47 protein-coding genes (1 of these 47 cut by a window edge) are annotated in these 57,253 nt (G+C 72.2%); 22 read left to right on the top strand and 25 right to left on the bottom strand.

Features of this window, described 5'->3' with window-relative positions:
• Nucleotides 1-2,827, bottom strand: partial view of a S8 family serine peptidase gene (locus ACZ6MZ_RS13260; protein WP_469351695.1) — the 5' portion only. Its footprint begins 968 nt before the window's first position; only the first 2,827 of its 3,795 coding nucleotides appear in the window; it begins with the start codon at nt 2,825-2,827; its stop codon lies beyond the left edge, outside the window.
• A gap of 235 nt (nt 2,828-3,062) precedes the next feature.
• Between ACZ6MZ_RS13260 and ACZ6MZ_RS13255 the strand changes: the two genes are divergently transcribed.
• Nucleotides 3,063-3,677, top strand: coding sequence for a DNA polymerase ligase N-terminal domain-containing protein (locus ACZ6MZ_RS13255; RefSeq protein WP_469351800.1), 615 nt, complete (start codon nt 3,063-3,065; stop codon nt 3,675-3,677).
• A 33-nt stretch (nt 3,678-3,710) separates the two neighbouring features.
• Here the strand turns inward: ACZ6MZ_RS13255 and ACZ6MZ_RS13250 are convergent, their stop codons facing one another.
• Entirely contained in the window at nt 3,711-4,703 is a 993-nt protein-coding gene (locus tag ACZ6MZ_RS13250) for a LacI family DNA-binding transcriptional regulator (protein WP_384186234.1), read from the bottom strand.
• Nucleotides 4,704-4,935: 232 nt separating this feature from the next.
• Here ACZ6MZ_RS13250 and ACZ6MZ_RS13245 point away from each other — a divergent pair, with 232 nt between their 5' ends.
• A complete protein-coding gene (locus ACZ6MZ_RS13245) occupies nt 4,936-5,895 on the top strand; it encodes an ROK family protein (protein WP_469351693.1) in 960 nt (319 codons plus the stop codon).
• A 27-nt stretch (nt 5,896-5,922) separates the two neighbouring features.
• On the opposite strand, the gene ACZ6MZ_RS13240 is transcribed toward ACZ6MZ_RS13245, so the two are convergent.
• Entirely contained in the window at nt 5,923-6,384 is a 462-nt protein-coding gene (locus tag ACZ6MZ_RS13240) for a hypothetical protein (RefSeq protein WP_469351692.1), read from the bottom strand.
• A gap of 51 nt (nt 6,385-6,435) precedes the next feature.
• A complete protein-coding gene (locus tag ACZ6MZ_RS13235) occupies nt 6,436-6,606 on the bottom strand; it encodes a hypothetical protein (protein ID WP_384186053.1) in 171 nt (56 codons plus the stop codon).
• Between the two features lie 241 nt (nt 6,607-6,847).
• On the opposite strand from ACZ6MZ_RS13235, the gene ACZ6MZ_RS13230 reads away from it, so the two are divergent.
• Nucleotides 6,848-7,885, top strand: coding sequence for an NUDIX hydrolase (locus ACZ6MZ_RS13230; RefSeq protein ID WP_384186055.1), 1,038 nt, complete (start codon nt 6,848-6,850; stop codon nt 7,883-7,885).
• 37 nt (nt 7,886-7,922) lie between these two features.
• Here ACZ6MZ_RS13230 and ACZ6MZ_RS13225 read toward each other — a convergent pair whose 3' ends face one another.
• Both ACZ6MZ_RS13225 and ACZ6MZ_RS13220 read right to left on the bottom strand, forming a co-directional pair.
• Complete coding sequence (locus tag ACZ6MZ_RS13225) at nt 7,923-8,606, bottom strand: MBL fold metallo-hydrolase (RefSeq protein WP_469351798.1); 684 nt, start codon at nt 8,604-8,606, stop codon at nt 7,923-7,925.
• A 125-nt stretch (nt 8,607-8,731) separates the two neighbouring features.
• A complete protein-coding gene (locus ACZ6MZ_RS13220) occupies nt 8,732-10,096 on the bottom strand; it encodes a M20/M25/M40 family metallo-hydrolase (protein WP_469351690.1) in 1,365 nt (454 codons plus the stop codon).
• 148 nt (nt 10,097-10,244) lie between these two features.
• Here ACZ6MZ_RS13220 and ACZ6MZ_RS13215 point away from each other — a divergent pair, with 148 nt between their 5' ends.
• Nucleotides 10,245-11,537 (top strand): geranylgeranyl reductase family protein, encoded by a 1,293-nt coding sequence (locus ACZ6MZ_RS13215; protein WP_389792269.1) that lies wholly within the window; start codon nt 10,245-10,247, stop codon nt 11,535-11,537.
• A 66-nt stretch (nt 11,538-11,603) separates the two neighbouring features.
• Here the strand turns inward: ACZ6MZ_RS13215 and ACZ6MZ_RS13210 are convergent, their stop codons facing one another.
• Entirely contained in the window at nt 11,604-12,053 is a 450-nt protein-coding gene (locus ACZ6MZ_RS13210) for a nitroreductase family deazaflavin-dependent oxidoreductase (protein WP_389675562.1), read from the bottom strand.
• A gap of 130 nt (nt 12,054-12,183) precedes the next feature.
• On the opposite strand from ACZ6MZ_RS13210, the gene ACZ6MZ_RS13205 reads away from it, so the two are divergent.
• The 3 genes from ACZ6MZ_RS13205 to ACZ6MZ_RS13195 all read left to right on the top strand — a co-directional run bounded on the left by ACZ6MZ_RS13205 (nt 12,184) and on the right by ACZ6MZ_RS13195 (nt 14,922).
• Entirely contained in the window at nt 12,184-12,885 is a 702-nt protein-coding gene (locus tag ACZ6MZ_RS13205) for a TetR/AcrR family transcriptional regulator (RefSeq protein ID WP_469351688.1), read from the top strand.
• Between the two features lie 115 nt (nt 12,886-13,000).
• Entirely contained in the window at nt 13,001-14,260 is a 1,260-nt protein-coding gene (locus ACZ6MZ_RS13200) for a sensor histidine kinase (protein ID WP_469351686.1), read from the top strand.
• Entirely contained in the window at nt 14,257-14,922 is a 666-nt protein-coding gene (locus tag ACZ6MZ_RS13195) for a response regulator transcription factor (protein WP_469351683.1), read from the top strand. The genes ACZ6MZ_RS13200 and ACZ6MZ_RS13195 overlap by 4 nt, the downstream gene beginning before the upstream one ends.
• A gap of 41 nt (nt 14,923-14,963) precedes the next feature.
• Here ACZ6MZ_RS13195 and ACZ6MZ_RS13190 read toward each other — a convergent pair whose 3' ends face one another.
• Nucleotides 14,964-15,311: an SCO4225 family membrane protein gene (locus tag ACZ6MZ_RS13190; RefSeq protein ID WP_389792006.1), complete on the bottom strand. Its 348-nt coding sequence runs from the start codon at nt 15,309-15,311 to the stop codon at nt 14,964-14,966.
• Nucleotides 15,312-15,377: 66 nt separating this feature from the next.
• Nucleotides 15,378-16,619: an MFS transporter gene (locus tag ACZ6MZ_RS13185; protein ID WP_469351681.1), complete on the bottom strand. Its 1,242-nt coding sequence runs from the start codon at nt 16,617-16,619 to the stop codon at nt 15,378-15,380.
• Between the two features lie 76 nt (nt 16,620-16,695).
• Here ACZ6MZ_RS13185 and ACZ6MZ_RS13180 point away from each other — a divergent pair, with 76 nt between their 5' ends.
• Nucleotides 16,696-17,913, top strand: coding sequence for an ROK family protein (locus ACZ6MZ_RS13180; RefSeq protein WP_384186080.1), 1,218 nt, complete (start codon nt 16,696-16,698; stop codon nt 17,911-17,913).
• A gap of 140 nt (nt 17,914-18,053) precedes the next feature.
• On the opposite strand, the gene ACZ6MZ_RS13175 is transcribed toward ACZ6MZ_RS13180, so the two are convergent.
• Together ACZ6MZ_RS13175 and ACZ6MZ_RS13170 are read right to left on the bottom strand one after the other, a co-directional pair.
• On the bottom strand, nt 18,054-18,578 hold the full coding sequence (locus ACZ6MZ_RS13175; RefSeq protein WP_389792001.1) for an ATP-binding protein: 525 nt from the start codon (nt 18,576-18,578) through the stop codon (nt 18,054-18,056).
• A 233-nt stretch (nt 18,579-18,811) separates the two neighbouring features.
• Nucleotides 18,812-19,132 carry a hypothetical protein gene (locus ACZ6MZ_RS13170; protein WP_469351678.1) on the bottom strand — a complete coding sequence of 107 codons (321 nt, stop codon included), beginning with the start codon at nt 19,130-19,132 and terminating at the stop codon, nt 18,812-18,814.
• 193 nt (nt 19,133-19,325) lie between these two features.
• Between ACZ6MZ_RS13170 and ACZ6MZ_RS13165 the strand changes: the two genes are divergently transcribed.
• A complete protein-coding gene (locus tag ACZ6MZ_RS13165; protein WP_469351676.1) occupies nt 19,326-20,480 on the top strand; it encodes a PLP-dependent cysteine synthase family protein in 1,155 nt (384 codons plus the stop codon).
• 61 nt (nt 20,481-20,541) lie between these two features.
• On the opposite strand, the gene ACZ6MZ_RS13160 is transcribed toward ACZ6MZ_RS13165, so the two are convergent.
• From ACZ6MZ_RS13160 to ACZ6MZ_RS13150, 3 genes are all read right to left on the bottom strand, one after another.
• On the bottom strand, nt 20,542-22,524 hold the full coding sequence (locus ACZ6MZ_RS13160; protein WP_469351674.1) for a hypothetical protein: 1,983 nt from the start codon (nt 22,522-22,524) through the stop codon (nt 20,542-20,544).
• 172 nt (nt 22,525-22,696) lie between these two features.
• Nucleotides 22,697-23,131, bottom strand: a complete 435-nt coding sequence (locus ACZ6MZ_RS13155; RefSeq protein WP_469351672.1) for an SRPBCC family protein — start codon at nt 23,129-23,131, stop codon at nt 22,697-22,699.
• Between the two features lie 45 nt (nt 23,132-23,176).
• Nucleotides 23,177-24,025, bottom strand: coding sequence for a DeoR/GlpR family DNA-binding transcription regulator (locus tag ACZ6MZ_RS13150; RefSeq protein WP_384330459.1), 849 nt, complete (start codon nt 24,023-24,025; stop codon nt 23,177-23,179).
• Nucleotides 24,026-24,272: 247 nt separating this feature from the next.
• Between ACZ6MZ_RS13150 and ACZ6MZ_RS13145 the strand changes: the two genes are divergently transcribed.
• Nucleotides 24,273-26,681: a hypothetical protein gene (locus ACZ6MZ_RS13145; RefSeq protein WP_469351671.1), complete on the top strand. Its 2,409-nt coding sequence runs from the start codon at nt 24,273-24,275 to the stop codon at nt 26,679-26,681.
• A 28-nt stretch (nt 26,682-26,709) separates the two neighbouring features.
• On the opposite strand, the gene ACZ6MZ_RS13140 is transcribed toward ACZ6MZ_RS13145, so the two are convergent.
• From ACZ6MZ_RS13140 to ACZ6MZ_RS13125, 4 genes are all read right to left on the bottom strand, one after another.
• Nucleotides 26,710-29,124: a right-handed parallel beta-helix repeat-containing protein gene (locus ACZ6MZ_RS13140; RefSeq protein ID WP_384186102.1), complete on the bottom strand. Its 2,415-nt coding sequence runs from the start codon at nt 29,122-29,124 to the stop codon at nt 26,710-26,712.
• 143 nt (nt 29,125-29,267) lie between these two features.
• Entirely contained in the window at nt 29,268-29,876 is a 609-nt protein-coding gene (locus ACZ6MZ_RS13135) for an Rv1733c family protein (RefSeq protein ID WP_384186105.1), read from the bottom strand.
• A 169-nt stretch (nt 29,877-30,045) separates the two neighbouring features.
• Nucleotides 30,046-30,888 carry an MOSC domain-containing protein gene (locus ACZ6MZ_RS13130; RefSeq protein ID WP_389791985.1) on the bottom strand — a complete coding sequence of 281 codons (843 nt, stop codon included), beginning with the start codon at nt 30,886-30,888 and terminating at the stop codon, nt 30,046-30,048.
• A gap of 37 nt (nt 30,889-30,925) precedes the next feature.
• Nucleotides 30,926-31,384, bottom strand: a complete 459-nt coding sequence (locus tag ACZ6MZ_RS13125; protein WP_384186111.1) for a DUF6643 family protein — start codon at nt 31,382-31,384, stop codon at nt 30,926-30,928.
• 239 nt (nt 31,385-31,623) lie between these two features.
• Between ACZ6MZ_RS13125 and ACZ6MZ_RS13120 the strand changes: the two genes are divergently transcribed.
• Complete coding sequence (locus ACZ6MZ_RS13120; protein ID WP_469351667.1) at nt 31,624-32,904, top strand: TerD family protein; 1,281 nt, start codon at nt 31,624-31,626, stop codon at nt 32,902-32,904.
• Nucleotides 32,905-32,954: 50 nt separating this feature from the next.
• On the opposite strand, the gene ACZ6MZ_RS13115 is transcribed toward ACZ6MZ_RS13120, so the two are convergent.
• Nucleotides 32,955-34,178, bottom strand: coding sequence for a glycosyltransferase (locus ACZ6MZ_RS13115; RefSeq protein ID WP_469351666.1), 1,224 nt, complete (start codon nt 34,176-34,178; stop codon nt 32,955-32,957).
• Between the two features lie 58 nt (nt 34,179-34,236).
• Here ACZ6MZ_RS13115 and ACZ6MZ_RS13110 point away from each other — a divergent pair, with 58 nt between their 5' ends.
• Both ACZ6MZ_RS13110 and ACZ6MZ_RS13105 read left to right on the top strand, forming a co-directional pair.
• Nucleotides 34,237-35,049, top strand: coding sequence for a glutamate racemase (locus ACZ6MZ_RS13110; protein WP_469351664.1), 813 nt, complete (start codon nt 34,237-34,239; stop codon nt 35,047-35,049).
• A 147-nt stretch (nt 35,050-35,196) separates the two neighbouring features.
• Nucleotides 35,197-35,757 carry a hypothetical protein gene (locus ACZ6MZ_RS13105; protein ID WP_384186216.1) on the top strand — a complete coding sequence of 187 codons (561 nt, stop codon included), beginning with the start codon at nt 35,197-35,199 and terminating at the stop codon, nt 35,755-35,757.
• Between the two features lie 79 nt (nt 35,758-35,836).
• On the opposite strand, the gene ACZ6MZ_RS13100 is transcribed toward ACZ6MZ_RS13105, so the two are convergent.
• Entirely contained in the window at nt 35,837-36,934 is a 1,098-nt protein-coding gene (locus ACZ6MZ_RS13100; protein WP_469351661.1) for an O-antigen ligase family protein, read from the bottom strand.
• A 183-nt stretch (nt 36,935-37,117) separates the two neighbouring features.
• Here ACZ6MZ_RS13100 and lnt point away from each other — a divergent pair, with 183 nt between their 5' ends.
• On the top strand, nt 37,118-38,722 hold the full coding sequence (gene lnt / locus ACZ6MZ_RS13095) for an apolipoprotein N-acyltransferase (protein ID WP_469351659.1): 1,605 nt from the start codon (nt 37,118-37,120) through the stop codon (nt 38,720-38,722).
• A gap of 42 nt (nt 38,723-38,764) precedes the next feature.
• Here the strand turns inward: lnt and ACZ6MZ_RS13090 are convergent, their stop codons facing one another.
• Nucleotides 38,765-39,259 (bottom strand): NUDIX hydrolase, encoded by a 495-nt coding sequence (locus ACZ6MZ_RS13090; protein ID WP_469351657.1) that lies wholly within the window; start codon nt 39,257-39,259, stop codon nt 38,765-38,767.
• 130 nt (nt 39,260-39,389) lie between these two features.
• On the opposite strand from ACZ6MZ_RS13090, the gene ACZ6MZ_RS13085 reads away from it, so the two are divergent.
• Nucleotides 39,390-40,289, top strand: coding sequence for a 3-hydroxybutyrate dehydrogenase (locus ACZ6MZ_RS13085; protein WP_469351655.1), 900 nt, complete (start codon nt 39,390-39,392; stop codon nt 40,287-40,289).
• Between the two features lie 118 nt (nt 40,290-40,407).
• A complete protein-coding gene (locus ACZ6MZ_RS13080) occupies nt 40,408-42,300 on the top strand; it encodes a helix-turn-helix domain-containing protein (RefSeq protein ID WP_469351653.1) in 1,893 nt (630 codons plus the stop codon).
• A gap of 52 nt (nt 42,301-42,352) precedes the next feature.
• Here ACZ6MZ_RS13080 and ACZ6MZ_RS13075 read toward each other — a convergent pair whose 3' ends face one another.
• Nucleotides 42,353-43,753 carry an MFS transporter gene (locus tag ACZ6MZ_RS13075; protein ID WP_384193479.1) on the bottom strand — a complete coding sequence of 467 codons (1,401 nt, stop codon included), beginning with the start codon at nt 43,751-43,753 and terminating at the stop codon, nt 42,353-42,355.
• A gap of 248 nt (nt 43,754-44,001) precedes the next feature.
• Between ACZ6MZ_RS13075 and ACZ6MZ_RS13070 the strand changes: the two genes are divergently transcribed.
• On the top strand, nt 44,002-44,796 hold the full coding sequence (locus tag ACZ6MZ_RS13070; protein ID WP_389786561.1) for a class I SAM-dependent methyltransferase: 795 nt from the start codon (nt 44,002-44,004) through the stop codon (nt 44,794-44,796).
• Nucleotides 44,797-44,838: 42 nt separating this feature from the next.
• Here ACZ6MZ_RS13070 and ACZ6MZ_RS13065 read toward each other — a convergent pair whose 3' ends face one another.
• Nucleotides 44,839-45,678 (bottom strand): aldo/keto reductase, encoded by an 840-nt coding sequence (locus ACZ6MZ_RS13065; RefSeq protein ID WP_469351650.1) that lies wholly within the window; start codon nt 45,676-45,678, stop codon nt 44,839-44,841.
• Nucleotides 45,679-45,824: 146 nt separating this feature from the next.
• On the opposite strand from ACZ6MZ_RS13065, the gene ACZ6MZ_RS13060 reads away from it, so the two are divergent.
• Complete coding sequence (locus ACZ6MZ_RS13060) at nt 45,825-46,238, top strand: cytidine/deoxycytidylate deaminase family protein (protein ID WP_389786565.1); 414 nt, start codon at nt 45,825-45,827, stop codon at nt 46,236-46,238.
• Nucleotides 46,239-46,398: 160 nt separating this feature from the next.
• A complete protein-coding gene (locus tag ACZ6MZ_RS13055; RefSeq protein WP_469351647.1) occupies nt 46,399-47,691 on the top strand; it encodes an MFS transporter in 1,293 nt (430 codons plus the stop codon).
• A gap of 25 nt (nt 47,692-47,716) precedes the next feature.
• On the opposite strand, the gene ACZ6MZ_RS13050 is transcribed toward ACZ6MZ_RS13055, so the two are convergent.
• Complete coding sequence (locus ACZ6MZ_RS13050) at nt 47,717-52,192, bottom strand: cation-translocating P-type ATPase (protein ID WP_469351645.1); 4,476 nt, start codon at nt 52,190-52,192, stop codon at nt 47,717-47,719.
• 171 nt (nt 52,193-52,363) lie between these two features.
• On the opposite strand from ACZ6MZ_RS13050, the gene ACZ6MZ_RS13045 reads away from it, so the two are divergent.
• Nucleotides 52,364-52,828, top strand: coding sequence for a hypothetical protein (locus ACZ6MZ_RS13045; protein ID WP_469351643.1), 465 nt, complete (start codon nt 52,364-52,366; stop codon nt 52,826-52,828).
• Between the two features lie 75 nt (nt 52,829-52,903).
• Here ACZ6MZ_RS13045 and ACZ6MZ_RS13040 read toward each other — a convergent pair whose 3' ends face one another.
• Nucleotides 52,904-53,038: a hypothetical protein gene (locus ACZ6MZ_RS13040; RefSeq protein ID WP_384193496.1), complete on the bottom strand. Its 135-nt coding sequence runs from the start codon at nt 53,036-53,038 to the stop codon at nt 52,904-52,906.
• A gap of 897 nt (nt 53,039-53,935) precedes the next feature.
• On the opposite strand from ACZ6MZ_RS13040, the gene ACZ6MZ_RS13035 reads away from it, so the two are divergent.
• Nucleotides 53,936-55,438 carry a CehA/McbA family metallohydrolase domain-containing protein gene (locus tag ACZ6MZ_RS13035; protein ID WP_469351641.1) on the top strand — a complete coding sequence of 501 codons (1,503 nt, stop codon included), beginning with the start codon at nt 53,936-53,938 and terminating at the stop codon, nt 55,436-55,438.
• A gap of 163 nt (nt 55,439-55,601) precedes the next feature.
• Nucleotides 55,602-56,942, top strand: coding sequence for a M14 family metallopeptidase (locus tag ACZ6MZ_RS13030; RefSeq protein WP_469351640.1), 1,341 nt, complete (start codon nt 55,602-55,604; stop codon nt 56,940-56,942).
• Nucleotides 56,943-57,253 lie beyond the last annotated feature (311 nt).

Here is a 57,253-nt window from a genome sequence, read left to right as displayed (position 1 = left end):
TGCCTCCGCCATCGGCGTACGTGGCCTTCACCACGGCGCTGTTGCGGTCCGAGACGGTGTGCACGACACGCTGGGGGACCTGTCCCGCGGAGACCTGCATCACGTCGTAGAGATACGGGCTCTCGGCGGTGCCGGAGAACTCCACCGTGGTCGCGTGCCGCCCGGCCCGCTCCAGCAGCGCGCCGCCCTCGGCCGCGCTCACCCGCAGGGTGGGCAGGGCGAGCCGGTCCCCGACCGGGGTCCACCGGGTCCAGGAGTACATGTCCGACGGGAAGACGAGCATGAGTCCGGCGGCGCCGGCCTTGGCGGCCGCCGTGGCCAGATCCCTCTCGTCCGAAGCGTCGTCCCTGACGACCGCGAGCTTGCCGCGGACACGGCTGCCGCGGAAGTCGGGTGCGGAGCTGCTTCCCGCGTCGACGGCGGTCAGCCGGGCGCCCTTCGCGCCGAACAGCGCGGAGGTGTGCGTGTAGTACGGACTCAGAGCGATCTTCGTCCCGGGGACCTTCGCCTCCAGCAGCGGGGCGACGAGCTGCCAGCGCGAGGCGAACTCGAACCGGCCCTCGGTGACCTTGGCGGTGGGGCTGACGTACAGGCGCTTGGCGATGTCGAAGTACATCGTGCCCTGGATCAGGCCGTGCCCGCCCAGCTGACGGTAGGTCTGGTAGCTGAGTGCGCCCCGCTGTTCGGCGGGCTTGGGGGTACGGATCTCCACCAGGGTGGTCTTGCGGGCGTCCAGGGTGACGGACATGTCCTTGGTGACCTTCACCTCGGGCAGGACGACCTCGCGCAGCTCCTGGCCGTCCGGGGCGTCGTCCAGCGAGGAGTGGCTGAGCTGGTAGCTGCCTTCCTCGACCTCGGCGACGGCCGGATCCGCGCTGATGTAGCTCACGAATCCGTCAGCACCCCAGATCGTGGGCAGGGCCTGGACGCGCTTGCCGTGGTGGTCGAGGGTGTTGACGGTGAGCCGGTGTACGGGGCCGTGGACCGCGAGGCTCACCGTGGTGTGGACGGCCACCGTGCCGTCGGCGGTGGTGGCACTGACGTATCCGTAGTAGTCGCCCCGCTCGACGACGGACGGGTCGGCGTGCAGCGGCACCTCCGCCGTGGCGCCGGCGGCGATACGGACCGAGTCGGAGCCGAGCCGTACCCCGCCGTCCGCAATCTCCTGTCCGCCGCTGGTGGCGAGCCGTACCGCCAGGCGCAGAGTGACCTCGGACGGGGAGGTGTTCGTGTAGCGGACCGTGGTGTCCTGGGCCCGTCCGGCGGCGCCGCCGGACACGAAGGAGCCCAAGGAGACGGTGCCGGTCGCGGTGACCGGTCCGAGCGCCGCAGCCAGGTCGATACGGCCGCCGCCCTGCTCGGTCACCTGCTGACCCGGCACGGTTCGCGCGGTGCTGACCAGCGCGTCCTTGAGGTGTACGGCGTCCCAGTCCGGATGTTCCTGGGCGAGCAGCGCGGCGGCGCCCGCCACGTGGGGCGTGGCCATCGAGGTGCCCGAGGCCGCGACGTAGTACGGGTCCACGGGGTCGCCCATGGTCGTTCCCGTGGCGCGGGCGGCCACGATGCCGACGCCGGGCGCGGTGACGTCCGGCTTCACCGCCCGGTCGCCCGGACGCGGTCCGCGGCCGGAGAAGGCGGCCAGGGAGTCGTCGCGGTCGACGGCGCCCACGGTGAGCGCCGCGTCGGCCGCGCCGGGCGAACCGATGGTCTGCTCGCCCATCTCGCCGCTGTTGCCGGCGGCCACCACGAACAGGGCGCCGCTGCTCCGGGAGAGGCCGTTCACCGCGAGGCTCATCGGGTCGGTGCCGTCGCTGGGGGCGTCCGATCCCAGGCTCATGTTGACGACCCGGGCGCCCTCGGCCGCGGCCCACTCCATGCCGTCGATCACGGCCGACTCGGTGCCGTAGCCGTCGTCCCCGAGGACCTTGCCGATCACCAGCTCGGCCCGCGGCGCCACCCCTTTGCGCGTGCCGCCGGACGCGGCACCGGAGCCGCCGACCGTGGCCGCGACATGGGTGCCGTGTCCGAAGACGTCGTTCGTCCCGGCGCTGCCGGAGAAGTCCTTGGTCGTCGTGGCCCGGCCGGCCAGGTCCGGGTGGGTGAGGTCGGCGCCGGTGTCCAGGACGGCGACCTTGACGCCCTGGCCCTGGTAGCCGGCGGCCCACGCGGCGGGCGCGTTGATCTGGGCCGTACTGCGGTCGAGCGTCGGGCTCACCCGCCCGTCCAGCCAGACCGTCGGGAGGGCGGCGGCGCGGGCGGCGGACGCGTCACCGGAGCCGGGGACGAGCTGCTTCCAGAAGCGGCCGAGATCGCCGGCGTCGATCCGCAGCGAACGGGCGTTGATGCTGTCCAGCCGGCGTGAGGGAGCCGCGTCCTCGTTCAGCGCGGACCACCTGTCGAGGGCGGCGGCCGGTTCACCGGCGGGCTGGGAAACGATCAGCGGCAGGGCGTCGGTGTGCGCCTCGTCGTACCCCTGCGCGAGGAGCTCGGTGACATCGAAGAGCCGCCGGTCCAGCTTTCCCGAGGAGACCGGGCCGATGGCGTCGGAGGGAAGAACACTCAGACCGCCGTCCTCCTCCGCGGTCCGGAAGACGATGCCCTCGCGGCCGGGGCCCGGCTCCACGGAGGCGACCCGCTTGCCGTCAGGACCGGCGCTCACGGTCACCCGGTCGCCCGTGATCAGGCGCACCATGGTTCCTGGACCCGCCGGGGCGGAGCCCGCGACGGGGGTGTTCGGCGCCGGGGGCTGGGCCGAGACAGGCGCCACCGCACCAGCGGTCAGCAGCAAGGCCGTTGATACTGCCGCCGAAAGGCGGGTCCATCTCATCTTTCCAACCCCTTCGTTCACCACCGCGGTTACGCGCTGTTCGACAGAATCCGGTAGAGCCGGAAGGGCTGTCACTGATTCCCGGTGTCGCTGTTGCGACATGTCCCAACAGCGACACCGCCGCGTCGGACGGGGCCCAGGGGCTCCGCTCTGCGCGCGGGCGCCGCGCGCGGGAAGCTGAAAGGGGGCCGTAGGACCAGGGGCCGGGCGGAGCCTCGGAAGGAGCCGGGTCATGGTGAGTGACAAGGACCCGCTGGAGCCGTATCGCGGCAAACGGCATTTCGGCACCACGGCTGAGCCCCGTGGCGTGGGCGGTCAGGCGGGGGACGAGCCGTCCTTCGTCGTCCAGATCCACGACGCGCGCCGGATGCACTTCGACTTCCGGCTGGAGGTCGACGGGGTGCTCAAATCCTGGGCCGTGCCGAAAGGGCCCTCCACCCACCCCGGTGACAAGAGACTGGCGGTCCCCACCGAGGACCACCCACTGGAGTACCGGGAGTACGAGGGAGTCATCCCGCGCGGCGAATACGGCGGCGGCGCCGTCATCGTCTGGGACCAGGGCACCTACCGTCCGCTCGGCCGCGACCGGCCGGGCAGGGCCGCCACCTTCGGCGAGGCCCTGGCACACGGCCACGCGTCCTTCTGGCTCGACGGTACGAAACTGCGCGGCGGCTACGCCCTCACCCGTATCCGGAACGGCGACGAGGAGGCGTGGCTGCTGGTCAAGGAGAAGGACTCCGCCGCCCGGCACGACGGACCGGCCACCCCCGACCCCCGCCGGGCCCGTTCCGCACGTTCGGGGCGCACCCTCCACCAGGTGTCCCAGGACGAAGCGGCGGGCGGGAGCTAGGCGGCCCTGTCCGGGGCGGGGCGGGCGTACGTCTCAGGCGTCGGCCGGGGGCGGGATCTCGCCGGAGCCGCGGGCGATCAGCCGCGTCGGCAGCACCACCCGTGACGGGGCGTCGGCCGCGCCGTCGAGCCGGTGGAAGAGCCGCTCCGCGGCCGTACGACCCAGGGTGGCGGCGTCCTGTGCGATGACCGTGAGGCCGGGGTCGAGCAGATCGGCCAGCTCGATGTCGTCGAAGCCGACCAGGGCGACCGGACGGTGGTGCGCGGCCAGTACCCGTACCGCCGTCACCGTCACACGGTTGTTGCCCGCGAAGATCGCCGTGACCGGCTCGGGTCCGCCGAGCATCGCCACGACGGCCTCCCGCACCCGCTCGGGCGCGGTCGTACCGAGCGAGACCCAGTCGTCGTGGATCGTGAGATCCGCGTCGGCCATCGCGGTGCGGTAGCCGCTCAGCCGCTCGATCGCCGTGTGGATCCGGGGCTGGTCACCGATGAAGCCGATCCTGCGATGACCGTGCGCGATCAGATGGGCCGTGCCCGACCGGGCGCCGCCGAAGCTGTCGGAGAGCACCGCGTCCGCGTCGATCCGGCCGGCCGGCCGGTCCACGAAGACCGTCGCGACCCCGGCCTTGATCTCCGGCTCCAGATAGCGGTGGTCGTCCCCGGCCGGGATCACGATCAGCCCGTCCACCCGGCGCGCGCAGAGCGCGAGCACCAGTTCCTGTTCGCGGTCCGGGTCCTCCGCGCTGGAGCCGTTGATGAGCAGCGCGCCATGGGCGCGGGCCACCTCTTCCACGGCGCGGTTCAGCGGACCGTAGAACGGGTCGGCCAGATCCTCCAGGACCAGGCCGATACTCGCCGTACGGCCCTTGCGCAGCACGCGCGCCGAGTCGTTGCGGCGAAAGCCCAGCGCGTCGATGGCCTCCTGCACCCTGCGCTCGGTGTCGGTGGTGACACCCGGCTCCGCGTTGACCACGCGGGAGACCGTTTTGAGCCCCACTCCGGCGCGCGCGGCCACATCCTTCATCGTGGGCCGGTTGCCGTAACGGGGCTCGGGGCGGCGGGGGGTGTCGGCCACAGTGCGCTGTCCTGTCGTCGTTCGGTTTGCCGTTGGTTTGCCATCCAAGGCGGTGGCGACGAGCATAGGCCCTGGACAACGTTGTCAGGTGAATGGAGACTGTTCATCGAAGCCGCAGGTCCGCTCATGTCCCGCCCCTCGCACGCGCGAGGGCGCCTCATCCTCTGGAGATCCGACACCGATGCATACCGACCCCGTTGCGGCACTCGACATCGGCGGCACCAAGATCGCCGGCGCGTTGGTGGACGGCGGCGGCAGGATCCTCGTCCGGGCGCAGCGGCCGACGCCCGCCAGGGAGGACGGCGAGACGGTGATGCGCGCCGTCGAGGAGGTCCTCGCCGACCTGTCCGCGTCCCCGCTCTGGGCGTCGGTCACGGCGATAGGCATCGGCAGCGCCGGTCCCGTGGACGCCTCCGCCGGTACGGTCAGCCCGGTCAATGTCGCGGGTTGGCGGGGCTTTCCGCTGGTGGAGCGGGTGCGGCTGGCCACCGGAGGGCTGCCGGTGACGCTCGTCGGCGACGGGGTCGCCATGACCGCCGCGGAACACTGGCAGGGCGCGGCCCGCGGCTATGACAACGCGCTGTGCATGGTGGTCTCCACCGGCGTGGGCGGCGGCCTCGTCCTGAACGGGAAGCTCCACCCCGGACCGACCGGCAATTCCGGCCACATCGGCCACATCAGCGTGGACCTGGACGGCGATCTCTGCCCGTGCGGGGGGCGCGGCTGTGTGGAGCGGATCGCCAGCGGGCCCAATATCGCCCGCCGCGCGCTGGAGGGCGGCTGGCGGCCGGGCCCCGACGGTGACACCTCCGCGGCCGCGGTGGCCGCCGCCGCCCGGGCGGGCCATCCGGTCGCGATAGCCTCCTTCGACCGGGCCGCGCAGGCGCTGGCCGCCGGGATCGCCGCGACGGCCACGCTGGTCGAGATCGGCATCGCGGTCGTCGGCGGGGGAGTGGCGAACGCGGGCGAGGTGCTCTTCGCCCCGCTGCGCCGTTCCCTGCGGGACTACGCCACCCTCTCCTTCGTACGGCAGCTCAAGGTCGCCCCGGCGCTGACCGGAATGGACGCGGGCCTGGTCGGCGCGGCGGCCGCCGCCGCGCTCGGGCACCGGAGCGAGGCGGCGGCGACGGTCAGCGGCTGAGCCCGCGCCGGGACGCCCGGACGCCATTCAGCTGGTCGTCTGGCAGGCCATGCGCCTGCTGCCGCGGAACTTCACACACAGCTCGGTGCCGGTCCCGGTGTCCCCGCTCGGCCAGGTGTGGGTCAGCGCCTTGCCGGACCGGGTCGCGAGCGCCGTATCGACGCGTGTTCCGTTCCTGAACAGCGACACCGCGCGGGAGACGACACGCGCCGGCGGATTGGTCCAGATGCCGGTGACCGCGTTCCGGCCGCCGTGCCCGTCCAGCCGGACGCAGATCTGCGGCCCGGAGAAGTGGTGCGTGCAGGCGGTGCTGTCGGCCGTCGCGGGGCCGGCGGACAGCGAGACGGTGAGGCCCGCCAGGGCGAGGACCAGAGCGAGGACCGGGGCGGGCCGCCGGACGCGCGGACGCGGACCGGGCGCCGCCCGCGCGGGTACGGGCCCGCCTGCGGGCACGCCAAAGCCCGCTGTGGCGGTCGGCGTTCTGGACATTTCGGGCTTTCTTGGACCGGGTGGGGCAGACATCGCTGGTCGCAACACGCCCTAGGACTCGGTCGCCTGCTGCGGTACGACGACGAGGAAGAGGTCCGCGTCGAGATCCATCACGACCTCGGCCGGCATTCCCTCGTCCCGCCGCGCCCGCGCGAACTCCTCCGCGGGCCAACTGCCCCGCGGCCCACCCGCGGGAAATTTTTCCAGCACCGTACGGCGCATTGGGTACCCCCTCGTCACATCGATTCCAACGATGGTCCTCGGGGATGTGTTACGGCCCGGCATGGACATCGGCTTGTACAACGGCTTGTACATGAGACGCTGCGCCCGGCCTCAGGATGACATCGAACCGGCCACAGCTCGGATACAGCCGGGTGGCCGATCGGGCGCACTGATCCCGCCGGGGGTTTCCGTGGCAGGGTGTTGCGGGCAGTCCTCTGGGGGCTACGGAAGAGGGGGAACCGTGATCGTCTGGGTCAACGGTGCGTTCGGAGCGGGCAAAACCAGTACCGCACGCGAACTGATCGACCTGATCCCGAACAGCACCCTGTACGACCCTGAGCTGCTCGGCGGCGAAGTGGCGCGGCTGCTGCCGCAGAAGCGGCTCGCGGAGGTGAGCGACTACCAGGACCTGCCGATCTGGCGGCGGCTGGTGGTGGACACCGCGGCGGCGCTGCTGGCCGAAGTGGGCGGGGTGCTCGTCATCCCCATGACCCTGCTGCGCCAGGAGTACCGCGACGAGATCTTCGGCGGTCTCGCCTCGCGGCGCATCCCGGTCCGGCATGTGCTTCTCACTACTGAGGAAACGATCCTGCGCGACCGGATCGCGTTCCGTGAGGACATCGACGCCGACGCCGAGGTGAACGAGCGGACCCGGCAGTGGTGCTACGACCACATCGAGCCCTACCGCGCGGCGCTCGGCTGGCTCCGCGGTGATGCCCATGCCGTCGACAACAGCGCCCTCACGCCGCGGGAGACCGCGGTGTGCCTCGCCGCGGCGGTACGGACCGGCGCGGCCGGCGTCTGCGAGATCGTGCAGACGCCCGAGCCGACCGCCGAGACCCTCGCGGCCGGGGTGCTGCTCTTCGACGAGCGGGACCGGGTGCTGCTCGTGGATCCCACGTACAAGCCCGGCTGGGAGTTCCCCGGCGGGGTGGTGGAGCCCGGCGAGGCGCCCGCCGGCGCCGGCATACGTGAGGTCGCCGAGGAGATAGGCATCGAACTCACCGAGGTGCCCCGGCTGCTGGTCGCCGACTGGGAACCGCCGCGGCCGCCCGGATACGGCGGGCTGCGGCTGCTGTTCGACGGCGGCCGGCTGCCGGAACAGGTGGCCGGGGGGCTGCGGTTGCCGGGACCTGAGCTGCGGGGCTGGCGTTTCGTCGGCGAGGAGGAGGCGGCCGAGCTGCTGCCGCCCGCCCGCTACGAGCGGCTGCGCTGGGCCCTGCGCGCCAGGGAGCGCGGGACGGTGCTCTATCTGGAGGACGGTGTCCCGGTGGGCTGAGCCGCCCGGCCAGGGCCTGTCCGGTGGATCGGGCCCGTCACGTCCCCGGGGAGGGAGCAAGGCCGCCGAAGCCGGGCGTGGGATCGCCGTGGCCGTAACAGACCGTGGACGGGGCGGGGTCGAGCGCGACGAGCCGGTGCATCGACTCCTGGGCGCGCTCCCGGTCCACATGGAAGACGCCCAGCGTGATCTCGCCCACCGCGGCGAGGGTGTCACCCACGAACAGCACGCCGTGGCGCGGCAGATGGACGGCGATCGAGCCGTCGGTGTGCCCGGGGGTGTGCAGCACCCGGGCGCCGTCGCCGAAAGGCAGCTCGTCGCCTTCGTCCAGCTCCCGGTCGACCCGGGTGGGCGGCGCCTCCGGCACCGTCAGCCCGTGCTCGTACAGCGGGATCTCCCAGTCCAGCAGCACCGGTTGGGGCACCGGCCGTTCACCGCGTACGACGGGGGAGTCCAGCCGGTGCGCGAGCACCTCGGCGCCGTACCGCGCCGCCAGCTCCCCGGCGGCGCCCACATGGTCGCGGTGGCAGTGGGTGAGGACGATCCTGCGGAGCGCGTCGGGGCTCAGCCCGAGACTCCTGATCGCCCGCTCGATCTCGGGCGCGGCGTCCCGGTGGCCGGCGTCGACGAGGGTGAGTTCCCCGCCGTCGCGCCACAGATAGGCCTGGCCGATCGGGAAGCGGAGCATGTGCAGGCGGGGACTGATGTCCACGAGCTCCATGAGGTGGTCCATACGGTGAACGTACGCAGCCGGGCCCGTCCGCCGTACGGTTCTACGCTTTCGGCGATCTCCGCTGTCCGCTGAATCCGCTCGGCTCGGTCAGCTCGGTCGGCTCGGCCTCGCGCTCAACTCTGCTTGGACTGGGCGTAGTTGACCAGGAAGTGCGCCTCGGCGACCGAGAGGCGCTCCAGCTCCTCCGGCGAGACGCTCTCGTTCACCGCGTGGATCCGCGCCTCCGGTTCGCTCAGCCCGATCAGCAGGATCTCCGCCTGCGGATACAGCGCGGCCAGGGTGTTGCAGAGCGGAATGGAGCCGCCCTGGCCGGCGGTCTGCATCTCCTGGCCCGGGTACGCGACGCGCATCGCGTCGGCCATCGCGGAGTACGCCGGGCTGGCGGTGTCCGCACGGAACGGCTGGCCCTGGCCGACGTGTTCCACCGCGACCCGCGCGCCCCACGGAGTGTGCTTCTCGATGTGCGCGGTCAGCAGCTCGGTCGCCTCGGTGGCGTCCTGGCCCGGCTGCACCCGAAGACTGACCAGCGCCCGCGCGCCCGCCTGGACGGACGGGGTCGCGCCCACCACCGGCGGGCAGTCGATGCCCAGTACGGTGACGGCGGGGCGGGCCCAGATCCGGTCGGCGACCGAGCCGTGGCCGATCAGTGCGACGCCGTCGAGCACCTTGGCGTCCGTGCGGAAGTCGGCCTCCGCGTAGTCGAGTCCGTCCCAGCCGGCATCGGCGGCCAGACCGTCCACGGTGGTGGAACCGTCCTCGGCGCGCAGCGAGTCGAGGACCTTGATGAGGGCGGCGAGCGCGTCCGGCGCGGCCCCGCCGAACTGGCCCGAGTGCAGATTGCCCTCGAGTGTGTCGATCCGGACGCGCAGCAGCGTCATGCCGCGCAGCGTGGCTGTGACCGTCGGCAACCCCACCCGGAAGTTCCCGCAGTCGCCGATGACGACGGTGTCGGCGGCCAGCAGCTCCGGGTGCGCCTCGGCGTAGCGTTCGAGGCCGCCGGTGCCCTGCTCCTCCGAACCCTCCACGATGACCTTGACGTTCACCGGCACACCGCCGTTGGCCTTCAGGGCGCGCAGAGCGAGCAGATGCATCAGGAAGCCGCCCTTGCAGTCGGCCGCCCCGCGTCCGTACCAGCGGCCCTCGCGCTCGGTCAGCTCGAACGGCGGTGTCAGCCAGGCGGCCTCGTCCAGCGGCGGCTGGACGTCGTAGTGGGCGTAGAGCAGCACCGTCGGCGCGTCCTCGGGCCCTGCCAGCAGACCGTAGACGGACTGTGTGCCGTCCGGTGTGTCGAGCACCGCGACATCCTGGAACCCCTCGGAACGCAGCGCGGCCGCCACCCAGGAAGCGGCGGCCTCGCACTCGCTCCTGGGGAACACCGCAGGATCCGCCACCGAACGGAAGGCCACCAGCTCCGTGAGTTCCGCACGCGCGCGGGGCATCAGGGACGCTACGGTTTCGGCGATCGGATTCACGGTCATGGGCACGCTCCTCGTGGGTACGACGTTGTTCAGCCGGGTGTACATCGAAGGCATGGGCGATCCTCCCACAGCAGGCTCGTCGCGCCCGCGCCGTAGGATGCCGTTCGACAGCAGGGGCCACCGGTCGGATCAGGAGCAGAAGCACATCGTGAGCAGCGAGAACGCAGACGCCGGAAGCGAGCACGACGAGCCGGTGTGGGATGTCGTCGTGGTCGGCGCAGGACCGGCGGGAGCCTCCGCGGCATACGCGGCGGCGGTGGCGGGCCGTCAGGTGCTGCTGTTGGAGAAAGCCGAGTTGCCCCGCTACAAGACCTGCGGGGGCGGGATCATCGGGCCCTCGCGCGACTCGTTGCCCCCGGGCTTCGAGCTTCCGATCAAGGACCGTGTGCACGCGGTGACCTTCTCGCTGAACGGGAAGCTCGCCCGCACGCGCCGCTCCAAGCGCATGCTCTTCGGGCTCATCAACCGCCCGGAGTTCGACGCGAGTCTGGTGGAACACGCGCAGAAGGCCGGCGCCGTGCTCCGTACCGGTGTGACGGTCTCGCGCGTCGAGCAGCACGGCCCCGCCGTGCCCGACCGCCGTACGGTCGCCGTCGTCCTCTCGGACGGTGAGACGGTGCTGGCGCGCGCCGTGGTCGGTGCGGACGGCAGCGCCAGCCGGATAGGCGCTCATGTCGGTGTGAAGATGGACCAGGTGGACCTGGGTCTTGAAGCGGAGATCCCGGTGCCGGAGACGGTCGCCGAGGACTGGGCGGGCCGGGTGCTCATCGACTGGGGCCCGCTGCCCGGCAGTTACGGCTGGGTCTTTCCCAAGGGGGACACGCTCACCGTCGGGGTGATCTCGGCTCGTGGCGAGGGCGCGGCGACCAAGCGCTATCTGGAGGACTTCATCGCCCGGCTCGGGCTCGCCGGGTTCGAACCGTCGGTCTCGTCCGGCCATCTGACGCGGTGTCGCAGCGACGACTCGCCGCTGTCACGCGGCCGGGTGCTGGTGTGCGGGGACGCGGCGGGGCTGCTGGAGCCGTGGACCAGGGAAGGGATTTCCTTCGCCCTGCGGTCCGGGCGGCTCGCGGGGGAGTGGGCGGTACGGATCTCGGAGTCGCACGACGCGGTGGACGCCCGCCGCCAGGCGCTGAACTACGCGTTCGCCATCAAGGCCGGTCTCGGTGTGGAGATGGGCGTCGGCCGCAGGATGCTCAACGTCTTCGAGCGGCGGCCGGGACTGCTGCACGCGGCGATCACCGGCCTCAGGCCGGCCTGGAACGCGTTCGCGGACATCACCCGTGGCTCGACCACACTGGCCGCTCTCGTACGGACGCATCCGCTGGCCCGGCGCGGACTGGACGTGCTGGACCGAAGGCAGCCGGCCACGCCCGCGGCCGGAGCGCAGGAGGCCGGTGCGCAGGAGGCCGGCGTACAGGAGGCCGGCGCTCCGGAGTGAGCTGAGCCGTCGTGGGTGGCTCCTTGGTGGGCGCGCGTTCGCGGTGGTCAGCGGCGCCCACCGGGATCAGGACGTTGTCGTGATCCGGAAGACCGGGTGGTCGGGGGCCGCCGCGAGGATCTCCGCGTCGGTGGACTTCGCGGTGACCCCCTGGAAGTACTGGTTGACCTCCCAGCCCCAGCGCTTCAGATAGGTGCGCAGGATCGTCAGCTTCTCGGCGTCGGGGACCTCGGTCGCGGTGAAGGTCCGCACTTTGCGGCCGACCCGGAGCTCTCCGCCACCCGCGGCTTGCATGTTGCGCACCCACTGGGAGTGGCCCCGGGCCGAGACCAGGTACTGACTGCCGTCGTGGGTGTGCGGGTTGACGGGGATGCGCTGCATCTGGCCGCTCTTGCGGCCGCGTACGGAGAGCTCGGCCGTGCCGAGCAGGCTGAAGCCGTGCCGGGCGAGCCGGCCGATCGCGTTGTTCATCCGGACGGTGAACGTGTCGGGCTTGAGGTAGTACGGCTGCGACATGATGGCTCCCCAGGGAGATTCAGAGAGCGGTGCTCTCGTTCAAGAGCAGTGTGCGCCAGAATGGTGCTCCAAAGCAAGAGCACTGCTCTCTATTGTGGTCAGTGCTCCGAAACATGCCACACTGCTCTCCATGACGACCATCCGTGGAGCCAGGGAACGGGCCCGCGCCGAAGTCACGGCGGCCATCAAGGACGAGGCGCGCAAGCAGCTCGCCGCCGAGGGCGCGGCGAAGCTCTCGCTACGGGCCGTCGCCCGTGAACTGGGCATGGTGTCGTCCGCGCTCTACCGCTACTTCCCCAGCCGCGACGACCTGCTGACCGCTCTCATCATCGACGCCTACGACGCGGTCGGCTCGGCCGCCGAGCAGGCGCTCGCCGCCGCCGGTCCCGTCGACCATCCTGCCCGCTGGACCGCCATCTGCATGGCGGTCCGTGCCTGGGCCCTCGCCCACCCCCATGAGTACGCGCTGATCTACGGCTCCCCCGTGCCCGGCTATACGGCGCCTCAGCTGACCGTCGAACCCGCGTCCCGGGTCGCCCTCGCCCTGATCTCCGTCGCCCGCGAGGCCCACCGCACGGACGGGATCGCCCTCCCGCCGCTCTCCGAGGAGCTGCGCCCCGAGGCCCAGCGGCTGGCCGCCCGGTTCGCCCCCGGAGTGCCGCCCGAGGTGGTGGCCGGCCTGGTCGCGGCCTGGGCCCAGCTCTTCGGCCTGCTCTCGTTCGAGATCTTCGGCCAGTTCAACGGCGTGGTGTCAGCCCGGGACGAGCTGTTCGTCCAGGCCGTACGGCGCCTCGCGGACGACGTCGGCCTGCTGGGCGGCCGCCTGGCCTGAGGCCGGCGCGCCCGCCGCCCACCCGACCCCCGGTCCTGCGTACTCCCCGGGGAGTACGCAGGACCGCCACGCCCGGTGGACGCCCTGAGCAGCCGGCGCGTCTAGCGTGACCGGTATGGAAGAGCAGCAGCCCCGCCGGGGCCCGGGCGGCGGTCACCCCTGCCGTCACGGCGGGCCTCCCCGGGCACAGGGCGGACCACCGTTCCTGCGGCGTCCGTGGGTGGCCGGGCGGCCGGGCGGCAGGCTGCCCTGGCCCTCCACGCTGCTGCTGGCCGCCTTCGTCCTGCTGGGGACCGCCTTTGCCGCGGGGAAGCAGGGCGACCGGGTTCCCCTTGATGTCCTCGCCCGGCTGCTGCTGCTCGCGGGCCCCGCCCTGCTGCTGTTCCGGCGCAGGTATCCCGTCGTCTGTGTCTTCGGCGTCGCGGCGCTCACGCTCGTGTACTTCGGCGCGGGATATCCGTACGGCCCGGTCTTCGTCACCGTCGCGGTCGCCTGCTTCGCCGCGATCGTCGCGGGGCACCGGCGGGCGGCCTGGTGGGCCGTCGGCCTGCTCTGGGCGGGCCATCTCCTGATCACGCACTGGCTCTACCGATGGCTGCCGCCCCCGGACGGCCACGCGGCCCCCTGGGGGCAGGAGCTGGTCGTCGCCGCCTTCGTGGTCGCCCTCTGCGCCGCCGCCGAACTCGTCCGGGTACGCAGGGAACAGTGGGCACGGGAAGGCGCCGAACGCGCGGCCGCCGAGCAACGCAGGACGGACGAGGAACGGCTGCGCATCGCCCGTGAACTGCACGACGTACTCGCCCACTCGATCTCGGTCATCAACGTCCAGGCGGGCGTCGGGCTCGCCCTCCTCGACTCCGACCCCGAACAGGCCCGCACGGCGCTCACCACCATCAAGGCGGCGAGCAAGGAGGCCCTCGGCGAGGTACGGCAGGTCCTCGACACCCTCAGGACCCCCGGCGACGCCCCGCGTGCCCCCGCCCCCGGCCTCGACCGGCTGCCCGAACTGGTCGAACAGGCCGCGGGCGCCGGCCTGACGGTCGAGGTCCTGCGGGACGGAAAGCAGGTCGCGCTGGCGCCCGGCACCGATCTGGCCGCCTTCAGGATCATCCAGGAGGCGCTGACCAATGTGGTGCGGCACTCCGGCTCCCGTACGGCGCGGGTCGGGCTCGGCTACGCGTCCGGGGTGCTCCACCTCCGTATCGACGACGAGGGCCCGGCCACCGGCGGGGACGCGGGCGGCGGCGGCAACGGTCTCGTCGGGATGCGGGAACGGGCGGCCGCGCTCGGTGGCACGATCGAGGCCGGCCCCCGACCCGACGGCGGTTACCGCGTCCGGGCCACGCTCCCCCTGAAGCCCAAGGAGACACCGTGATCCGCGTCCTGCTCGCCGACGACCAGTCACTGGTACGGGCGGGGTTCCGCGCGCTGCTCGACGCCCAGCCGGACATCGAGGTCGCTGGCGAGGCCGCGGACGGTGAGAAGGCGCTGCGCCGGGTGCGCGAACTGCGTCCCGATGTGGTGCTGATGGACATCCGGATGCCGCTGCTCGACGGTCTCGTGGCCACCCGCAGGATCACCGAGGACGCGCGGCTCGACCCGGTGAAGGTGGTCATGCTCACCACCTTCGAGCTGGACGAGTACGTCTTCGAGGCGATCCGCTCCGGTGCCTCCGGCTTCCTGGTGAAGGACACCGAGCCCGAGGAACTGCTGCGCGCGGTACGGGCGGTGGTGGACGGCGACGCGCTGCTGTCGCCCGGCGTGACCCGCCGGCTCATCGCGGAGTTCGCGTCCCGCTCCAAGGCGCCGGCCGACTCGGCGGGGCTCGGCGCACTCACCGGGCGGGAGCGCGAGGTGATGGCCCTGGTCGGTATCGGTCTCTCCAACGAGGAGATCGCCCGCCGGCTGATCGTCAGCCCGCTCACGGCCAAGACGCATGTCAGCCGCACGATGGTGAAGCTCGGCGCCCGCGACCGGGCCCAACTGGTCGTCCTGGCCTATGAGTCGGGGCTCGTGCGGCCGGGCTGGCTCGGCTGACCCGGCCGCCGCGGGCAACGCCGCAGGACCCGCACCGCGCGTCAGGCTTCCCGGGGACCGGCGGTCCGCGGCCGGTCGCGCAGCAGCCGGACGAAGCCGCCCAGGGCCGCCGACTGGAGCAGCACCGAGAGCACCAGCGCGGGGTACAGGAATCCGGCGGACTCGGCGACCGCGTCGCCGAGCAGTCCACCGCCCATGAAGAACGCGAAGATGGCCGGCGCGGCGAGGAAGAACAGCCACACCCCGGCGAACGAGGCGTCCTCGTGGTGCACGAAGAGCGTGTCGGCCGCGACGAACACGGTCACCGCGGCGACCAGGCCGAGATAGATCTGCGAGGCGCGATTGCCGAAGGTCAGCCGTGCGAGTGCGGTCAGCCGTAGTGCGTTCATGACGTTCTCCCCTGAGATGGCGTCCTTCCAGGGTGGGACCGGCCGAACGGATGTGCCTGAGTACGCCTACTCATCCGCCGGCTGCGCCGGCACGTTCCGCGCTGAGTACCCGATGAGCGCGGCGGCCGCCGCCAGCAGGGCAACCGTGGTCAGCGCGAGGGGCAGTGAGAACCAGTCGGCGAGGAATCCGATCGCGGGCGGCCCCAGCAGCATGCCGCCGTACCCCAGCGTGGACGCGGCCGCGACCCCGCCGGACCCCGCCAGCGCGCCCGCCCGGCCGACGGCCACGGGGAAGATGTTGGCGAGTCCGACCCCGGCCACGGCGAAGCCCAGCAGCGCGAGCCAGGCGGTCGGCGCGAGGGCGCCCACCAGCATGCCGAGCGCGGCCGTGGCGCCGCCCGCGACCAGCGCGCGGGTCTGGCCGACGCGCTCCATCAGGGCCGTACCCGACAGCCTGCCCGCCGTCATGGCGAGGGCGAAGAGCGAGTATCCCGCGGCCGCGACCCCGGGGCTGGCGTCGAGGTCCTGGGTGAGATGCAGCGCGCTCCAGTCGGCCATCGCCCCCTCGCCGTACGCCGTGCACAGGGCGATCACACCGAAGAGGATGACCGGCCGGCGGGTGCGCCCGTCGAGCTGTCGCGGCTCCGGGGCCTTCTCGGCCTCCGCGTCCCGCGCCCGTTCCGGTACGGGCGCGGGGTGCCGCAGCAGCGCGGGACCGGTCACGGCCGTGACCAGCAGACCGACGCCGGTCAGGAGGGACAGGTGGACGGTGGGGGAGAGGCCGCCCGCGACCAGTCCCCCGAGGCCCGCCCCGACCATGCCGCCGAGGCTGAACGCGGCGTGGAAGCTGGAGATCACCGGGCGCCGCAGGGCCGCGACCAGATCGACGGCCGCGCTGTTCATCGCGACGTTGAGCGACCCGTAGGCGGCGCCGAAGACCAGCAGCACCAGGCCGAGCGTCAGGGCCGAGTGCGCCTGCGGCGGCAGCACGATGCTCAGCGAGAGCAGCACCGCGCTCGCCACCGTCACCGGATGGCTGCCGAAGCGGCGGCACAGCCGGCCGGTGAACACCATCGTCACCACGGCGCCCGCGGACACCCCGAGCAGGGCGAGCCCGAGGTCACTCGCCGAGGATCCGGTCTGCTGCTTGATGACGGGGATACGGACCACCCAGCCGGCGAACATGAAGCCGTCGAGGGCGAAGAACACGGTCAGCGCGATACGGAGCCGGGACAGGGAGGATCGGGCGCCGGGGTCTCCGTCCCGGCCCCCCGGGGCGGCGGTCCTTATTTTGTTTAGGTGCGGCACAAAGTGAGCATAGGGGCCGTGGCCCCATCGGTACAAGGCGTCCGCAGCGCCTTCGGATCATGGGAGACTCGCCTCCATGGACGGCAAGGGGACCACCACCCGGACAAGGCTGGAGCGAGGCCGCGGTGCGCTCGGCCCGGCACTGGAACTGGTTCACACGGGCCGCGCTCCCACCCGCGCCGTGCTCACGGCGGAGCTCGGCGTCACCCGTGCCACGGCCGGCGCCGTCGCCGCGGAGCTCGAGGCTCTCGGGCTGATCCGGATCGACTCCCGGCCCGGCGCCGCGGCGGGCTCCCAGGGCCGGCCCTCGCACCGGCTCTCCGTCGACGACAAGGGCCCCGTCGCGCTGGCCGCGCAGATCCACGCGGACGGCTTCCGGGCCGCACTGGTCGGGCTCGGCGGCCGGATCGTCGCCACCGCGCCCGTCCGCGCCACGGTCACGGCCGACCCGGCGCAGGTGCTCGGCGAGGTCGTCGAGGCGGGGGCCGGACTGCTGCGCGCCAGTGGCAGACGCTGTGTGGGCGCGGGCCTCGCCGTACCCTCGGCGGTCGCCGAGCCGGACGGCACCGCCCTCAACCCGCTGCACATCGCCTGGCCGGCCGGCGCTCCCGTCCGGCAGATCTTCGCCGACCGGGTACGCGCCGCGGGCATCGAGGGGCCCGCGTTCACCGGCAACGACGTCAACCTCGCCGCGCTCGCCGAGCACCGGCACGGCGCGGGCCGCGGCGCCCGGCATCTGCTCTGCGTCGCCACCGGCCACCGCGGGGTGGGGGGCGCGCTCGTCCTCGACGGCCGTCTGCACACCGGCAGTTCGGGCCTCGCCCTGGAGGTCGGCCATCTCACGGTCAACCCCGAAGGGCGGCCCTGCTACTGCGGCAGCAAGGGCTGTCTCGACGTCGAGGCCGATCCGCTCGCCTTCCTCACGACGGCGGGCCGCACCCCGGGCCCCGAGGTCTCGCTGCTCCAGCAGTCGCGCGATCTGCTCCGTACGGAATACGCCGACCCCGCCGTACGCGGAGCCACCGAGGAGCTGATCGACCGGCTGGGTCTGGGGCTCGCCGGGCTGGTCAACATCCTCAACCCCGACCGGATCATCCTGGGCGGACTCCACCGTGAGCTGCTCGACGCCGATCCGGAACGGCTGCGCGCCGTTGTCGCCGACCGCAGCCTGTGGGGCCGTAGCGGCGGGGTGCCCATCCTGCCCTGCACGCTCGACCACAACAGCCTGGTGGGGGCGGCCGAAGTGGCGTGGCAGCCGGTGCTCGACGACCCGCTCGGCGCGCTCACCCGCTGACCCCCGGGGATCGGGCTCAGCGCCGGCCGCCGCTCCGCTGCGTGCCCTCGGCGCCGCACGAGACGGTCGTAGACCATTCGGGTGGCTCCACAGGTGCCGGGACGCCGCGCGCGCACGCGCGGCGTTCGGGCGCCGCCCGGTCAGCTGATCACGGCAGACCGGGCCGCGGCGTGACCGTGTTCCCGGGCGATGGCGCCGTACTCGGTCCCGGGGAAGGGGCCGTCGGTCGTCGCCCCGTAGACCGTACGGAGCGGCAGGGCCAGGGCGGTCTGCGGAGTGGGGAGCGTGAACCAGATGCTCTTCCCCGTGTCGCCCTGGGGACGTATGCCCCAGCTCTCGCTGACCGCCGCGATCAGGGCGAGACCGCGGCCGCAGGTGTCGAAGGGATGGGCGGCGGTGACCGTCGGCAGCCGCGGGTCGTGGTCACTGACCGAGACCGTGAGCCGTTCGAGCAGCAGCTCGACGTCGACGGTGCAGATCTTGTCCGGCTCCGCGTGCCGGTGAACGTTGGTCAGCAGCTCGGTGACTCCGAGTGCCGCGTGGTCGATCAAAGGGTCGAGATGCCAGTAGCGCAATTGGGCGGAGATGATTCTGCGGACCTGACCGATCCGCGACGGCAGGGCCTGGAGCTCCACCGTGCAGTGCCTGCTGGGCTGACTGATCACGGCTGCGACTCCCCGAATGAGGTCCGGAAGAAGACGAAGGAACGGATCCAGCACATGACTCGCTGCTGTTCCTGGCCGGCGGGGCTGGATCGCAGCGTCACCACCGGTTAACCCTGAGTGAGGTGAGACCCAGAGTGAACCAGCGGACCCGGCTCCGCAACTCGCGGCAGCCCGGCGGCTCGCGGCAGGCTGTCGCCGCGCCGTGGCGGGGCCGGGGCGCTGTCCCGTGGCGGTCAGTCTTCGTTCGTCCGGCGCGCCCTGCTCACGGCCTCCAGGAAGCGCCCCGCCAGCGCCGCCGCGTCGGGCCTTGCGCCGCGCTGGCCCATGGTCAGCCGGTAGCGCGTCCCGTTGACGGTGGCGACCGTGCTGCCGCGTCCCGCGAACCAGGGCTTCGCCGCTCGTACGGCCCGCAGCGGGGCGCTGTCGATCACCCGGCCGTAGCTGGTCAGCAGCGCCAGCCTGCCGTCCTGGATCAGGACCTGGCCGGCCCGGGTGAGGGACCGGGGCCACCGTTCGATCCGTACCCCGCGCGCGCTGAACTCCGGCTCCGACATGGCCCTTCAGCCCCCTCCGTGCCCGTTCCCCTGAGGAAAGTCTGCACAACTGCGCGGGCGGGCACCAGAGTGCGGTTTCCGCGGCGTCCAATAGCCAGTGCTATGGATCCCCCAAGGCAACGTTTCCGCAGGTGGTGGCCTTACTGTGGAGCGTGGGGGGCCGGTGTCGGCGGGGTGAGGAACGGGAGCGCGCATGACGCGACAAGACAGATCCGGAACGGACGGGACGACGGTGCCCGCCGGCGGGGCCGAGGCGACCGTCGACGTGGACCGCAGCGATCCCGAGTACCGCGCGTGGCTCAAGGAAGCCGTACGCAAGGTGCAGGCGGACGCCAATCGCTCGGCGGACACCCATCTGCTGCTCTTCCCGCTGCCCGAGCAGTGGGGCATCGACCTGTATCTCAAGGACGAGTCGACCCACCCGACCGGCAGTCTCAAGCACCGGCTGGCCCGCTCGCTGTTCCTCTACGGTCTCTGCAACGGCTGGATCCGGCCCGGCAAACCGGTGATCGAGGCGTCCAGCGGATCGACCGCCGTCTCCGAGGCGTACTTCGCGAAGCTGATCGGTGTGCCGTTCATCGCGGTCATGCCGCGCACCACCAGCGCCGAGAAGTGCCGGCTGATCGAATTCCACGGCGGGCGCTGCCACTTCGTGAACGACGCGAGGAAGCTGTACGAGGAGTCGGCGAGCCTGGCCGCCAGGACCGGCGGCCACTACATGGACCAGTTCACCTACGCCGAGCGGGCCACCGACTGGCGGGGCAACAACAACATCGCCGAATCCATCTATCAGCAGCTGAAGTTGGAGCGCTATCCGGAACCCGCCTGGATCGTCGCCACGGCGGGGACGGGCGGCACGTCCGCGACCATCGCCCGCTACGTCCACTACATGCTCTACGACACCCGGATCTGCGTCCCCGACCCGGAGAACTCCTGTTTCTTCGACGGCTGGACCCGGCATGACGCGCTGGCGTGCAGCGAGCGAGGCTCCCGGATCGAGGGCATCGGCCGGCCCCGGATGGAACCGAGCTTCGTGCCCGGCGCCATCGACCGGATGATGAAGGTGCCCGACGCGGCGAGCATCGCCGCCGTACGCGCCCTGGAACGGGCCATCGGACGCAAGGCGGGCGGCTCCACCGGCACCGGACTGTGGAGCGCGCTGAGGATCGTGGCCGAGATGGTCGCGGAGGGGCGCACCGGCAGTGTGGTCACCCTGCTCTGCGACCCGGGCGACCGCTATCTCGACAAGTACTACTCGGACACCTGGCTCGCCGAACAGGGCCTGGACATCGCCCCGTACACGGTCACGCTCGACCACTTCCTGGCGAACGGCGTCTGGCCGGACTGAGCCGACGCCCGCGGTACGGTGACAGGTCCGGAGGGCGTCAGCCGTACGCGCGCCAGCCGCTTCAGCCGGCCGCCTGCAGGATGTCACCGCCGGAGAGCCGCGCCGACAGGGTCACGGCACCCTCCCTGGGCGCCGGTACCGCCATCGTCGTCGCGGACACTCCCGCCCGCACACTGCCGCCGGCGGTCATCCGTGTGACATCGCGGTCCCCGGCGGCCAGCAGGAACCACTTCCCCGACGGCGACTTCCAGCGGGTTCCCGCCAGGATGTGCGGGCCGAACCTGCCGCAGGACGCGGTGTCACCGGCCTCGGCCACCACCGTGCCTTGCGCGGCGGGGGAGTTGGCCGGCTGCTGGAACTGCACCAGGATCCGGCCGGGACCGCGCCAGGTGTCGGCCCGGGTACAGACCCAGGTGGACCGTCCGCCACTGTCCGGCAGCCGCTGCTCCGCGAACGCCCAGTTGTTGACGGCCCGGACACCGGAACCCCGCAGGGTCCGCAGCGAGCACGCGGTGCGCGCCCAGCTCAACAGGGCCGGTCCGCCGACCGCCTCACCCGGCTGGTGCGCGGGCGCCCCGGGGCCGGCCGGCGCGGCGTACGTGAGATGGGCCGGCGCGAGATCACCGAGATCCGCGACGAGGAACGAGTGCCGTTCCACGATCTTCTCCGACGAGCGCAGCTGCATCACCGGCCAGGCCGTGCAGCCGTCGCCGGGAGCGGGACCTTCCACCGGGTCCGTGACACCCTCCTCGGAGAAGTCGAGGCCCTGGGCGGGGGTGCGGGGAGCCAGCAGGTCCCTGGTGGCCGACGCGGCGATCCACGGGGCGAGCAGATACCGGGCCCGCCCGCGGCTACGGCTCACCACGACCGCGGCGGCCGTCGTCACCTCGGCCCCGTCCGTACGGGCGAAGTCCAGGGCCGGCGCGCCGTCACCCGACTCCGGCTCGGCGTAGCGCACGACCCGCTGTCCGTCGTGGAGCAGGACCACCGCGGTCCCGTCGACCTCGCCCGCGTACAGCAGCCGCGGGGGCTGCGCGGGCGGCACCTCGCTCGTACCGGCCGACGCGGAGACCTGTACGGCGCGGCCGGGGCTGCCCCAGACGCGCAGCGCACGCCGCAGCAGGGCGGTGTCGTCGATACGGTCGCCCCGGGCCGGCCAGACGGAGAAGTCGATCCGGGAGGCGCCAGCCCACTCGTCCCGTGACGCGCGTTCCAGCAGGGCCGGATCGAGGGCCCGGGAGAGCGCCGTACCACCGGCCGGGCCCGCGTCGGCCACGTCGGCTCCGGCGGGCCGCCGCGCGGTGCTGTGATCCGGCAGGGCCACCGCCGCGACCAACCCGGCCAGTGTGATCGCGACGGCCGCGCCGGTGATCCTGGCCCGCTGTCTGCGCCGCAGCAGATCGGTCGGCCGGGTCTGCACGGTGCACGGGTCGAACTCCGCCGTGCCGAGCAGCTTTCTGGCCTGGCCGCCCCGTTCGGAGGCGAGCTGTCCGGCGGTACGCAGCGCGGCGGCCACATCGCTGACACCGGCCTCGTCCAGCAGTCCCCACACGATGTAGTCGGGCAGACCTTCCAGGAGGCGCAGCGCGAGCGCGGCGCGCACGGGCGCGGCGACCGAGGAAAGGGCCTGGTCCAGGGCGAGTTCCTCGCTGCCGCCGGCCCGCGGGAAGAGCCGCAGCCCCACGACGAGGGGCAGCGTGGGCCGCAGCGCGCCGACTCGCGCGCGCCACCGGCGGGACGGCTGCTCGTACGCGAGCGCGGCACGGAGCACCTGTCCACGGACCCACGCGTAGGCGGATCCTGTCGCGCCACGCTGTCCCGGCACCCGCGAGAGCTGGTCGCCCTTGCGGGGGCCCGGCAGGACCCGCTGGACGATGGCGTGGGCGGTGAGGACGCGCCGGTGGCGGCCCAGCGAGGGAGGGAGGGTGAGGTAGGCCAGCCGCACCAGACGCGGATAGTGCTCCACGAGACTGGCCTCGGCCTGGTCGATGCCAGGGCGCTCGCCGGCTGAGGCATGGTGGTTCGGCTGTCGGTGTGTCGGCATCGGGACCGTGGCCTTCCGCATGTGCTGATGCGCTGTCACTCGGCGTCACTCGCCAGGTGAAACGAGCCCATGATGCGGAGGTCACACCAGAAGCGTGTTCGGGACCGGTGCCCCCGGGCGGCACCCGCCTCGCCCCCGGCACGGCAGTTGACGCCGCCACACCGGACAGGACCTAGCTTCGCAGGAGACGGTCGACGGCGCGTGCGAACACCAGCTGTCCGCCGCGCGCGGTCAGCGGGTCGAGCAGCCGCGGCAGCCGGCCGAACCGCAGGTCTTCCTCCCAGCGCACCCGGGTGACGCCGTCCTCGTCCCGTACGTGGATCTCGGCCCAGCCCGTGACGGCCCGGCCGCGCTTCTCCAGGCGGCAGTGGCCGGGGGTGCCCGGCGCGGGCGGCTGCCAGCGGACGACCTCCATGGGGTCGTCGAACCCGGCGGGGCCGAGCGCGCTGCGGACGACGAAGACCGTGCCGACGCCGGTGGGCCCCGGTGTCAGGACGGAGATCCTCGTCAGCGGCACCCGGTCCGCGTGCGCCGGCCAGTCGGTGAGCCGCCGCCAGGCCTCCTCGGCGGACAGCGGCGTGCTGCGGGCGATACGGAAGACGGTCACCCGGCGATCGTAAGCCGGGCGGTCCCGAGCCGCCCGAGGGGCGGTTCAGCCTTCCCGCGGAGCGGACCTGTCCTCGGACCCGCCCGCCACCACCAGGCCCGGCAGCCGCTCGGCGATCTCCTCGCGGGCCTCCGCCGACAGTCCCGAGTCCGTCACCAGGGTGTCGACCTGCTCCAGCGTCGCGAAGGAACTCAGGCCCACTGTCCCCCACTTGGTGTGGTCGGCGACGACCACCACCCGGCGCGCGGACTCCACGAACCGCCGGTTGGTCTCCGCCTCCCCGAGATTCGGCGTGGACAGACCGGCCTCGACGGAGATGCCGTGCACCCCGAGGAAGAGCACATCGAAGTGGAGCGAGCGGATCGCCTGGTCGGCCACCGGGCCGACCAGCGAGTCCGACGGCGTACGCACCCCGCCGGTGAGCACCACCATGGCCGCCCCGGGCCGCTGGCCGCCCCCCGCCCCGGCCGGCCGCGCCGCGTGGAACACGTCGGCGACCCGCATGGAGTTGGTCACCACCGTCAGATCCGGTACGTCCAGCAGATGGTGCGCCAGGGCGTAGGTCGTGGTCCCGCCGGACAGCGCGATGGCGCTGCCGGGCACGGCCATGGCCGCCGCCGCCCGCGCGATGTCCTCCTTGGCGGTCGGCTCCAGCGCCGACTTCGCCTCGAAGCCCGGCTCGTGCGTGCTCGCCTCGACCACCGGCACCGCGCCGCCGTGCACCTTCTCGATGACGCCCTGCCGGGCCAGCGCGTCCAGGTCCCGGCGCACCGTCATGTCGGACACATTGAGCTTGCGCGTCAGCTCGTTGACGCGGACCCCACCGCGCCGTCGCACCTCGTCGAGGATCAGGGCCCGGCGCTGCTCCGCGAGGAGGTTCTGGTTGTCGCTCACCGCCGGTCCGGTCCTTCCACATCGTCGTGCACCACCGTCGCACCTGACATTCGTGGTGTCCGAACCATCAGGAGTGCCTCATCCTCCCACGCGGCTACGACACACGCTCCGGGGGTTGATGTAGGCGGAGGCCGGGGAGATTCCGTAAGGGCCCGGCGGTGAACGGCCCGATCGAGGATTCTGATGGCCGTTCCGTTGCGCCGCCCCGAGCCGGCCGATCCCGCCACCGCGAGAGCGAGTCACCGAAGTGCAGCCTGAAACACCGGATCCGTGCGGCGGCGAGGCCGCGCTCGAATTACTGGTCCACGGCGTCGGCGGGGCCACCCCGGCGGAGATGCTCGGCGATCCGCGTACGGTCAGGATCACCGGTGACGAGACGGCCGCCGTGTACCGCCGCGTCGACGACGTCGACGCCGAGCTCCGCCCCGGGCCGTACCGCGACCGGCCGGTCCCGGAGGCGTACTGCTGGTCCAACCTCACCTCGGGCAACGGCTCCCGGGCGCTGTGGCTGCTGCTTCTGCCCTTCATGGTGGTCAACCTCGCGCACTGGATGCGGCCCGCCACGAAGGGACTGGGAAAGTCCCAGCGGCTGTACGGCGTGCTGGTGCGGCTGGTCGCGCTCACCCTCACCGTGCTGCTGACGGCCGCCGCCTGCGAGGTCGCGCTCGATCTGACCGCGTGGCAGTGCGCCGGCTCAGCGGAGTGTGTCGCGCAGCGGTCCTGGCTGGGCTTCCTCTCGCCGGAGCGGCACGGCTGGTGGTCGCAGCCGGGCCGGCGGCTGGCGCTCGCGGCCTTGGTGCCCACCGCGCTGGTGGGGCTGTTGTGGTACCTCTCCAACCGCACCTGGAGCGCGTACGAGGCCCAGCGCCCGCCGACCGACGAGCGCCCCGCCGAGCACCCGGACGGCGCGGACAGCGGCGCGGACACGCCGGAGCAGGAGCTGACGCCGGAGCCGGAGCCGGCGCCGGAATCCGCGGGGGAGACCCGGAGCACGGTCCGGCCGGCCCTCGGCCGCCCCGGGTTCTGGTACGGCCGCCGGCTCGTCGCCCGGCTCCGCGCCGCGCACACCGCCGCGGGATTCCTCACCGTCGCCGCCGCCCTCACCGCGGCCACCGCCGACCACGACCGCGGCGCCGACAGCGCCACGACGGAGACCCTCGGCCTGCTGCTCCGGGCAACACTCGCCGTCTGCGGGGCCGTTGTGCTCTGGGTGGTGTGCAGCAGGGGCCGCAGCGAGCGCAAGCGCGACGGCAGCCTCGACCGGGCGCTGGTCACCTGGCTGCCGGCCGCCGCCCTCACCCTGCTCGGCCTGGCCGTGGTGTTCGCCGCCTGGTCCCGGCCCGGCTGGGTCTCCACCGGCGCACTCCCCGGCGACGCCTCCTTCCGGGTGCTCGCCCTCGCGCAGGTCGCCCTCATCGTCACGCTCGCCGTCACCGCGTACTCGCTGCACCGCCGCGCGCCGCACCCGAGGACCGCCATGCGCGGCCTCGGCGGACCCGCCGTCGCGATGCTCGCCTGCGCCCTGGGCGGGGTGATGACCGGCGGGATCGCCCAGCGCGTCGCCGACTGGCTCGACGGGGACGCCACACCCGGCATGGGCGGTGGCGCGATCGTCGGCCCGCCCGTGCTGCTGAGCTGGCAGGCCGCGGCCATCCCCGTCCTGCTCGTGCTGCTGCTGATCCCGGTCACCGTCCTCGCCGTGCGGACCGTACGGACCGCTCGCAGGCTCGCCCCGGTGGTCGAGGCGGAGTACGGACCGGTGACGCCGGACTCCCTGCGCACCCGCCAGATCGCCGGCGTCCGGGCCAGGGCCGTACTCACCGACGCCGCTCCCCGGCTCGTCGGTATCCTCTCCGGCGCCGCCCTGCTGCTCGGCGCCGCCGCGGTCGCCGGGTCCTGGCTGAGCGGCGAGGTGCCGGGGCAGGCCGCGGAAGGCACCGACTCGCTCGTGGAGTCCGTGGCCGACACCGCTCAGGCGCTGGGCTCCTGGCTGATCGGCCTCGGCTTCATACTGTTCGTCACCTGGGGCCGCCGCGCCTACCGGGACGCCTCGGCCCGCCGCACCATCGGCATCCTCTGGGACGTCGGCACCTTCTGGCCGCGCGCCGCCCACCCGTTCGCGCCACCCTGTTACGCCGAGCGCGCCGTCCCCGACCTCACCTGGCGGATCGCCTCCTGGACCGGACGCACCGGCGGCCGGCTCGTCCTCTCGGGCCACTCCCAGGGCAGCGTCCTGGCGGCGGCCGCCGTCTGGCAGCTCCAGGCCGCCACCCGCAGCCGGGTGGCGCTGCTGACGTACGGCTCACCGCTGGAGCGGCTGTACGGCCGCTGGTTCCCCGCGTACTTCGGCGCGGGACCGCTGAGCGATCTGAGCAGGGAAGTGCACTGCTGGCGCAATCTGTGGCGGGCCACCGACCCGATCGGCGGCCCTGTCCTGATCCCCGCCGACGGCGACCGCCCGGAGGTGGACCGCGGGCCGCTCAAGGACCCGCTCGCCTACAGCCGTACGGCGCTGCACCCGCTGCCCGAGCCGGTCCTGGGGCACTCCGACTACCAGGCCGACCCGGCCTTCGCGGAGGAACGCGCCGCGCTGCTCGACCGGTTGCCGCCGGCCGCACTGCCGCGACAGCGCGGCGAGCAGACGCACCGGCCGTAGCGGAGCCCCAGGGCGCGTCCGGCGGAACCTACGGCAGTTCGGGCAGATCGTCCGCGTAGAGCAGGGTCAGGTCGTCCGTGCTGGTCTCCGGCAGCTGGGCGACCCGGCCCGCGTGCCGCTCCACCATCGACTCGAACGTCTGGCGCGCGGTACGGCCGTTGCCGAAGGCCGGCCCCTTCGGCAGCGCCGTGAAGTACTTGACCAGTGCCTCCGCAGTACCGTCGCCCAACCGGTACTCCTGCTCCTCCGACTGCTGCTCCACGATCCGCAGCAGCTCGTCCGGTTCGTAGTCGCTGAAGGTGATGGTCCGTGAGAAGCGGGACGCCACACCGGGGTTGACGGTAAGGAACCGCTCCATCTCGGCGGTGTACCCGGCGACGATCACCACGACCGCCTCCCGGTGATCCTCCATCAGCTTCACCAGCGTGTCGATCGCTTCCTTGCCGAAGTCCCGCCCGGAGTCCTCGGGGGAGAGGGCGTACGCCTCGTCGATGAAGAGCACCCCGCCGCGCGCCCGGTCGAACGCCTCCTGCGTACGGATCGCGGTCGAGCCGATGTGCTCGCCGACGAGATCCACCCGGGAGACCTCGACGAGATGACCGTGCTCCAGCACCCCGAGGGAGTGCAGGATCTCGCCGTACAGCCGGGCGACCGTCGTCTTGCCGGTGCCGGGGGAGCCGGTGAAGACCAGATGGCGGCGGACCGACGCCGCCTTGAGGCCCGCCTCCTTGCGGCGGCGGCCGACCTCGATCATGTCGGTGAGCGCCCGGACCTCGCGCTTGACGCTGTCGAGGCCGACCAGTGAGTCGAGTTCCCCGAGGACCTCCTCCGAGCCGCGCGCGGGCGCCGTGGCGGGGGCGATGCCCGTCGCCGCGGCGGCGGCCGGCTGCGACGGGATCGCGCCCAGGAGTCCGGGCGACTGGGTCGCCGTCAGCACGGCCGGCGGTTCCAAGGACGGGGACGGCGGCGTCAGTACGCCACTTTCGTCACTCGTGCAGTCCTCGGCGGTCGGCCCGTCCTCCGCGAAGTCGTACCCACCGCGCGCGCACCGTTCCGTACGGCAGCGGGTGAGCGTCGTACGGCAGCCGTCCATCACATGGAAGCCGTAGCCGCCGCTGCCCGTCACCCGGCAGTTGTGGAAGGTGCCGCGGCCCTCGGCCGAGACATAGAAACCGGCCTCGGCGGGCGAGGTGACCGTGCAGCGCTCGATGGTGGGATCGGCGCCCTTGGTGACGATCACCCCGGTCTGGACGGCGTCGATCGTGCAGGAGTTGAGCGTGCCGCCGCTGCCGTGGTCGCGGAACCAGGCCCCCGTGGAGGCCTCCCTGATCCGGCAGTCGTCGAGCTGCACGGTCGCGCCGTCGCTCACCGACACCGCGGTGTTGCGCACCTGGGAGAGATCGCTGTCAACGACATCGACGCGCGAGCCCCGGTCGAGGACGAAGAGCGCGTCAGGGACGTCGTGCACCCGGCAGGAGTCGAGGACGGCGGTCGCGCCGTCGCTGACCCAGACCGCCGGGTAGTCGCCCGTACTGTCGTGGATCTCGCACTGGTTGGCGTCGACCCGGGTGCCCGGATCCCAGACGGAGAGCCCGTTGCGGCCGAAGCGGCGCACCGTGGAACGGGTCAGGGTCAGCACCGATCGGGAACGGAGATCGACGGCGTTCTCCGGGATGTCATGGATGTCGCAGTCGGAGAGGGTGAGCACCGCGTCGGTGTCCAGGGTTATCCCGTCCGCCGAGGTGCGGTGCACGGAGGAGTCGGTGAGATGAGCGGCGGCGCGGGACGCGATCTGCACGCCGGTGCCCTTGATCTCGTACACCTCGCAGCCGATCGCCTCCAGACCGCTGCCCTCGCCGGTGACGGACAGGCCCGCGCCCGAGGCGTGGTGGATCCGGCAGCGCTCCAGCCGCGGATGCGCGCCGCCGCGCACCGAGATGCCCGACTGTCCGGCCGCGACGATCTCGCACTCCTCGAACACCCCGCCCGCGCCGTCGAGTACGCCGATGCCGACACCGGCCGGATTGTCGACGGTGCAGCGCCGGACGGTGGGGCGGGCCGAGCCCCGTACTTCTATGCCGGCCGCGGAGCGGGTCACGATCCGCAGATCCATCAGCTCGGGCGCGCCGTCCTCGACGAGCAGCGCCGGGGCCGCCGCGTCCTGTCCCTCCACATGGAGGTCCTGGACGGTGGCGGAGGCGCGCACGGTCAGCGGCACCCCGTCGGTGGGCGCGATGCGTACGGAGCCGAGCGAGCCCTCCGGGCCGCGCAGCGTGACCGCGCGCGAGACGATGAGATTCTCCCGGTAGGTGCCCGGGGCGATGGTGAGGACATCGCCGTCGCCGGCGGCCTCCAGGGCTGCGGCGAGGGAGGCGTACTCGCCTGTGCGGCGCCGCCAACGCGATGTTCCGGTGTGCGTCACCTGGACCGTGCCCTGTGCCATGGCGCTGTTGTGCCCCCACCTCGTGCGTGTGCGCGTGCCGTGCCGTCCCGGGCGCCGGCCCCGGACCCCGGCGCCGCACAAGCGGACCGGGCGGCACCACCGTAGCGCGCGTGGCGGCGTTGAGTTGACGCGAGCGGCCGGTCTCAGCTGCCCGCGCCGGTACGGCCCCAGTCGGGACCGGCTTCGGCCCAGGCCCGGTCGAGCCGCTCGTACCGCCGCTGTATCAGCCGCCATACGATCAGCCGCCGTACGCATTCCACGAACACGGCGGCCACGGCGGCGGTACCGAATCCGGCCAGAACCGCGTGGACCCGGGCGCTGGCCGCGTTCATCGGGCGCTTCACCTGGTCGCCCCGCTCGTCGGCCCACATGCTGAACGTGTCGCCGGCGTGCGGTCGGTACAGCGGCGCGGAGACCGTGCCCGTGTGGGCGCTGCCGTCCGCCGCGTGCCAGGTGGCGATCACCAGGCTGCCCGCGTCGTGTTCCGTGGACGACTCCGCGTCGTAGGCGGTGACATGGCGCGCCGTCGAGCGGCCGACCACCACGGCGGTCGTCCGGTGCCGCTGCTCGTGCTGGAGACGCACGGTGTCCCGCAGCGACGCGTCGACGAGGGCTCCGCAGATCCAGCCGGTGGCCGGGGCGGCCGCGGCGAGCAGCAGCGCCGCCGTCAGCGCCACCCACGCCTCCACAAGATCGGTGCTCCGGCGCAGGGGGTTGCGCCGCCAGCGCCAGAGTCCCACGATGGATCGCACAGTCCCGCACCCCCTTCCATGTCCGTTTTAGCCCCGGGCAGCCCGGTTTACGCGTGATGGGCGAGAAGAGAGAGCAAACTCACCCCGATGTCCTGTGCGCTCAACAGGCGTACTGCAACGTCGTGTTCCCGCCGGGGCCCTTTCCACGCGGGGTACGGGACCGGCGGCGTCACGCGAGCACGGTCACCGGATCGCCCGCCCGCAGCGTGCCGGTGGACTCGGGGACGAGGTTCTGGCCGAAGACCAGTTGGCCGCCGAACCTGCGATAGCGGCCGAGCGTGCGCAGCGGCTCCTTGCCGCGCTCCGCCGTGCGCTGGTCCGTGGTGGTGATGACACAGCGGCCGCAGGGCTTGGCGACCCGGAAGGTGACCTCGCCGACGGCGATCCGCAGCCAGTCGTCCTCCGCCCAGGGCGCCGTCCCCGCCACGACGAGATTCGGCCGGAACCGGTCCATGGGGAGCGGGCCCTCGTCCGGGTGATCGCCCTGCGCGATCAGGGAGTTGAGCGCGTCGAGTGAGGCGGTCGTCGTGACCAGCAGGGGAAAACCGTCCGCGAAGCTGACCGTCTCCCCGGGACGCGCGTAGAACGGATTGACGGGCCGGCGCGTGGCCGGGTCGTCGAGATGTACCAGCCGGACCTCCACCCCGAGGTACGTACTGAACCAGCCGTGTACATCCTGCGTGTCATGGCCGGCGAGCACCGACTCGATCCTGGTCCCGAAGATATCCACCACGACCGTGCCCTCGGCCTTCGGCACGTCGACGGCCAGCGGCTCGAGGCCGGGCGCGTGCAGCCGGATCCCGCCGTCCGGCCGCGGCTCCGCGCGGGCGAGCGCCAGCCGTGGCTGCTGGCGCTGTGTGACCGCCTTCCCCGTCCCGTCGATCAGCGTCCAACGGCGGTCCCCCGCGAGTCCCCAGGGCTCCACGACCGCGCTGTCGGGCGTACAACCGGCCATCGACTTGACCGGATGGACCCGCAGGGCGTGCAGAACAGGCTGGACCGACATCGGCATGCGGCCATCCTGTCAGCCGTCCCCGGCTTCCTGCAGGTCAGTACCCCCGACCCTGGTAGGGGCGGTTGTACGGGTCGTCGTACGGAGAGGGCTGCGCGGGCACCGGCCGCGGCGCCGCGGGGCGCATCGCCTCGTAGCCCGTGCCGGGCATCGGACGCTGCTGCTGGGGCTGAGGCTGGGCGGGGTAGCCACGGGGCGGGGCCTGCTGCGGGATGTACGGCGCAGGCGCGTGCTGCATCGGCATGTGCTGCGGCATCGGCTGCTGCTGGTATCCGCCGTACGACGGAGTGGGCTGGGAAGGGCCCGCGGGGAGGGCGGGCAGCGCGGAGGGCAGAGCCGGCAGATAGCTGTTGCCCGTGTCGTAGGCGGAAGGCACTCGGATCGGGGCGATCTGAGGCGTGCCCCGCTCCGCGACCAGGGAGTCGTAGATCGGGGTGTCCGGGAACGACGGCGCGGTGTAGTAACCGCCGCCGTAGGTGGCGCGGGGGGAGGTCATAGAACATAAGTTAAGCCCACGATGTGCTGGTTGGGGAGTCCGATAAGGGGGTTGTTTCGGGAGCAGTGGGTTACTTCGGATCCCCAATGCGAGCGAACATGGGAAAAACGGTCGCTCGGAGGGGTCCAGATCGTGTAAAGGGCATGCTAGGGCGGGGTTACCGGCGGGTCCTGGGGGGTCCGAACGCCGTTCCTGCGATTAGGTTGGCGTGACGGAATCGTCGGACACCCCGACTCGCGATGGGGGCGAGCATGGCCATGCTTAAAGGAGCCAATCTTCCGGTACCGGCGCCCGCCGTCCGCGTCGAATTGGGATGGCGTTCAGGAGCCGGCGTGCCGGATGTCGACGCGTCGGCACTCCTGCTCGTGTCCGGAAGAGTCCGCTCGGACGCGGACTTCGTCTTCTACAACCAGCCGGAACACGCGTCCGGGGCCGTGCGCCACGAAGGCAGGAAGACCGGGGGAGACGGTGTCACGGACACCGTGACGGTCGACCTCGGGCGGGTCGAGCCCGCCGTCGAGCGGATCGTCCTGGCCGCCTCGTCGGACGGCGGCAGCTTCGGTCAGGTGCCGGGGCTCCATGTGCGGGTGCTGGACGCGGCGGCCGGCACGGAGATCGCGCGGTACGACAGCCAGGACGCGACCGTCGAGACGGCGTTCGTCCTCGGCGAGCTGTACCGGCGCCAGGGGAGCTGGAAGTTCCGGGCGGTGGGCCAGGGCTACGACAGCGGACTGGCGGGCCTGGCAACGGATTTCGGTATCTCGGTCGACGAACCGCGGCGGCCGGCCGAACCGCCGCCGACCGTGCCGTCCTTGACGGTGCCGTCCTCGGCCGTTCCCCCGGCCCCCGTCGCCCCCGCCGCCGCCCCGGCCTCCACCCCGGTACGGCTAAGCAAGGTGACGCTGACGAAGGACGCCCCGTCGGTCTCGCTGTCCAAGCAGGGCGGCACCTCGGGCGCCATGCGCGTCAACCTCAACTGGCAGGTGCGTAAACAGTTCAAGGGCTGGGGCGCCAAACTCGGCCGGGCGGTCGCCATGCACGGCGACCTCGATCTCGACCTGTGCGCGCTCTATGAACTGACCGACGGCCGCAAAGGCGTCGTCCAGGCGCTCGGCAATGCCTTCGGCGCGGTCAACCAGCCGCCGTACATCCATCTCGACGGCGACGACCGCACCGGCGCGGTCTCCAGTGGTGAGAACCTCACGATCAACCTCGACCACAAGGACCGGCTCCGCCGCGTCGTCATCTTCGTCACCATCTATGAAGGCGCGCGCAGTTTCGCGGATCTTGACGCGACGGTCACCCTCCAGCCGCAGCACGGCGCCGCGATCGACTTCTCGCTCGGTGAATGCACGGTGCCTTCGACGGTCTGCTCGCTGGCGTTGATCACCAATACCGGCTCGGACCTCGTCGTCCAGAGGGAAGCGCGCTTTCTCGTACCGGAACGAGGAGTCAGTCCGCAGCGCACCATCGATTACACCTATGGCTGGGGCATGAACTGGACGCCCGGCAGGAAGTGACCCGCGCCGGCGGTCGGCCGGCGCGCGTCAGCGGTCCGGACCGAGCTCTGTCAGCGGTCCGGTGCGGCCTCCGGGCGGGCGTACGTACGTCCCTTCCAGGCCGCGCCGCGGCCCCGGTAGTGCCGCACCGCCGAGTCGACCGTCATCAGCAGATAGAGCAGCGCGGTGAACGGCAGCAGCGGAGCCAGCCACAGCGACTGCCGGTAGTAGCGCAGCATCGGGATGTACGTCCCCGTCATCACCGCCCACGCGGCGAAGCCCAGCCACCCCGCCGTCGTGTCCCCGCCGAACACACCGGCGCACACGGCGACGGGCGGCGCCAGATAGACGACCGCGAGCCCCGCCACCGTCCCCGCGAGCAGCAGCGGATTGTGCCGGAGCTGCGCGTAGGCGCTGCGCGCGATCATGCCCCACAGATCGGCCAGCCGCGGATACGGACGCACACTGTCCACCCGGTCCGCCAGCCCCAGCCAGATCCGGCCCCCGCTGCGCCGTACCGCCCGGGCCAGCGACACATCGTCGATCACGGCCTGACGGATCGACTCCGGCACCCGCGCGCGCTCGGCCGCCTCCGCGCGCAGCAGCAAGCATCCGCCGGCCGCGGCCGCCGTCCGCCCGCCCGGCCGGTTGATCCAACGGAACGGGTACAGCTGCGAGAAGAAGTACACGAACGCCGGGACGACGAGCTTCTCCCATACGCTCGTGACCCGGAGCCGCGCCATCTGCGAGACCAGGTCGAGATCCCGCGTCCTGGCCGCGTCGACCAGCTCCCGCAGACTGTCCGGCTCATGGGCGATGTCGGCGTCCGTCAGGAGCAGATACTCGGGGCTGTGGGCGCGGGCCAGAGTGATCCCGTGCCGCAGCGCCCACAGCTTCCCGGTCCAGCCGGGTCCGGGTTCACCGGGCGAGGCGACCGTCAGCGGCAGACCGCCGTACGTCGCGGACAGTTCACGGGCCAGCTCGCCCGTACCGTCCCGGCTGCCGTCGTCGATGAGGAAGATCTCGGCCTCGCCCGGATAGACCTGCGCCAGCAGGGACGGCAGGCTCTCGGGCAGCACCGCCGCCTCGTCCCTCGCGGGTACGACGACGGCGACGGACGGCCACCGGCCCTCCCCGTCCACGCCGGCGCGGCTCCCGGCGGCTTCGTCGTCCGGGTTCCGGCGGTCCTGGGGCGGGGGCAGCCGCTGGTCCGTCCGCCAGAAGAATCCCTGACCCAGCAACAGCCAGCCCCAGGCGGCCAGCGAACCCACGGCGATCCAGGCAACGGCGCTCATTCGCGGCAGTCTGCCTCACCGCGCCGGGGCCGCGCGTGCGGTCGACTATGGTGACCGGGTGAAGATCGCGCTCATGGACTCCGGCATCGGCCTGCTCGCGGCGGCCGCGGCGGTACGGCGGCTGCGCCCCGACGCCGATCTCGTCCTCTCCTCCGACCCCGACGGGATGCCGTGGGGCCCGCGCACTCCGCAGGATGTCACCGAGCGCGCGCTCGCCGTCGCACAGGCTGCCGCCGAGCACCGTCCCGACGCGCTGATCATCGCCTGCAACACCGCCTCGGTGCATGCCCTGGCCACGCTCCGCGCCGAGCTGGAGCCGTGGCTGCCGGTCATCGGTACGGTCCCGGCGATCAAGCCCGCGGCGGCCGCCGGCGGGCCCTTCGTGATCTGGGCCACCCCGGCCACCACCGGCAGCCCCTATCAGCGCGCTCTGATCCGTGACTTCGCCTCGTCCGCCCAGGTCACCGAAGTGCCGTGCCCCGGTCTCGCGGACGCCGTGCAGGAAGCCGACGAGGCAGCGATCGACCGCGCGGTGGCCGCGGCGGCCGCACTCACCCCGCGCGATGTACGGGCCGTCGTCCTGGGCTGCACCCACTACGAGCTGGTCGCCGAACGTATCCGTGCCGCCGTCCAGCAACCGGGCCTGCCGCCCGTCGTCCTGCACGGGTCGGCCGAGGCCGTCGCCGCGCAGGCACTGCGCCGTGTCGGCGGCAGGACCGCCGCGCCGGCGGCGGTCGACCCGGCCGGTCCGGTCGCCTCGCCGGGCGCCCAGCTCACGGTGCTGCTGGGCGGGCGCGAATCCGCCCTGCCCGGCCCGGCGCTGGCCTATGCCGAGGGACGGCTGCTCGCCGCCGTCAGCCAAGTGCACTAACTGCCCGTGCGCCGGACACGACCCCGCACGCCCCACGGTTCGGCCAGCTGCACCAACCAGCGGACGGGCCGACCGCCCCGCGGACGGTCGTGGCATCCAGCAGCCACGGCACTTCCCTCGTGGCGGAACCTGGGTACTCTGCAAGGCATGAGGGAGCACCCGCGGCACGAGGGCCACCCCGATGAGCCCCTGCCTGAGACCTGGACCGGCCGCGCCACCAATCGTGTGCAGTGGCTGCTCGCCGCCGCAGGCATCGCCTGCATCACGCTCGGCGTCGAGCTGGCCATCAATTCCACCTGGGACTCCGGGATAGCCGCGCTGCTGATGTCCGTCATCGGCTGCGTCGCCGCGGGTCTGCTCATGCTCTTCGGCACTCTGGCGTTCGTCCATGTGGCGGTCAGGGTCGAGGGCGACTGCCTGGAAGTGCGCTGCGGCCATATGGGCCTGCCCCGCCGCCGTATCCTCCTCGCCCATGTCGTGGACGCCGACTTCGTGCCACGGGTCACTCCGCGCCAATGGGGCGGCTGGGGCTACCGCTGGCGCCCCGAGATGGGCACGGCCGTGGTCGTCCGCCGAGGCGAGGCCCTCGTCCTCAAGCTCGGCGACGGCAGGATATTCACCGTCACGGTGGACGACGCCGAGGCGGCGGTACGGGTCATCCGCAACCGTCTGCACCTCCTCCCCAAGCCCGACCCGGCCGGCGCCTGACCGCCGCCGGGGCATATCACCCCGGGAGCTCAGGCGTCCGCGTTCTGTCGTGACCCGCGCGCTCCGGTGACCTTGCTCGCTATCTGTTCGCTTCTTGCGGTTCTTCCGGGTCGAGGCGCCCTACGTCCTCGGTCGGCCCCAGGGCCGGAGCGGGCACCGCACCGGCCGCCGGCCGTGCCGTGGCCAGGCCCGCCAGCAGCCCCGCGCCCGCCGTCACCGGTGTGAAACTCAGCGCGTTGCCGACGCTCGCCAGGGCGGCCAGCGCCGTCAGGGCGGCTCCCGCCGCGAGCGCCACCCGAGTGGAGCAGGGCGAGCGCGCCAGTCCGTACAGCAGCCAGCCGAACACCGCCGCCAGCAGCGATACCCCCACCACGCCCTGCTCCGCCGCCTGCTCCAGGGGCGCCGAGTGCGGTTTGCTGTGGGCTTCCAGCGACTGCGTCGCGGTCGGGCTGAGGTCCCCGAAGCGGTCGGGGCCCGCTCCCAGCAGCGGATATTCCTTCGCCATACTGACCGCGTCCCGCCAGAGGCCCACCTGGTGCTGGGTCAGCTGTCCTTCCAGCGAGACCGCGAGTCCCTCGGGCAGCGCCTGTTCCGCGACCGCCCACGACGTGCCCACCACCACCCCGGTGACCAGCGCGAGCCCGGCGAGTCCGACCAGCCTGCGCCGCATCCTGACCGCCGCCAACGAGCAGAGCAGCACCCCGAGCACCCCGATGAACCCCCCGACGGAACCGAGCAGCGGCGCGGCGACCGCGATCATCAGCGCCAGCAGCCGCATGGCCGCCCGTACGGCAGTGTGCCCGGCGGCCGCGGCCGCACAGCTCGCCGCTCCCGCCGCCAGCACCAGGAGTCCGGCGACCGCGCTCGTGTCGCCCTGCGGTGCGGCCAGGGCCATCCCCGTACCGAACACTCCGTGGCCGGATGCGACCGCCGCCCCGAACCCGGCGAGCGCCACGACGCACGCGGTGGCGACCGGCGCCAGCGACCCGCTGATCCGGCCGCAGGCATAGCCCGCGGTGACGGCGAGCACCGCCAGCAGGACACCCTCGGGCCTGCCTCCGTGCCCTGCCGCGCTGATCAGCGCCCATACCGCGCAGCCGCCCAGCACCACCACCCCGACGACATCGGGCGCGCTGCCACGGTGCCGTACGGAGGACCGTTCCGCCGGTGCTGCCATCCCGTCGCCCCCTCGCCCTGTGACGGGTCCTGTGCCACGACCGCCGGATCCGGCCAGGGGGCAAGGACTGGCGCACACGGTAACGGCCGTGGCGCGGATTTGTGGAGAGATTGCGAAGAAGCGTTGCTGTACGCGCCGGGCCTTACCGCTGGACACACGTCGGATCACCGTAGACTCCCCCAGGTGAGCGCCACCATCACCTCCGTCGAGACCCCTCCGCCCGCCCCCGCGTCCGGCGGCGGGAAGCCGCTGCGCCGGCTCGCCAGGCCCGCCGCCTCTGTGCTGTCCGGCGTGCTGCTCTACGCGAGCTTCCCGCCCCGCACCCTGTGGTGGCTGGCCCTGCCCGCTTTCGCCCTGCTCGCCTGGAGCCTGTACAGGCGCCGGCTGCGCGCGGGCCTCGGCCTCGGCTACCTCGCCGGCTTGGGCTTTCTGCTGCCGCTCCTGGTCTGGACGGGCGCGGAGGTCGGCCCGGGGCCCTGGCTCGGACTGGTCGCGGTGGAGGCACTCTTCATCGCCTTCACCGGCCTGGGGATCGCCGCCGTGACGCGACTGCCCCTGTGGCCGGTATGGGCCGCGGCGATCTGGATCCTCGGCGAGGCGGTCCGCGCGCGCGTGCCGTTCGGCGGCTTCCCCTGGGGCAAGATCGCCTTCGGCCAGGCGGACAGCATCTTCCTCCCGCTCGCCGCCGTCGGTGGCACGCCGCTCCTCGGCTTCGCCGTCGTCCTGTGCGGCTTCGGACTGTACGAGGCGCTGCGCCAGGTCCTCGCGTACCGCACGACCGGCGTGGTGCCGCGCCGCGCCGGGGCCGCCGCGGCCCTCACCGTCTTCGTCCCCGTGGCAGCGGCGCTCGCGGCGCTGCCGCTCGTGAGCGACTCCGCCGAGAACGGCACCGCGACCGTCGCCGCCGTACAGGGCAACGTGCCGCAGGCCGGGCTCGAATTCAACGCCCAGCGCCGCGCGGTCCTCGACAACCATGTCCGCAGGACCCTCCAGCTCGCCGACGACGTGAAGGCGGGCAAGGAGCCCCAGCCCGACTTCGTGCTGTGGCCGGAGAACTCCTCGGACATCGACCCCTACCGCAACGCCGACGCGCGGGAGGTAATTGACCAGGCCGCCAGGGCGATCGGCGTGCCGATCTCCGTCGGAGCCGTCGTCACCCCGGCCACCGGACCGCTGCGCAACACCCAGATCCTCTGGGATCCGGAGCGCGGCCCGACCGACACGTACGACAAGCGGCAGATCCAGCCCTTCGGAGAGTTCCTCCCGCTGCGCTCCGTGGTGAAGGCCATCAGCCCCGGCTACGCCGACATGGTGCGCCGCGACTTCGGACGCGGCACCAAGCCCGGCGTCTTCGACCTCGCGGGCACCCAGGTCGGGCTGGCCACCTGTTACGAGGCGGCTTTCGACGCGGCCGTACGGGACACCGTCACCCATGGCGCTCAGCTCATCTCCGTACCCAGCAACAACGCCACCTTCGACCGCAGCGAGATGACCTACCAGCAGCTGGCGATGTCGCGGGTGCGGGCCGTCGAGCACAGCAGGACCGTGGTCGTCCCCGTCACCAGCGGCGTCAGCGCGATCATCCAGCCGGACGGAAAGATCATCCGGAAGACCGCGATGTTCACGCCGGACGCGCTGGTGGCCAAGGTGCCGCTGCGCTCCTCGATGACCCCGGCCACCAGGCTCGGCACGCTTCCCGAGGGCCTGCTGGTGGCGCTCGCCGTGGCCGGGCCGGTCTGGGTGACGGTCCGTTCCGTACGCGAGCGGCGGCACCCCGGCCGTCGGTGACCGGCCGGTCTCGCGCCGGTCGGCGTGGCACCGGCCGGCGTGTCACCAGGCGGCCGGGTCCTGTCCGGTGCCGGGATCGAACCAGGCCGGCTCGTCGCTGCGGGCCTGCTTGATCCTCAGCAGCGTGGCTTCGTCGAGGCCGGGCAGGCCGTCCGGCGGAAACCAGCCCACCTCGACAGACTCGTCGTCATTGACCCGGGCCTCGCCACCGGTCGCGCGGCACAGGAAGGTGATGTCCATGTACTGGCAGCGGTCCTGATTGGGGTACTGAACCGCATCCAGTGCCTGGACGACCACGACCCGCTCCGGCGTACACCGCACGGCGGTCTCCTCGTACACCTCACGCACGGCCGCCACCGCGGGCTGTTCCCCTGGTTCGGGAATGCCCCCGACCAGTGTCCAGGCGCCGTTGTCGGCACGGCGGACCAGCAGCACGCGGCCGTCGTCGTCGAATACGACCGCGGTCACTCCCGGCAGGAGAAGCAGTTGGTGGCCCGCAGAGGCCCGGATCGTGCGAATGAAGTCCGGAGTCGCCATGGCAGGACCCTATCCGGGCGCTGGGCGGCGATCATTCGTGCACCCACATGGTTCACACCCATCACTTCAGGGCGAAGTGTGGGCGCTGACCATATCGGTTGGGGTGTCGGCGCTGCTTAGGGTGCGGAATATGACCGCGCCCACCACACCAGGTCCCGTCCCTCGCACGCCCGAGTCGCGCGCCGCCGACGCACCCGCTCGCGCCGTCGGTACCCCCGCCCGCCCCGCCGACGGTCCCGCGCCGGCTCCCGACGCCCTCGCTCCCGTCGCGCTCGACCTCGCGGGCCGTACCGCACTGGTCACCGGCGCCGCGAGCGGGATCGGCCGCGCCTGCGCGCTGCGGCTGGTGGCGGCCGGGGCCAAGGTCAGAGCCGTGGACCGGGACGGCGATGGCCTCGACGACCTGGTCGGGGCGGCCATCGGACTGGCGGGCGCCGTCGAACCACGGGTGCTCGACCTGACGGATCTCGACGCGGCGGAGCAGGCGGCCGCGGGCGCCGACATCCTGGTCAACAACGCCGGCCTGCAGCTCGTCCGCCCCATCGAGGACTTCCCGCCGGACGTGTTCCACACCGTTCTCACGGTCATGCTGGAGGCGCCCTTCCGACTGATCAGGGGCGCGCTGCCGCATATGTACGCCGAACACTGGGGGCGGATCATCAATATCTCCTCCGTACACGGGCTGCGCGCATCCCCTTACAAGTCGGCCTATGTGTCAGCCAAACATGGTCTCGAAGGACTCTCCAAGACCGCGGCCCTCGAAGGCGCCCCGCACGGTGTCACCTCCAACTGTGTCAACCCGGGCTATGTGCGTACGCCACTGGTCGAGAAACAGATCAGCGACCAGGCGGAGGCGCACCACATCCCCGAGGAACGGGTCCTGGCCGATGTCCTGCTTCAGGATTCCGCGCTCAAGCGGCTCCTCGAACCGGACGAGGTGGCCGAGGCGGTGGCCTATCTCTGCACCCCGCAGGCGTCCTTCATCACGGGCACGTCACTGACGCTCGACGGAGGCTGGACCGCGCATTAGGCCCGGTCCGGCACGGCAGGCCGGCCCCGGCGTCGGCCGCACCGGATCCGTTATCCACATCGCTCTCGTTGTCCACAGGGCTGGCGCGGCCGGCCGTACGACAGGTAATCCTGTGTCCATGTCCCACGATCAGGCTTCCTACCTGGAACTCCTCGCGCGCGGCGCCGCGGCGGAGGCATACGACCGGCCCGCGCTGCTGGCCCGCGCGGACGGCGCGGGACCGGAGACGCTCGCCGCGCTGGAACACGCCAAGCAGCTCGCCCTGCGGGTGCGGGCCGAGCTGGAGGAGCGCCGCCGCCGCGAGGCCGAGCTGTCGGCGCTCTTCGAGACGGCCCACGACCTGGCGGGGCTGCGTGACCTCGACGCCGTGCTCCGGGCGATCGTGCAGCGAGCCCGTTCGCTGCTCGGCACGGAAGTCGCCTATCTGTGCCTCAACGACCAGGTCGCGGGCGACACATACATGCGCGTGACCGAGGGATCGGTATCGGCCCGCTTCCAGCAGCTGAGGCTCGGCATGGGGGAGGGGCTCGGCGGGCTCGTCGCCCAGACCGCCCGCCCCTATGTCACCGACAGCTATTTCGACGACCCGCGCTTCCAGCACACCAGGAGCATCGACTCCGGCGTGCGCGACGAAGGACTGGTCGCCATTCTCGGCGTTCCCCTGATGCTCGGCAGCCAGGTCATCGGTGTGCTCTTCGCCGCGGACCGGCACGCCCGGGTCTTCGAGCGCGAACAGACCGCCCTGCTCGGTTCGTTCGCGGCCCATGCCGCGGTCGCCATCGACACCGCGAATCTGCTGGGGGAGACCCGCTCGGCGCTCGCGGAGCTGGAGAAGGCCAACGGAATCATCAAGGACCACAGCGCGGTCATCGAGCGCGCCTCTGACGTGCACGACCGGCTGACCGAACTGGTGCTGCGCGGCGGCGGCGTCCATGACGTCGCGAGCGCGCTCTCCGAAGTGCTGGACGGCACGGTGGAATTCGCCGGCCCCGATTCCGCCTCGGTGACCGCGCTGGAGCTGACCGGCACCGACGGCCGTGCCAAGGGCCACGGCGGGGTCTGGGGGGCCGCCGTCTCGGCCGGCGGCGAACTGCTCGGCGCGCTCGTCCTGCGCGGTCACCCCGGGCTCGACCCCGTCGACCAGCGCACCCTGGAGCGGGCCGCGATGGTCACCTCACTGCTGCTGCTCGCCCGCCGCTCCGCGGGAGAGGCGGAGCAGCGGGTACGGGGCGAGCTGCTCGACGACCTGCTCGACGCTCCCGACCGCGACCCGCGGCTGCTGCGTGAACGGGCCGTCCGGCTCCGCGCCGATCTCGACGCCCCGCATGTGGTGCTGGCAGCGCGGATCGACGGCCCCGCCCCCGACACCACGGAACGCGAGACCGCCGACCGCCGCCGGCTGTGGTCCGCCGCGTCCCATCTCGCCGCCACCGGACAGGGACTGGCGGCCACCCGCGACGGTGGCACCGTCCTGCTGCTGCCACTCGCGCCCGGTGACACGGCGGCCGACCTCGCCCGCCGTACGGCCAGGCAGCTCGGCAGCGCTCTGCGGGAGGCGGTCACGATCGGCGCGTCCGCGGCCGTCGAGGCGCCCGCCGCGCGGCCGGGCGCGATAGCGGAGGCGTACGCGGAAGCCCGGCGCTGCCTCGACGCGCTGCGGCTGCTCGGCCGCTCGGGCGACGGCGCGGCCCCCCAGGACCTCGGCTTCCTAGGACTGCTCCTCGCCGACACCAGGGACATCGAGGGCTTCGTCCACCGCACCATCGGGGAAGTCGTCGACTACGACGTACGGCGCGGCACGGATCTGGTGCGCACACTCGGCGCCTACTTCGCGTCGGGCATGAGCCCGGCCCGTACGAAGGACGAGCTGCACGTCCATGTCAACACCGTGGCCCAGCGCCTCGAACGCATCGGCCGGCTGCTCGGCCCCGACTGGCAGTCACCCGCGCGGGCCCTGGAGATCCAGCTGGCCCTGCGGCTGCACGCCATGTCCGCAGCCGTCGTCCGGTGAACGAGGTGTTCACCGGACGACGGCTGCGGACGCGGGCTGCCCGCCGGACGCGTCAGGCGCTCGGCGTACGGGTGGAGGCGTCGGCCTTCCGCGGCGCCGGGACGGTGCCCCGTGCCGGTTCCGCCTCGACATCCGCCAGATCACGGTGCCGGGTCTCCCGCGCACAGATGATCGCGACGACGGTGAGCAGCGCGGCGGCGATCACGTACAGGGCGATCGGCGTCGAGCTGTCGTAGTCGGCGAGCAGCGCCGTCGCGATCAGCGGCGCCGGCGCACCGGCCGCCACGGAAGCGAACTGCGCCCCGATCGAGGCGCCCGAATAGCGCATCCGGGTCGCGAACATCTCGGAGAAGAAGGCCGCCTGGGGCGCGTACATCGCACCGTGCAGCACCAGCCCGACCGTGACGGCCAGGAGGAGATTGCCGAAGGTCGCGGTGTCGATCAGCGCGAAGAACGGGAACATCCAGGCCCCGACACCGACGGCGCCGATCAGATACACGGGCCGACGGCCGATCCGGTCCGACAGCGCACCCCACGCCGGGATCACCGCGAAGTGCACGGCGGAGGCGATGAGTACGGCGTTGAGCGCGGTCTGCTTGCTCAGTCCGGCCGCGGTCGTCGCGTACACCAGGATGAAGGCGGTGATCACGTAGTAGCTGATGTTCTCCGCCATCCGCGCGCCCATCGCCACCAGCACATCCCGCCAGTGGTGACGCAGGACGGCGACGATCGGCGTCTTCTCGGTGTCCCCGGTGGCGGCCGCCTTCCGCTCCTCGGCCTGGGCCAACGCGGCCTTGAAGACGGGGGATTCGTCGACAGAGAGACGGATCCACAGGCCGACGATCACCAGCACACCGGAGAGCAGGAACGGTATGCGCCAGCCCCATGAGACGAAGGCGGCGTCCGAGAGCAGCGCGGTGAGCGCCGAGAGCACACCGGTGGCGAGCAACTGCCCGGCCGGCGCCCCGGTCTGCGGCCACGACGCCCAGAACCCGCGCCGCTCGGCGTCACCGTGCTCCGACACCAGCAGGACGGCCCCGCCCCATTCGCCACCGAGCGCGAAGCCCTGGATCAGCCGCAGGACGGTCAGCAGGATGGGAGCGGCCGTACCGATGGTGGCGTGCGTGGGCATCAGCCCGATGGCGAATGTCGCCCCGCCCATCATCAACAGGCTCAGGACCAGCAGCTTCTTACGCCCGACCCGGTCACCGTAGTGCCCGAAGACCAGCGCTCCGAGCGGCCGCGCGGCAAAGCCGACGGCGTACGTCAGGAAGGACAGCAGCGTCCCGACCAGCGGATCGGAGCCGGGAAAGAACAGCTGGTTGAAGACCAGCGCGGCGGCCGACCCGTACAAGAAGAAGTCGTACCACTCGATGGTCGTGCCGATGAGGCTCGCGGCGACAATGCGCTTGAGGGAGCTGGGCGTTGGGGGAGCGGATGCCGAGGCAGCCATGAACACCACTTCCAGGCGGTTGGCGGGGACGTATGCGTGTCGGCACAAGGTAGAAAGCACCAGGTCAGCGGCACATGTGGTGGGACACCATAGTTACTGGCCCGGCTGTGCGCGCGGGCACCATGAGCCCCCGTTGGACTTACTGCGAGGGCCTCACCGTGGGCGGCCGACGACCTGCTCAGTGGTGTCGGTGTGCCTTCGAGTTTGCGGGTAGTTTTGCCTTCGTTGATCAGAAAACGGAGGGCCGCGTGTCCAGTGAATACAACCCGGACTTCGGACTGACGGCCGAGGACTACACCCGCCACCGCGCCGGCTTCCCGCCGGAAATCGTCGAGCGGCTCGGCCGCCTCGGAGCGGAGGTGCGGGACCGGGATGTGCTGGATCTCGGCACCGGGACCGGCAGCCTCGCCCGGCTCTTCGCCCGCGCCGGGGCGCGGGTCACCGGCGTCGACCCCGCGGCCCCCCTGCTCGAACAGGCCAGGGGACTCGACCTGGAGGCCGGCGTCGAGATCGCGTACGAGGTGGCCACGGCCGAGGACACCGGGCTTCCCGACGCGTCGTTCGACGTGGTGTCGGCGGGCCAGTGCTGGCACTGGTTCGACGCCCCCAAGGCCGCCGCCGAGGTATGGCGGCTGCTCCGCCCGGGCGGGCACGCCGTCATCGCGCATTTCGACTGGCTGCCGCTGCCCGGCAACGTCGTCGCCGAGACCGAGCGGTTGATCACCTCGTACAACCCCGCCTGGACGCTGGGCGGCGGCACCGGCCTGTACCCCCGCTGGCTGACCGACCTGGCCACCGTCGGCTTCGGCGCCATCGAGACGTTCTCCTTCGACCTGGACGTGCCGTACACCCCGCAGGCGTGGACCGGGCGGATCCGGGCCAGCGCGGGCGTGGGCGCGAGCCTCGCGCCTGAGCGGGTCGAGGCGTTCTCCGCCGAGCTGGACGGCATTCTGCGGGACCGCTTCCCCAGTGACGTCCTGCCTATCCCGCACCGCACCTGGGCCGTGGTAGCGGCCAAACCGACCGAGGACACGGGCCGTTGACCGGCACCCCCTGACGGCCGCCCGCCGCCCGCCGCCCCGGCCCTATGCCGGCTCGGCCGGCCGGTCGAGCCGGTCGCGGTGGGCGGGGGAGAGGTGGAGACCTTCCGCGGCGAGGTTCTCCTCCAGGTGGTCGATCCGGGCGGTGCCAGGGATCGGCAGGATGACCGGCGAGCGGCCGAGGAGCCAGGCGAGCGCGATCTGCGTGGGTGTGGCGTCGAGCTCGGCCGCCACCGCGGCGACTTCGGCCTTCGCTCCCGACTTCCCCCAGGCCACAGGGCGCCACGGCAAGAAGGCGATCCCCGCCGCCTCACAGGCCGCCAGCACGGGTTCGTGCTCGCGGTCGAGCACGTTGTAACGGTTCTGTACGGTCGCGATGTCGACGATTTTCTGCGCCTGCGTGAGTTCGGCGACGCCGACCTCGGACAGTCCGATCCGGCCGATCTTGCCCTCGGTTCGCAGGTCCGCCAGCGTGCCGAGCTGGTCGGCGAGCGGCGTATCCGGATCGATACGGTGCAGCTGAAGCAGCTCGATCCTCTCGACGCGCAGTCGGCGCAATGCCTGCTCGACCTGATCGCGCAGGACAGCCGGCCGCCCGTCGAGCCTCCACTCGTCCGAGGTTCCCGAGCGTGCGACGCCGACCTTGGTCGTGATGAGCAGCCCATCCGGGTAGGGGTGCAGGGCCTCCGCGATGAGTTCCTCGTTGGCTCCCCCGCCGTACAGATATGCGGTGTCGATCAGCGTGACGCCCAGCTCGACGGCCCGACGGACAACCCCGACAGAGCTCTCGCGGCCGGCGCCCGCCTCGGTCGGCACGTGCATGGCCCCGAACCCCAGCCGCCGTACGCCTAAATCTCCGCCTATGCGAAACGTAGTAGATGCCATCCGCTGTCCTCGCTCCCCTCGATGAACAGGCAACGCTAACAGCGCAGTTGGCCACGGAGTCAGTCCGGCGGTCCTGCCGCGATATCCGCTTGCGCGCCGTCGTCACTCGGGTCAACGTCGCCTGACACCGTACGAAGGCAGAGCAGATGACCACGCAGACTCACCACGTCGACCACGAACTCATCCGGGCCGCGGCCCATGTCGCGCGCACTCGCTGCCGGGGCGACCACCACACCATGGCGGCCGCGGCGCGCGCCGGCGACGGCCGGATCGTCACCGCGGTGAATGCCTACCACTTCACGGGAGGTCCCTGCGCCGAGCTGGTCCTCATCGGCGCGGCAGCCGCCCAGGGCGCCTACGAACTGGACACGATCGTCGCCGTGGGCGACCGTGACCGGGGGGTCGTTCCCCCGTGCGGCCGGTGCCGACAGGTCCTTCTCGACTACTTCCCCGCCCTCAAGGTCATCGTCGGTGCGGACGACCACCTCCGGACCCTCTCCATCACCGACCTGCTTCCCGAAAGCTACGTCTGGGCCGACCACCAGCTCGACGCTGACTGAACCGCGACCCGTAGGAGCACCGCGGCGACACCCATTGGCCGTCCGGGGCGAGGCCGTTCTGAACCTCGGCCCGGCGCTCGCGGCGGCTCTGGCCGGGAGGCGGTTCGACCGTCCGGAAACCACTTGATGCATCCCGTACGCGCTGGCAGCGTAGCCCCTCGTGCCCGAAACAGACGCGCCCGGAAATCGGGATACTGAGCCGCCCCAAAGTGCTGCGACGCCCGCATCCGGCACCAGCCTCGCGGCCGAACGGCCCCTCCGTTCCCCCGCCTTCCGGTGGTTCTTCGTCGGCCGTTCGATCTCCATGGCCGGCAATGCCATGGCGCCCGTCGCCCTGGCCTTCGGCGTCCTGGAGGTCACCGACAGCGCCGCCTGGCTGTCCGTGGTCACCACCGCCTCCTTGGTCCCCATGGTCGCGACGATGATCCTCGGCGGCGGCATCGCCGACCGCTACCGCCGTGACACCGTGCTGCGCCTCACCAGCCTGGGCGCCGGCCTCAGTCAGGCCGGCGTGGCGGTCCTCCTCCTCACCCACCAGAACCCCGCACTGCTGCTGCCGCTGGCCGCCCTCAACGGCATCTTCCAGGGACTGACCACGCCCGCGCTGCGTGGCATCGTCCCGAATCTGGCGGCGGGTCGCGGCTTTCAGCAGGCCAGCTCGCTGCTGGCCTCCGTCAGGAACACCACCCGGATCCTCGGCCCGACCGCCGCCGGCCTGCTGACCGCCACCGTCGGAGGCGGCTGGGCAATCGCCGCCGACGCCGCGTCCTTCCTGCTGGCGGCCGCCTTCTTCGCCCGGATCTCGCTGCCCGACCTGCCGCCGCGCGCCAAGGGCGGCCCGACGATGCTTGGCGAACTGCGGCAGGGCTGGGACTACTTCAGCTCCAAGCCGTGGATCTGGACGGTCACGCTGGCCTTCGCCGTCTTCAACGCCGCCAACATGGGCGTCTGGCAGATCCTCGGCCCGGTGATCGCCAACGACACCATCGGCGCGGAGGGCTGGGGCCTGGTGCTGAGCGCCCGCGGCGTCGGAGCGCTGCTGGCCAGTGTGGTGATGGTGAAGCTGACGGTGCGCCGGCCGATGGTGCCGGCCCTGTCCTCGATGGCCCTGGCCGCCGTCCCGCTGATCCTGCTCGGCACCGGCGCGAACACGCTCTGGCTGGCCGCAGCGGCGTTTGTGTCAGGAGTGGTCGCCGAATTCTTCACCGTCGTGTGGGAGACCGTTCATTACACCCACGTCCCGGAGCGGCTGCTCTCCCGGGTCGGCGCCTACGACGAGTGCTTGTCGTTCGCGTCCATCCCCATAGGTCAGTTGTCCGTGCCGGTCCTCGCCGCGGCGTTCGGAACGGCGGCGGTCGCCGTCACCGGCGGTGGGCTGGCGGCGGTGGCGATGCTGATGCCGTTGCTCGTGCCGTCGCTTCGGCGGATCGAGGTCAACCGGGACGGCGACTGAACGGTCCGAGCCGAGTTTCGGGTGTTCACCCTGACAGGGACGGCAGTGCCGGCAGGGCGCCGAGAGCGGTGCGGACGCGGCCTGCCACCGGGGGCAGGAAGAGGGATGCCACCGTGGCAGCCGCCGCCGAGGTCAGGGCGATCGTCCAGCCCACCGGGCCGAGTGGGGTGCTGCCGAAGAAATGGCTGATCCCGGGGGTCTGGATGACCATGGCCAGCGCCGCCATGGAGCCGGCCGCTGAGGCGAGGACGGCGGTGCTGCGCCCGCCGACCAGCAGGGTCTGGCCGAGCTGGGTGCCTACGAGGGCGGCCAGGGCGACCGTCCTGGCCCGGGTGGGGCGGCCCGTCGCGCGGGCGGCTGTCCAGGCGAGGGTGGCGCCGAGGGCGGTGGCAATGGCCCGTACGGTGATCTCGTCCGTCAGAGCGCTGCCGAGCGACGACTCGGGGCCTTCCCGCAGGAGCCGTTCCGCGGCGTCGTCCCCGGGCGGGCGCAGGGCGATGGCGATAGCGGGCGCGAGGTCGGTGAAGAGGTTGACCAGCAGCAGTTGACGGGCGGTCAGCGGTGAGGTGCCGGTGAGCGTGGCGCCGAGCAGGGTGAAGCCGATCTCACCGAGGTTCCCGCCGAGCAGGATGGCGAGGGCCTGCCGTACGGAGGCCCACATCGCGCGTCCCTCGACCAGCGTGGCCAGGATGGTCTCCAGGCTGCCGTCCGTGACGACCAGGTCCGCCGCGGCGCGGGCGGCCGGGGTGGCCCGCGAGCCGAGGGCGATGCCGACGTCGGCGAGCCGGATGGCGGGCGCGTCGTTGGCGCCGTCACCGGTCATCGCGACCGTACGGCCGAGCCGCTGGAACGCCTTGACCACCCGGACCTTGTGGGTGGGGGTGCCGCGCGCGACCACGCCGACGTGCGGCAGCAGTTCATCCAGGGCATCGTCGTCCAGCGCGTCCAGCTCCGCGCCGGTGACGACCCGGCGGCCGTCGATGAGATCGATCTCCCGGGCGATCGACTCGGCGGTCTGCGGATGGTCGCCGGTGATCATCACGATGTGCACGCCCGCCTCGGCGAGCCGCCGCAGCGAGCCGGACGCGCCGCTGCGTACCTGGTCGCTGAGGAGGAGGAAGCCGAGGAAGTCCAGCTCGCGCACCGTGTCGTCGGTGAGTCTGCCGCCGCCCTCGCCAGCCTCGCCGCGCGACTCGGCCACCGCCAGCACCCGGTGGCCCTGAGCGGCCAGTCTTTTGCTCTCGGTGAGGAGCGCGTACTTCCTTTCACCGTCCATGGCGCAGCGTTCGACGACCTCTTCCGGCGCGCCTTTGACTGACAGCAGCCACAGCCCGTGGCTGCTGCCCCGGGTGGCGTGGAAGCCGCGGCGGGGCTCGAACGGCAGGCTCGCCAGCTGCGCCCAGCCAGGCGCGTTGTCGGTGCGCTCGACAGCGGCCCGTTCGGCGCCGGACGCCACGGCGCGGTCGGTGAAGTGCTCCAGCTCGCCCTCGCCGCGGCGGTGCGGGGTGGCCCTCAACCCGCATGCGAGCACGGCCTGTTGGCGGGGTTCGAGGCTGTCAAGGGGCCGGTGCTGGCTGTCGCCGTCCGCGAGGACCCCGGCGAGTGCGATACGGCCGTGAGTGAGGGTTCCTGTCTTGTCGAAGCACAGCACGTCCGCGCGGCCCGCGGCCTCGATGGTGCGTGGGTCACGTACCAGCACACCCAGGGTGGAAAGCCGTCGCGCGGCCGCGAGTTGGGCGGCGGAGACCAGGAACGGCAGACCCTCGGGCACGCTCGCCACGGCGAGGCCCACGCCCGCCCCCACCGTCTCGCGGGCCGGGCGGCCACGCAGCAGCCCGGCGGCCATCACCGCGCCGGCCGAGCCGAGTGCCAGGGGCAGGGTGGTTCTGGTGATCCGCGCGAGCCGGCGCTCGACGCCCACCGCGGGAGCGGGGCCATGACCGGCCCGGGCGCCGCGCCCTGCCTCGGTGTTCTCGCCGGTCGCCACGACGACGGCCCGAGCGTGCCCGGCGGCCATGGTGGTGCCCTCGTAGAGCATGGACGTACGGTCCGCCACATCGGCGGCGAGCACCGGATCGACGGTCTTGGGGCCGGGCAGGGACTCGCCGGTCAGGGCCGACTCGTCGGTCTCCACACTGTGGGCGTCCAGGAGTCTGCAGTCGGCGGGGACGACGTCGCCGGGGCTGAGCGTGATGATGTCCCCCACGACCAGTTCCTCGGAGGGCACCTCGTTCTCCTCGCCGTCCCGGATCACTCTGGCGCGTACAGCGGAACGCTGGCGCAGACGGTGCACCGCCCGGTCCGTGATGTGGCGTTGGGTTCCGCCGATGAGGCCGGACAGACCGGTGACGGCGAGGACGATGACCGCGTCGAGGACGCCGCCGACCGCGGCGGACAGGGCGGCGCCGCCCACCAGAACGGGGGTGAGGGGATTGATCAGTTCGGTCACCACGGCGCGGGGCAGCGAAGTGGGCGCGACCGCCTGGTCGCCCAACTGCTTTGCCCGTTCGGCTGCCTGACGGCCGGTCAAGCCGCCGTGACCACTGCTCGTTCTGGCCAGGACCGTCTCGGGGAGCATCGAGTGCCAGGGCTGCCGGGACATCGTCGGGGCCGGCGGGCGGCGCAGCAACTCGGCCGCGGACCAGACGCCGTACACCATCCCCAGCGCCGCCGCCCAGTTGACGGCCGCCAGGCTGCTCGCGCCCAGCCGTTCCGTCCGTCCGGCGAGTGTCATCGCGCTGCCCAGCCCTGAGGCGCCCTGGGCCAGCCAGACCCCGCGACGTGCGACGCGGCGTGCGACGCCGCATGCCTCGACCACGACCACGGCGTCGCCGGAATCCGCGATGTACAGATCGGCTCCCCAGGCCGGCCGGCCGTCGGCCTCGGCGAGTCCGATGCCGACGTCGGCGGCATCCAGTGCGGCGCGGTCCCGGGATACCAGGAGTACCCCGGCGCCGTCGGTCTGCAGTTCTCGCACGGACTCGGCGAGCCGTGCGCCGCCGGGTACGGTGCCATCGGCTCCGCTGACGACCGCAGGCGTTGCCTCGCCCGCGGCCAGCACCTTCAATCCGGCACTCCGGGCGGCGTTCACCAGCGCTTCGGCGGCGGTGTGCACTTCCGGGACGACGCTGACGACCGCCATCAGCTGGTCGCCCCGCGCCAGACCCAGCACATACGCGGCGCCCTCGCGTTCGAGGCGGGCCCTGGCGCGCGCGCCGGTGCGGCCGTGCGGGGTCAGCCGGTCCAACGGGCCCAGGGTCCAGACGGCCCCCGCGTCCGGCTCGGCGACCTCTTTCGATTCCGTGCCTCGGTCCTGGCGCACAGCTTGCGGGTTTCCGGGGTCGAACAGCCGGTGAGCGGTGGCGGCGAAGTCTCCGGCCGCGAAGTCTCCGGCGGAGGTGTCTCCGGCGGCGGTGTCGTCGTCGAGTGGGATGAGATCGGCGAGGACATGGGCCCCGGTGGTCAGCGCTTCGGCGTCCAGGACGAGGACGCCGATACGGTCGAGCTTGCGCAGTGCCCCCGGATCGTGGACGACGCTGCCGGTGTGGGCCAGGGCGCCACCGAGGGTGCACGCGAAGCCCTCCCTGGCCAGCCAGGGGGCCTTGGGGATGGCCGCGAGGGCCGCGCGCGCCGCGCCGGCGGGGCGCCGGGTGACCGTGAGTGCCCCGGCGAAGGTCAGGCCCGCGATGATGCCCGCCATGTCGGCGTACCGTTCGACGGCGCCGGGCCGCAGCGGCGCCGGGCGTGCCGGGCGGTCCCGGTGCTCCGCCCCGGCGAGGTGCGGGGCTCCGGCGAGGTCCGGCTCCGCCGCGATCCAGGCGGTGCGGTGGGCACTGAGCTCTGCCATGCGCATGGCATCCCGTACGGCGTCGACGGCCAGCCCCAGGAATCCCCCCGAGCTCGCCTGAGCGACGGCGTTGACCGTGGCGAGCACCAGTCGGGCATTCCGCTGCCCCACCGCGAGCTCCACCACGCGCCGCAACCGTGGCTGCGTGTCGATGATGGTGACCAGCGCGGCGAACTCCGGCGCCAGCGGAGAGTGGCGGGTCAGCCGGCCGAGGACCGCCAGGGGCAGCGCGGCTGCCTGCGTCGCCATGGCCCAGGCGGCCCGGCTGGTCGCTTCGGGCGAGACGGGGTGGGAGGGCAGTGGCTCCTCGGCCACGTCGTGTACCTGTTCCACCGCCTCGACGACATCGAGCAGCGCTCGTACGGTCGATTCAGCGTCCGGCGACCCTTCCGTGGCCACGATCACGGACTCCAGGACCGCGTTCACCACTGCCCACCGCACACCGGACACCTGGGCCAGCCGCCGCTCCAGGGCCTCGGCGACCTTCACGGACTCCGAGCCGCGCAGTCCGCGCACGCTGAGATGCACACGTCCGGCGTGCACCGTCCGTACCCGTGCGTGTGAGCGCGACGCCAGGGGCTCGGCCAGCGCTTCCAGCGCGCCGACGACGGGCCGCGCCGCCGCTCTCAGCATGCCGAGTCCGGGGATTCCCACAGCTCACCGTCCATGTCGGCTGATCGGCCCGCGTGCCCGGTCGCCCTGACCAAGAACATGACGTGCGCGACAGCCGACCCTCGGAGGTCGGCGGGACGGGGCGGGACAGGACGCGAATACGAAGGGGAAAGTTAGTATAAAAGGGACAAATCATCAAGGAGGCGGCCAACTATGTCAGGTGTCACGGAACGTACCGACAGGCAGGGCGGCAGCAGTCAGGCCGGGAAGAGCGGACCGGATCAGGCACAGGCACAGACGCAGGCACCCGAGCATGGGCCCGACGGCGCCCTGCGGATGCACACGCTCCACGCGGAGCTGCCCATCCCGTACCTCACGCCCGGCGACATCACCGCCAACGCCCGCGCCGCGAGGGCGAAGCTGGCACCGATGCCGACACCCAAGCAGATCGCCTTTTACGGCGGCCTGGGCGCTCTGGCGGTCCTCGGGGCGGTCGAGTGGCCGGTCGCCGCGGCCATCGGCGCCGCGGCCGCGATTGCCCGCAGCGGCCGACGAGGCGCCGAGAGCGGCAACGGGCACGGTGGGGGGCGTGCCGACGAAGACGCCACCCAATCGGCGGAAGCCGCGCAGAAGAAGGCCGGCCAGCGGGGCGCCGACAAGAAGCGGCCCGCGGCCTGACCGAGCCGGCGCGTCAGCACCTGCCACGCTGCCGCGCTGCCGCGCTCCCGGGCGGGCCGGGCGGCAAAGACCCCCTCAGGCGAAGGCCGGCGTGCTCGCGCGGCGGGAGTTCGCGTAGGCGGTCCAGATGCGTACGAGCACGGTGGTCACGATCGTCTCGATGGCGGTGATCGCCACCTTGGTGAGGATCGAGGTGAGGAAGCCCGGCATGGGACACCCTTTCTGTCTGTGGTGTGTTCTCCCCTTTGTGAACCCGGCGGGCATCGCGCAGACGGATGGAGGGTGAATCGCGGGTAAATGACACATGCCAGCTAATCGGCGGAGCCGACGTACGCGACAGGATCCCGCGGTCGCCGTACCTCGAGTTCCTCCCGACGGGCACTGCTGTTCGTCGGCCATCCCACCGTCGCGCCACGGCTGAGGGAGAGCACGGGGCGCGACCGCGGCCACGGCTCACTCCCGGTTCCCGGTCCGGAGGGTGGGGTGGCCGCGCTGCGGTCACGGGTCGCCGCGGCGGCCGCGGCCAGATACCCCGAGATCTTCGCGCCGAAGCGGCTGCGAATCGGCGAACGCGGCGTACTGACGGCGCGGTTGACCCGCACCGAGTTGGCCGCGAGCGTAGCCCCCGCGTACCTGCCCGCGGCTGAGTGCTTCGAGGTCCGCCTCCACGCTCCCGGCTTTGCCGTGGAAGGAGATCCGGCGCGCACACTGGAGGCCGCGCCGGACGCCGAGAGTGAACCGCCGCCTGCTGCCCGGGGCCGGCCAATTCGTCCGGCGTGAGCATCGCTCCGTCATGGCACTGCGGGTTCGGCGCCCCCTGATGTTCCTGAACGCGTGCCGCACAGGCCGTCAGGAACTGTCCTGGACCGGACTCGGTCGCTGGGCGTCCGCCTGGTTGCCCCCCATGGTGATTCCGGCTGAGCGGTGGCCGGATTTTCGACGGCCGGGTCATGGCGTCGGGCCAGGGTTCGAGTTGACGGATTCGCCGCGACTCCAGGACCGGCGTTCCTGTTCTCCGATGTCGCGTTCGTTGTTCACGCTGCGTTTCGTTTGTTGTTCGAGACTCGCTGATCGCCCCCCCTCAGCGGTTGAACGAGAGGCTCCATCGTGAACGACAGAAACAGCGAAGATCCTGAGTACTCGGCGATCTCGCGGCGCCGGTTGGTCAAGTTCGCCGGCGTCGGGGCGACGCTGGCGGCCGCGAGCCCGCTGGTGGGCGGGGGACCGGCGTGGGCCGACGACGATGACGACCGGAAGCACGGGAAGTCCGACGACTCCCGCAACCGGGTGTGGCGCGCCGGTGACCACCATGTGCACTCGGAGTACAGCGGCTCGTTCGACACGTCGACGACCCCGCCGACGTTCCGTAAGGGTGGCGACGCGGTCTACCCGATCGTCACCAACGCGATCATGGCCAAGCACTTCGGTCTCAGCTGGGTGATGTGCACCGACCACGGCGGGCCGACGCACTCGAAGGTGAACCTGGAGCAGGCCTACCCCGACCTCCTGCGCTCACGTGTACTCGTGCCGGGAGTCCTCCAGTTCTGGGGGATGGAGTTCGACGCCCCCGCTCTGGACCACCACACGCTGATGATTCCTCACCACAGTGACGAGGCGCAGCAGCTCTTCGAGTTGGAGAGCCGTTTCGCCAAGAACGACGCCTTCCCGGCCGACAGCGGCCGTGACACCGAGCCCAAGATGATCGAGTTCCTGAAGGCCGCGAAGGACATGAGGCGGAAGCCGCTGGTGATCGCTCACCACGCGGCACGGTCGGCGACCGGCCTCGGTGTCTACGGGCAGGACACCCCGCGGGAGTTCCGTAACGGCAACAACGCCGCACCGGAGATCTACATCGGCTTCGAGGGGGCTCCCGGTCACCAGGCCGGCCCGCTCAACGGCGGCGCGCGCGGCGGGTACGGAAGCTACCCGACCCACGGCGGCTTCGACCAGATGACGGCTCGCGTCGGCGGGCTGTGGGACTCCCTGCTCGGTGAAGGCCGGCGGTGGTGGATCACCGCGACGTCGGACTCGCACGTGCACTGGACGCGCGGCGGCTCGGACTTCTGGCCGGGTGAGTACAGCAAGACGCATGTGCTGGCCAGGCAGGACTACGCCGACATCATGGACGGACTCCGCAACGGGCGGATCTGGGTCGGGACCGGGGATCTGATCACCAGTCTCGACCTCACCGCCAGCAACCGGGGCAGCGACGCCGCCATGGGCGAGACCCTGACCGTCAGCCGCCGCAACCGCACCGATGTCGACATCGAGATCAAGTTCCGGCCGCTGGAGGGCAAGAACGCCAACGGTGACCGTCCGGAGGTCCGGCGTGTCGACCTGATCGTGGGCCAGGTCACCGGCCCGAGCGCCAGCCTCGACACCGACACCAACCCGACCACGAAGGTGGTGGCCCGGTTCGGCCCGCGCGACTGGCGCAAGCAGGGGAAGGAGTACGTCATCCGGCACACCCTGCGCAATGTGGAAAGTGACCTCTACGCCCGCGTGCGCGGTACGAGCACGGACGAGGTCGAGCCGCTCGCCGACGGGCAGGAGAGCCCCTGGGACGATCTGTGGTTCTACTCGAACCCGGTCTTCGTCCAGGTCCGCTAGGTCCTGTGGGGGCCGGTTCCGTTGCCGCGCGGCGGCGGAACCGGCCCGGGGCGGCGGGGCCCCGGCGATGGCCGAACAGCGCTTCTTGACGGGTGCATGCCAGGGTCTCACGATGCGTCGCATGGGGACGCCTCTCCGGACTCCCCCCGCTACAGGAGAGACCATGCGACTACGCATCCACCGCAGAAGGTCCGCCACCCTCACGGCGTTACTGGCTCTCGCGGTCGCGGCGCCGCTCGCCGCCGCCGCGACCTCCCCGAGCGCGCCCGCCGCGACCGCCCTCGCGTCGGCCGCCACTGCCGAGGAGGTGATCCGGCAGTACGAGATCCACGGCCCGGCCACCGCCGCCGATCGCACCGCCCTCGTCGCGACCGGCGTATCGATCGACGAGGCCGACGATCACTCGGTCGTCGTCAGCGCCAACGCCGAGCAGTCCACGCGCCTTCGCGCCCTCGGCTACCGGCTCACCGTGCTGCCCGCGCCGCCCGCACGGACCGACGGACTGGCCGTCGCCCCCATGGACTTTCCGCCCGCCGACTCCCGCTATCACACCTACGCGGAGATGAACGCGGAGATCGACCAGCGCATTCAGCAGTATCCGAATCTCATGTCCAAGCGTGTCATCGGCAAGACCTATGAGGGCCGGGACATCATCGCCGTCAAGGTGAGCGACAACGTCGCGACGGACGAGAGCGAGCCCGAGGTCCTTTTCACCCACCACCAGCATGCGCGCGAACATCTCACGGTGGAGATGGCGCTGTATCTGCTGCGTGAGATGGGCGCGGGATACGGCTCCGACTCGCGTATCACGAACGCCGTCAACAACCGTGAGATATGGATCGTGCCGGACCTCAACCCGGACGGCGGAGAGTACGACATCGCCTCCGGCGCGTACCGCAGCTGGCGCAAGAACCGTCAGCCCAACTCCGGCTCCTCGTACGTCGGTACCGACCTCAACCGTAACTGGAACTTCAAATGGGGCTGCTGCGGCGGCTCCTCCGGCTCCGCGAGCTCCGAGACCTACCGCGGCCGGGCCGCCGAGTCCGCCCCCGAGGTGAAGGTCGTCGCCGACTTCGTCCGCTCGCGGGTCGTCGGCGGCAAGCAGCAGATCAAGGCGGCCATCGACTTCCATACGTACAGCGAGCTGGTCCTCTGGCCGTTCGGCTGGACCAACGCCGACACCGCGCCCGGCCTGACCCAGGACGACCGTGACGCCTTCGCCGCCGTCGGCAGGAAGATGGCCGCGAGCAACGGGTACACGCCCGAGCAGTCCAGTGACCTGTACATCACCGACGGCTCGATCGACGACTGGCTGTGGGGCAACCAGAAGGTCTTCAGCTACACCTTCGAGATGTACCCGAGCTCCGGTGGCGGCGGCTTCTATCCGCCCGACGAGGTGATCGAGCGTGAGACCAGCCGGAACCGCGACGCGGTGCTCCAGCTGATCGAGAACGCCGACTGCATGTACCGGTCGATCGGCAAGGAGCAGCAGTACTGCGCGTGATCCCGCGCGTGGACCGCCGCGGCACGGCCTCGCCCGCCGTGCCGCGGCTTTCTGCGGCGGCCGGGCGGTTTGGGATGGTTTCTCCTCGTCAAGAGCGGCCTATAAGGGCGATTTGTCGGTGTTCTGCGTGGTGGCTCTGTTGCGGCCGTGATGTGTGTCACCTCTGTGGTGCGCCGTGGTTCCCGCTTCCTTCTCCATTTCCCTGTCAGGGAAGGAAAGTTGAGTTCCCCGGCATCGGATGAATAGCCGGATCTTTCCCGGCTGGATTCGAAAAGGGGATTGCGTTGCGAATTCGGGACTTGTTTCGCCCG

Source organism: Streptomyces sp. NPDC042201 (assembly GCF_055582185.1).
The sequence above is the reverse complement of the archived record's forward strand: the minus strand, read 5'-3'. Positions and strand labels throughout refer to the sequence as shown.

Coding starts and splice junctions, on each gene's coding strand:
- ACZ6MZ_RS13250 (WP_384186234.1), bottom strand. CDS start 4,703: ATGAAGGATGTGGCCGCGCGCGCCGGAGTGGGGCTCAAAACGGTCTCC.
- ACZ6MZ_RS13245 (WP_469351693.1), top strand. CDS start 4,936: ATGCATACCGACCCCGTTGCGGCACTCGACATCGGCGGCACCAAGATC.
- ACZ6MZ_RS13240 (WP_469351692.1), bottom strand. CDS start 6,384: ATGTCCAGAACGCCGACCGCCACAGCGGGCTTTGGCGTGCCCGCAGGC.
- ACZ6MZ_RS13235 (WP_384186053.1), bottom strand. CDS start 6,606: ATGCGCCGTACGGTGCTGGAAAAATTTCCCGCGGGTGGGCCGCGGGGC.
- ACZ6MZ_RS13225 (WP_469351798.1), bottom strand. CDS start 8,606: ATGGAGCTCGTGGACATCAGTCCCCGCCTGCACATGCTCCGCTTCCCG.
- ACZ6MZ_RS13220 (WP_469351690.1), bottom strand. CDS start 10,096: ATGACCGTGAATCCGATCGCCGAAACCGTAGCGTCCCTGATGCCCCGC.
- ACZ6MZ_RS13210 (WP_389675562.1), bottom strand. CDS start 12,053: ATGTCGCAGCCGTACTACCTCAAGCCCGACACGTTCACCGTCCGGATG.
- ACZ6MZ_RS13205 (WP_469351688.1), top strand. CDS start 12,184: ATGACGACCATCCGTGGAGCCAGGGAACGGGCCCGCGCCGAAGTCACG.
- ACZ6MZ_RS13200 (WP_469351686.1), top strand. CDS start 13,001: ATGGAAGAGCAGCAGCCCCGCCGGGGCCCGGGCGGCGGTCACCCCTGC.
- ACZ6MZ_RS13190 (WP_389792006.1), bottom strand. CDS start 15,311: ATGAACGCACTACGGCTGACCGCACTCGCACGGCTGACCTTCGGCAAT.
- ACZ6MZ_RS13180 (WP_384186080.1), top strand. CDS start 16,696: ATGGACGGCAAGGGGACCACCACCCGGACAAGGCTGGAGCGAGGCCGC.
- ACZ6MZ_RS13170 (WP_469351678.1), bottom strand. CDS start 19,132: ATGTCGGAGCCGGAGTTCAGCGCGCGCGGGGTACGGATCGAACGGTGG.
- ACZ6MZ_RS13165 (WP_469351676.1), top strand. CDS start 19,326: ATGACGCGACAAGACAGATCCGGAACGGACGGGACGACGGTGCCCGCC.
- ACZ6MZ_RS13160 (WP_469351674.1), bottom strand. CDS start 22,524: ATGCCGACACACCGACAGCCGAACCACCATGCCTCAGCCGGCGAGCGC.
- ACZ6MZ_RS13140 (WP_384186102.1), bottom strand. CDS start 29,124: ATGGCACAGGGCACGGTCCAGGTGACGCACACCGGAACATCGCGTTGG.
- ACZ6MZ_RS13130 (WP_389791985.1), bottom strand. CDS start 30,888: ATGCCGATGTCGGTCCAGCCTGTTCTGCACGCCCTGCGGGTCCATCCG.
- ACZ6MZ_RS13125 (WP_384186111.1), bottom strand. CDS start 31,384: ATGACCTCCCCCCGCGCCACCTACGGCGGCGGTTACTACACCGCGCCG.
- ACZ6MZ_RS13120 (WP_469351667.1), top strand. CDS start 31,624: ATGGGGGCGAGCATGGCCATGCTTAAAGGAGCCAATCTTCCGGTACCG.
- ACZ6MZ_RS13115 (WP_469351666.1), bottom strand. CDS start 34,178: ATGAGCGCCGTTGCCTGGATCGCCGTGGGTTCGCTGGCCGCCTGGGGC.
- ACZ6MZ_RS13105 (WP_384186216.1), top strand. CDS start 35,197: ATGAGGGAGCACCCGCGGCACGAGGGCCACCCCGATGAGCCCCTGCCT.
- ACZ6MZ_RS13100 (WP_469351661.1), bottom strand. CDS start 36,934: ATGGCAGCACCGGCGGAACGGTCCTCCGTACGGCACCGTGGCAGCGCG.
- ACZ6MZ_RS13090 (WP_469351657.1), bottom strand. CDS start 39,259: ATGGCGACTCCGGACTTCATTCGCACGATCCGGGCCTCTGCGGGCCAC.
- ACZ6MZ_RS13085 (WP_469351655.1), top strand. CDS start 39,390: ATGACCGCGCCCACCACACCAGGTCCCGTCCCTCGCACGCCCGAGTCG.
- ACZ6MZ_RS13080 (WP_469351653.1), top strand. CDS start 40,408: ATGTCCCACGATCAGGCTTCCTACCTGGAACTCCTCGCGCGCGGCGCC.
- ACZ6MZ_RS13075 (WP_384193479.1), bottom strand. CDS start 43,753: ATGGCTGCCTCGGCATCCGCTCCCCCAACGCCCAGCTCCCTCAAGCGC.
- ACZ6MZ_RS13065 (WP_469351650.1), bottom strand. CDS start 45,678: ATGGCATCTACTACGTTTCGCATAGGCGGAGATTTAGGCGTACGGCGG.
- ACZ6MZ_RS13060 (WP_389786565.1), top strand. CDS start 45,825: ATGACCACGCAGACTCACCACGTCGACCACGAACTCATCCGGGCCGCG.
- ACZ6MZ_RS13045 (WP_469351643.1), top strand. CDS start 52,364: ATGTCAGGTGTCACGGAACGTACCGACAGGCAGGGCGGCAGCAGTCAG.
- ACZ6MZ_RS13040 (WP_384193496.1), bottom strand. CDS start 53,038: ATGCCGGGCTTCCTCACCTCGATCCTCACCAAGGTGGCGATCACCGCC.
- ACZ6MZ_RS13030 (WP_469351640.1), top strand. CDS start 55,602: ATGCGACTACGCATCCACCGCAGAAGGTCCGCCACCCTCACGGCGTTA.